55 protein-coding genes (2 of these 55 running past the window's edge) are annotated in these 54410 nt (G+C 65.6%); 30 read left to right on the top strand and 25 right to left on the bottom strand.

The window, feature by feature from the left end; translation table 11 throughout:
* The 7 genes from BLW48_RS25060 to BLW48_RS25030 all read left to right on the top strand — a co-directional run.
* A protein-coding gene (locus tag BLW48_RS25060) for a heavy metal sensor histidine kinase (RefSeq protein WP_093077206.1) crosses the window boundary here: on the top strand, positions 1-1281 show its 3' portion. The gene continues 117 nt to the left of window position 1, outside the view; only the last 1281 of its 1398 coding nucleotides appear in the window; its start codon lies beyond the left edge, outside the window; the stop codon is at positions 1279-1281.
* Positions 1282-1409: 128 nt separating this feature from the next.
* Complete coding sequence (locus BLW48_RS25055; protein WP_256330910.1) at positions 1410-2336, top strand: VTT domain-containing protein; 927 nt, start codon at positions 1410-1412, stop codon at positions 2334-2336.
* Between the two features lie 99 nt (positions 2337-2435).
* Positions 2436-3665 carry an MFS transporter gene (locus BLW48_RS25050; RefSeq protein ID WP_093178104.1) on the top strand — a complete coding sequence of 410 codons (1230 nt, stop codon included), beginning with the start codon at positions 2436-2438 and terminating at the stop codon, positions 3663-3665.
* Positions 3666-3710: 45 nt separating this feature from the next.
* Positions 3711-4697 (top strand): hypothetical protein, encoded by a 987-nt coding sequence (locus BLW48_RS25045; RefSeq protein WP_093178102.1) that lies wholly within the window; start codon positions 3711-3713, stop codon positions 4695-4697.
* A 59-nt stretch (positions 4698-4756) separates the two neighbouring features.
* A complete protein-coding gene (locus BLW48_RS25040) occupies positions 4757-6148 on the top strand; it encodes a cache domain-containing protein (RefSeq protein WP_093178100.1) in 1392 nt (463 codons plus the stop codon).
* Positions 6145-6786 (top strand): response regulator transcription factor, encoded by a 642-nt coding sequence (locus tag BLW48_RS25035; RefSeq protein WP_093178098.1) that lies wholly within the window; start codon positions 6145-6147, stop codon positions 6784-6786. Before BLW48_RS25040 ends, BLW48_RS25035 begins: the two co-directional genes overlap by 4 nt.
* Positions 6787-7132: 346 nt before the next feature.
* A complete protein-coding gene (locus BLW48_RS25030; RefSeq protein WP_093178097.1) occupies positions 7133-7402 on the top strand; it encodes a hypothetical protein in 270 nt (89 codons plus the stop codon).
* A 15-nt stretch (positions 7403-7417) separates the two neighbouring features.
* On the opposite strand, the gene BLW48_RS35080 is transcribed toward BLW48_RS25030, so the two are convergent.
* From BLW48_RS35080 to BLW48_RS35665, 3 genes are all read right to left on the bottom strand, one after another.
* On the bottom strand, positions 7418-8944 hold the full coding sequence (locus BLW48_RS35080) for a P-loop ATPase, Sll1717 family (protein WP_143047779.1): 1527 nt from the start codon (positions 8942-8944) through the stop codon (positions 7418-7420).
* A gap of 69 nt (positions 8945-9013) precedes the next feature.
* The gene (locus BLW48_RS25025) at positions 9014-9184 is read right to left on the bottom strand and encodes a KTSC domain-containing protein (RefSeq protein ID WP_256330917.1); all 171 of its coding nucleotides are present in this window, start codon (positions 9182-9184) and stop codon (positions 9014-9016) included.
* 149 nt (positions 9185-9333) lie between these two features.
* The gene (locus BLW48_RS35665; protein ID WP_218137522.1) at positions 9334-11040 is read right to left on the bottom strand and encodes an HNH endonuclease; all 1707 of its coding nucleotides are present in this window, start codon (positions 11038-11040) and stop codon (positions 9334-9336) included.
* 219 nt (positions 11041-11259) lie between these two features.
* On the opposite strand from BLW48_RS35665, the gene BLW48_RS25015 reads away from it, so the two are divergent.
* The 6 genes from BLW48_RS25015 (at position 11260) to BLW48_RS24990 (ending at position 15540) form a co-directional block, all read left to right on the top strand.
* Positions 11260-11883, top strand: coding sequence for a DUF938 domain-containing protein (locus tag BLW48_RS25015; protein WP_093178094.1), 624 nt, complete (start codon positions 11260-11262; stop codon positions 11881-11883).
* 16 nt (positions 11884-11899) lie between these two features.
* Positions 11900-12115: a hypothetical protein gene (locus BLW48_RS25010; protein ID WP_093178092.1), complete on the top strand. Its 216-nt coding sequence runs from the start codon at positions 11900-11902 to the stop codon at positions 12113-12115.
* A gap of 71 nt (positions 12116-12186) precedes the next feature.
* On the top strand, positions 12187-13863 hold the full coding sequence (locus BLW48_RS25005; RefSeq protein WP_177142401.1) for a tannase/feruloyl esterase family alpha/beta hydrolase: 1677 nt from the start codon (positions 12187-12189) through the stop codon (positions 13861-13863).
* A 193-nt stretch (positions 13864-14056) separates the two neighbouring features.
* Positions 14057-14347, top strand: a complete 291-nt coding sequence (locus BLW48_RS25000; RefSeq protein WP_093058078.1) for an HU family DNA-binding protein — start codon at positions 14057-14059, stop codon at positions 14345-14347.
* 126 nt (positions 14348-14473) lie between these two features.
* Positions 14474-15001 carry a C40 family peptidase gene (locus BLW48_RS24995; RefSeq protein WP_093178088.1) on the top strand — a complete coding sequence of 176 codons (528 nt, stop codon included), beginning with the start codon at positions 14474-14476 and terminating at the stop codon, positions 14999-15001.
* 11 nt (positions 15002-15012) lie between these two features.
* Positions 15013-15540 (top strand): YcxB family protein, encoded by a 528-nt coding sequence (locus tag BLW48_RS24990; protein WP_093178086.1) that lies wholly within the window; start codon positions 15013-15015, stop codon positions 15538-15540.
* Positions 15541-15571: 31 nt separating this feature from the next.
* Here BLW48_RS24990 and BLW48_RS24985 read toward each other — a convergent pair whose 3' ends face one another.
* From BLW48_RS24985 to BLW48_RS24965, 5 genes are all read right to left on the bottom strand, one after another.
* Complete coding sequence (locus BLW48_RS24985) at positions 15572-16213, bottom strand: DUF2894 domain-containing protein (protein WP_256330916.1); 642 nt, start codon at positions 16211-16213, stop codon at positions 15572-15574.
* Positions 16214-16241: 28 nt separating this feature from the next.
* Positions 16242-16892, bottom strand: a complete 651-nt coding sequence (locus BLW48_RS24980; RefSeq protein WP_093058182.1) for an OmpA family protein — start codon at positions 16890-16892, stop codon at positions 16242-16244.
* Positions 16892-19249: a DUF802 domain-containing protein gene (locus BLW48_RS24975; RefSeq protein WP_093178083.1), complete on the bottom strand. Its 2358-nt coding sequence runs from the start codon at positions 19247-19249 to the stop codon at positions 16892-16894. Before BLW48_RS24975 ends, BLW48_RS24980 begins: the two co-directional genes overlap by 1 nt.
* Positions 19246-19980 carry a DUF3348 domain-containing protein gene (locus BLW48_RS35075; protein WP_101952297.1) on the bottom strand — a complete coding sequence of 245 codons (735 nt, stop codon included), beginning with the start codon at positions 19978-19980 and terminating at the stop codon, positions 19246-19248. The genes BLW48_RS24975 and BLW48_RS35075 overlap by 4 nt, the downstream gene beginning before the upstream one ends.
* A gap of 124 nt (positions 19981-20104) precedes the next feature.
* Positions 20105-21355, bottom strand: coding sequence for an FAD-dependent oxidoreductase (locus BLW48_RS24965; protein ID WP_093178082.1), 1251 nt, complete (start codon positions 21353-21355; stop codon positions 20105-20107).
* Positions 21356-21570: 215 nt separating this feature from the next.
* Between BLW48_RS24965 and BLW48_RS24960 the strand changes: the two genes are divergently transcribed.
* The 8 genes from BLW48_RS24960 to BLW48_RS24925 all read left to right on the top strand — a co-directional run bounded on the left by BLW48_RS24960 (position 21571) and on the right by BLW48_RS24925 (position 28406).
* Positions 21571-23646, top strand: coding sequence for a carbon starvation CstA family protein (locus tag BLW48_RS24960; RefSeq protein WP_093178080.1), 2076 nt, complete (start codon positions 21571-21573; stop codon positions 23644-23646).
* 4 nt (positions 23647-23650) lie between these two features.
* The gene (locus BLW48_RS24955) at positions 23651-23857 is read left to right on the top strand and encodes a YbdD/YjiX family protein (protein ID WP_093058085.1); all 207 of its coding nucleotides are present in this window, start codon (positions 23651-23653) and stop codon (positions 23855-23857) included.
* Between the two features lie 126 nt (positions 23858-23983).
* The gene (locus BLW48_RS24950; protein WP_093178079.1) at positions 23984-24787 is read left to right on the top strand and encodes a class I SAM-dependent methyltransferase; all 804 of its coding nucleotides are present in this window, start codon (positions 23984-23986) and stop codon (positions 24785-24787) included.
* 157 nt (positions 24788-24944) lie between these two features.
* The gene (locus tag BLW48_RS24945; RefSeq protein WP_093058086.1) at positions 24945-25364 is read left to right on the top strand and encodes an SEL1-like repeat protein; all 420 of its coding nucleotides are present in this window, start codon (positions 24945-24947) and stop codon (positions 25362-25364) included.
* Positions 25365-25463: 99 nt separating this feature from the next.
* A complete protein-coding gene (locus BLW48_RS24940; RefSeq protein WP_093178077.1) occupies positions 25464-26156 on the top strand; it encodes a hypothetical protein in 693 nt (230 codons plus the stop codon).
* 22 nt (positions 26157-26178) lie between these two features.
* Positions 26179-26841, top strand: a complete 663-nt coding sequence (locus tag BLW48_RS24935; protein ID WP_093178075.1) for a phosphoribosyltransferase — start codon at positions 26179-26181, stop codon at positions 26839-26841.
* Complete coding sequence (locus BLW48_RS24930; protein ID WP_143047778.1) at positions 26832-27605, top strand: hypothetical protein; 774 nt, start codon at positions 26832-26834, stop codon at positions 27603-27605. The genes BLW48_RS24935 and BLW48_RS24930 overlap by 10 nt, the downstream gene beginning before the upstream one ends.
* A 66-nt stretch (positions 27606-27671) precedes the next feature.
* On the top strand, positions 27672-28406 hold the full coding sequence (locus BLW48_RS24925; protein ID WP_093178072.1) for a hypothetical protein: 735 nt from the start codon (positions 27672-27674) through the stop codon (positions 28404-28406).
* 29 nt (positions 28407-28435) lie between these two features.
* On the opposite strand, the gene metC is transcribed toward BLW48_RS24925, so the two are convergent.
* The 4 genes from metC to BLW48_RS24905 all read right to left on the bottom strand — a co-directional run bounded on the left by metC (position 28436) and on the right by BLW48_RS24905 (position 33008).
* Complete coding sequence (metC, locus tag BLW48_RS24920; RefSeq protein ID WP_093178206.1) at positions 28436-29650, bottom strand: cystathionine beta-lyase; 1215 nt, start codon at positions 29648-29650, stop codon at positions 28436-28438.
* A 34-nt stretch (positions 29651-29684) separates the two neighbouring features.
* Complete coding sequence (locus tag BLW48_RS24915; protein ID WP_093058090.1) at positions 29685-30695, bottom strand: Bug family tripartite tricarboxylate transporter substrate binding protein; 1011 nt, start codon at positions 30693-30695, stop codon at positions 29685-29687.
* Positions 30696-30750: 55 nt separating this feature from the next.
* Positions 30751-32331, bottom strand: a complete 1581-nt coding sequence (locus BLW48_RS24910; RefSeq protein ID WP_093178070.1) for a rhodanese-like domain-containing protein — start codon at positions 32329-32331, stop codon at positions 30751-30753.
* An 86-nt stretch (positions 32332-32417) separates the two neighbouring features.
* Positions 32418-33008 carry a cysteine dioxygenase family protein gene (locus tag BLW48_RS24905; protein ID WP_093178069.1) on the bottom strand — a complete coding sequence of 197 codons (591 nt, stop codon included), beginning with the start codon at positions 33006-33008 and terminating at the stop codon, positions 32418-32420.
* Between the two features lie 106 nt (positions 33009-33114).
* Between BLW48_RS24905 and BLW48_RS24900 the strand changes: the two genes are divergently transcribed.
* Positions 33115-33993, top strand: a complete 879-nt coding sequence (locus BLW48_RS24900) for a LysR substrate-binding domain-containing protein (RefSeq protein ID WP_093058093.1) — start codon at positions 33115-33117, stop codon at positions 33991-33993.
* 15 nt (positions 33994-34008) lie between these two features.
* Here the strand turns inward: BLW48_RS24900 and BLW48_RS24895 are convergent, their stop codons facing one another.
* The 9 genes from BLW48_RS24895 to BLW48_RS24855 all read right to left on the bottom strand — a co-directional run bounded on the left by BLW48_RS24895 (position 34009) and on the right by BLW48_RS24855 (position 43125).
* Positions 34009-35532: a GGDEF domain-containing protein gene (locus BLW48_RS24895; protein ID WP_256330907.1), complete on the bottom strand. Its 1524-nt coding sequence runs from the start codon at positions 35530-35532 to the stop codon at positions 34009-34011.
* 34 nt (positions 35533-35566) lie between these two features.
* A complete protein-coding gene (gene lplT / locus BLW48_RS24890; protein ID WP_256330906.1) occupies positions 35567-36829 on the bottom strand; it encodes a lysophospholipid transporter LplT in 1263 nt (420 codons plus the stop codon).
* Positions 36826-37647, bottom strand: a complete 822-nt coding sequence (locus tag BLW48_RS24885; protein WP_177142400.1) for a GNAT family N-acetyltransferase — start codon at positions 37645-37647, stop codon at positions 36826-36828. Before BLW48_RS24885 ends, lplT begins: the two co-directional genes overlap by 4 nt.
* Positions 37648-37665: 18 nt before the next feature.
* Positions 37666-38760, bottom strand: a complete 1095-nt coding sequence (locus BLW48_RS24880; RefSeq protein WP_093178065.1) for a hypothetical protein — start codon at positions 38758-38760, stop codon at positions 37666-37668.
* Positions 38760-39704 (bottom strand): methyltransferase, encoded by a 945-nt coding sequence (locus tag BLW48_RS24875; RefSeq protein ID WP_093178064.1) that lies wholly within the window; start codon positions 39702-39704, stop codon positions 38760-38762. Before BLW48_RS24875 ends, BLW48_RS24880 begins: the two co-directional genes overlap by 1 nt.
* Entirely contained in the window at positions 39698-40591 is an 894-nt protein-coding gene (locus tag BLW48_RS24870) for an iron-containing redox enzyme family protein (protein WP_093178062.1), read from the bottom strand. The genes BLW48_RS24875 and BLW48_RS24870 overlap by 7 nt, the downstream gene beginning before the upstream one ends.
* Before the next feature lie 118 nt (positions 40592-40709).
* A complete protein-coding gene (locus BLW48_RS24865) occupies positions 40710-41540 on the bottom strand; it encodes an urease accessory protein UreD (RefSeq protein WP_093178061.1) in 831 nt (276 codons plus the stop codon).
* A gap of 32 nt (positions 41541-41572) precedes the next feature.
* On the bottom strand, positions 41573-42100 hold the full coding sequence (locus BLW48_RS24860) for a nucleoside deaminase (protein WP_093178059.1): 528 nt from the start codon (positions 42098-42100) through the stop codon (positions 41573-41575).
* Positions 42097-43125, bottom strand: coding sequence for an ABC transporter substrate-binding protein (locus BLW48_RS24855; protein ID WP_093080619.1), 1029 nt, complete (start codon positions 43123-43125; stop codon positions 42097-42099). Before BLW48_RS24855 ends, BLW48_RS24860 begins: the two co-directional genes overlap by 4 nt.
* Positions 43126-43470: 345 nt before the next feature.
* Between BLW48_RS24855 and BLW48_RS24850 the strand changes: the two genes are divergently transcribed.
* Positions 43471-44553 carry an aromatic ring-hydroxylating dioxygenase subunit alpha gene (locus BLW48_RS24850; protein ID WP_093178058.1) on the top strand — a complete coding sequence of 361 codons (1083 nt, stop codon included), beginning with the start codon at positions 43471-43473 and terminating at the stop codon, positions 44551-44553.
* A 12-nt stretch (positions 44554-44565) separates the two neighbouring features.
* Here BLW48_RS24850 and BLW48_RS24845 read toward each other — a convergent pair whose 3' ends face one another.
* Positions 44566-45867 carry a D-amino acid dehydrogenase gene (locus BLW48_RS24845; RefSeq protein ID WP_093178056.1) on the bottom strand — a complete coding sequence of 434 codons (1302 nt, stop codon included), beginning with the start codon at positions 45865-45867 and terminating at the stop codon, positions 44566-44568.
* Between the two features lie 128 nt (positions 45868-45995).
* Between BLW48_RS24845 and BLW48_RS24840 the strand changes: the two genes are divergently transcribed.
* Genes BLW48_RS24840 through BLW48_RS24830 form a run of 3 tightly spaced genes read left to right on the top strand, consistent with a single transcriptional unit; the run spans position 45996 to position 47392 of the window.
* Positions 45996-46463 (top strand): winged helix-turn-helix transcriptional regulator, encoded by a 468-nt coding sequence (locus tag BLW48_RS24840; RefSeq protein ID WP_093058103.1) that lies wholly within the window; start codon positions 45996-45998, stop codon positions 46461-46463.
* A 4-nt stretch (positions 46464-46467) separates the two neighbouring features.
* On the top strand, positions 46468-46962 hold the full coding sequence (locus BLW48_RS24835) for a GNAT family N-acetyltransferase (RefSeq protein ID WP_093080611.1): 495 nt from the start codon (positions 46468-46470) through the stop codon (positions 46960-46962).
* A 28-nt stretch (positions 46963-46990) separates the two neighbouring features.
* Positions 46991-47392 carry an OsmC family protein gene (locus tag BLW48_RS24830; RefSeq protein WP_093178054.1) on the top strand — a complete coding sequence of 134 codons (402 nt, stop codon included), beginning with the start codon at positions 46991-46993 and terminating at the stop codon, positions 47390-47392.
* Positions 47393-47402: 10 nt separating this feature from the next.
* Here BLW48_RS24830 and BLW48_RS24825 read toward each other — a convergent pair whose 3' ends face one another.
* Both BLW48_RS24825 and BLW48_RS24820 read right to left on the bottom strand, forming a co-directional pair.
* Complete coding sequence (locus BLW48_RS24825; protein ID WP_177142399.1) at positions 47403-48578, bottom strand: serine hydrolase domain-containing protein; 1176 nt, start codon at positions 48576-48578, stop codon at positions 47403-47405.
* Between the two features lie 22 nt (positions 48579-48600).
* Entirely contained in the window at positions 48601-48954 is a 354-nt protein-coding gene (locus tag BLW48_RS24820; RefSeq protein ID WP_093058107.1) for a winged helix-turn-helix transcriptional regulator, read from the bottom strand.
* A gap of 136 nt (positions 48955-49090) precedes the next feature.
* Between BLW48_RS24820 and BLW48_RS24815 the strand changes: the two genes are divergently transcribed.
* The gene (locus BLW48_RS24815) at positions 49091-49963 is read left to right on the top strand and encodes an NAD(P)-dependent oxidoreductase (RefSeq protein WP_093178051.1); all 873 of its coding nucleotides are present in this window, start codon (positions 49091-49093) and stop codon (positions 49961-49963) included.
* 16 nt (positions 49964-49979) lie between these two features.
* Here the strand turns inward: BLW48_RS24815 and BLW48_RS24810 are convergent, their stop codons facing one another.
* Positions 49980-51140, bottom strand: a complete 1161-nt coding sequence (locus BLW48_RS24810; protein WP_093058109.1) for an alpha/beta fold hydrolase — start codon at positions 51138-51140, stop codon at positions 49980-49982.
* A 244-nt stretch (positions 51141-51384) separates the two neighbouring features.
* Between BLW48_RS24810 and BLW48_RS24805 the strand changes: the two genes are divergently transcribed.
* The 3 genes from BLW48_RS24805 to lpxO form a co-directional block, all read left to right on the top strand.
* Positions 51385-52068, top strand: a complete 684-nt coding sequence (locus tag BLW48_RS24805; RefSeq protein WP_093058110.1) for a response regulator — start codon at positions 51385-51387, stop codon at positions 52066-52068.
* A complete protein-coding gene (locus BLW48_RS24800; RefSeq protein ID WP_093178050.1) occupies positions 52065-53492 on the top strand; it encodes a sensor histidine kinase in 1428 nt (475 codons plus the stop codon). The genes BLW48_RS24805 and BLW48_RS24800 overlap by 4 nt, the downstream gene beginning before the upstream one ends.
* A 93-nt stretch (positions 53493-53585) precedes the next feature.
* A protein-coding gene (gene lpxO, locus BLW48_RS24795) for a lipid A hydroxylase LpxO (protein ID WP_093058112.1) crosses the window boundary here: on the top strand, positions 53586-54410 show its 5' portion. It continues 72 nt past the right edge of the window; 825 of the gene's 897 nt are visible here — the first part of the coding sequence; the start codon lies at positions 53586-53588; its stop codon lies beyond the right edge, outside the window.

Raw genomic sequence — 54410 nt, 5'->3', positions numbered from 1 at the left:
CAGTACGAAGAGCTCGACACCACGCTCAAGAGCCTGCAGTTCTGGATCAAGGCCATCGACACCCCCGAGCGCTGGACCCGCGTGCAGGCGCGCATGGACGCGCTCACGCCAGAGGACGGCAGCGTGCGCTTCTGGGTGCTAAGTGACGATCCGCGCTTCCAGTACGGCAAGGGCCTGGCCGAAATCGACGGGCTCACGCGCGAGGCCAACGGCCACACCAGCAGCGTCGTGCTGCCGGGGCAGGAGAGGCCGTTTCGCACGCTGTCCGTGCACATCGAGCCCCATGCGCAGCGGCCGGCCGTACGGCTGATCGTCGGGCGCAACACCGAGCCTTATGCGCGCACGCGCCAGACCTTTCTGACCGCGCTGGCCGCGCTCGGGCTGGGGTCGGCGCTGGTGGTGGCCATTGCCGGCTACTGGATCGCGCGCGTGGGCCTGCGGCCGCTGGAGCGGCTTTCGGCCGAGGCGCAGGCGCTGCGGCCCAAGACCTTGTCGCAGCGGCTGCAGTCGGGGGCCTTGCCGGTCGAACTCTCGGCGCTGGCCGAGGCCTTCAACGGTGCACTGAACAGGCTCGAAGAGGCCTACGGCCAGCTCGAATCATTCAACGCCGACGTGGCGCACGAACTGCGCACGCCGCTGGCCAACCTCATCGGCAGCACGCAGGTGGCGCTGTCGCGCCAGCGCAGCGCGGGCGAGTTCCAGGAGGTGCTGCAGGCCAACCTCGAAGACCTGGAGCGCGTGCGCTCCATCGTCAACGACATGCTGTTCCTCGCGCGCGCCGACCGCGGCGAAGTGGCGACCGGGCTGGTGCTCACGCCCGTGGCGCAGGAAGTGCGCAAGACCATCGAGTTCTTCGAGTTCGTGCTCGACGAGACGCGCACGCAGGTCGCCATCGAGGGCGACGTGCTGGCCGAGGCGCGGCTGGAAAGCGCGCTGTTCCGCCGCGCCATGTCGAACCTGCTGCAGAACGCCATAGAGCATTCGAAGCCGGGGGCACAGATTGCCGTGACGCTGCGCGAAGAAGCCGCCTCGACGTGGATCACCGTGTCGAACCCGGGCGCACCCATCGACGAGCAGCATCTGCAGCACCTGTTCGATCGGTTCTACCGCGTCGATGCCGCACGCAACGACGGCGGCGAGCATCACGGCCACGGGCTGGGGCTGGCCATCGTGAAGGCGGTGGCGAGCATGCACGGAGGCCAGGTGAGCGCATCGAGCGAAGGCGGCCTGAACACCTTTGGTTTCAGCGTGGCGCGCCCCCCTGAAAAACTCGCTGGCTGAAGCCGCCCGCCAATGGCCTGTGCCCAGTACGTTCTTGGGCCATGCCCGAGAATCGCGGTTCGCATGAACCGCACGCAACCACCGCAAATTCATCCAGCATCCGGACAAGGGCAGCCATGGCGCAGCTGATGTCCCTGCTTGTGCAGAACGCGATCCTGGTGGTGTTTGCCGCCAGTTTTGCCGCACGCCTTGGGCTGCCGGTGCCGGCGGCCGCGGTGCTGGTGGTGACGGGTGCGCTGCTGGCGGCGGGCGATGTCTCGGTGCCCGGCGTGGTGGCGGCCGCGGTCGTCGCCAACCTGCTGGGCGACGGTGCGTGGTTCTATGCCGGACGGCGCTTCGGCTACCGCTTCATGCGCCTGCTGTGCCGCATCTCGCTGTCGCCCGACACCTGCGTGCGGCGCGGCGAATCGCTCATTACCGACTGGGGCGGCATGTCGCTCGTGGCCGCCAAGTTCGTGCCGGGCGTGTCGGTGGTGGCGCCGCCCATGGCGGGAGCGCTGGGCATGTCGGTGCGGCGCTTCATCGGCTTCGACATTGGCGCAGCGCTGGTCTGGACGGGGCTCTTCCTCGGGCTGGGCTGGGTGTTCCGCAACCAGATCCAGGAAGTGCTGGCCGTCATGGCGCAGGCCGGCGGCATTGCCACGGCCGCGCTGGGGGTGCTGTTGCTGGTGATCCTCGCGGTGCGCTACTGGCGCCGGCGGGCCTTCATGCGGCTCACGGGCATGCCGCGCATCTCGGTGGAAGAGCTGCACGACTTGCTGAACGGGGAAGAGCCACCGCTGGTGATCGACGTGCGCGGCCAGGCCGGCATGCAGGTCGACCCGCGCCGCATTCCGGGTGCAGAGGCGTACACGCTCAAGGCGCTGCAGCAGCGCAGCCTCGACCTGTCGCATGCATCCGGGCGCGTCGTGGTGCTGTACTGCAACTGCCCCAACGAGGTGTCGGCCGCGCAGGCTGCACGCGTGCTGCTGGCGCGCGGTGCGCGGCGGGCCCTGCCGCTGACCGGTGGGCTCGACGCATGGGTGGCCTCGGGCCGGCCCACCAGCGTGGACTGACCTCGCGCCTGCAGTAATCGGCCCTGCGTGCTAAGGTGCCCGGGCTTCGGGTTAACCCCTAAGCCCACCCCCCTTCGCAACTGGCAACCGGGACTCCTCGTGTCTTCTTCCGCTCCCACAGCCTCTCCGGCCGCTTCGACCGCAACAGGCCTCACGCCCGCGCTCACGCTGGTCTTCGCCATCGCCTGCGGTCTGTGCGTGGCCAACATCTACTACGCCCAGCCGCTGATCGGCCCCATCTCCGACACGCTGCAGCTGCACGCCGGGCTGGCCGGCCTGATCATGACGCTCACCCAGCTCGGCTACGGCGCCGGCCTTCTGCTGCTGGTGCCGCTGGCCGACGTGGTCGAGAACCGCAGGCTCATCGTCGGTGCGCTGTTCGGCGCGGTTATCGGGCTGGTGGGCATTGCGCTCTCGGACTCGGCCGTTACCTTTCTTGCTGCCTCCTTCGTGGTTGGCACATGCGCGGTTGCGGCGCAGGTGCTGTTGCCCTTCGCCTCGCACCTCGCGCCGGAGGCCACGCGCGGCAAGGTGGTCGGCAACATCATGGCCGGGCTGCTGGGCGGGATCATGCTGGCGCGGCCCTTTGCCAGCGTGGTGGCATCGGCGCTGGGCTGGCGCGCGGTGTTCTGGCTGTCGGCCGTTCTGATGGCCACCCTCATCGCCGTGCTGTGGCGCGTGCTGCCGCAGCGGCAGCCGCATGCCTCGGTGGGCTATGCGCGCACCATGGCATCGCTGCCCGGCATCGTGTGGAACACGCCGCTGCTGCGCCGGCGCGGCTTCTACCAGGGGATGATGTTCTCCGGCTTCCAGGCCTTCTGGACGGCCGTGCCGCTGGCGCTGGTGCATGAGTTCGGTATGGGGCAGCGCGGCATTGCGCTGTTCGCACTGGCCGGTGCTGCCGGCGCGCTGATGGCACCGCTGGCGGGCCGGCTGGCCGACAGGGGGCTGACGCGGCCCGCCACAGGAGCCGCCATCGTCGTCGCACTGCTTTCCTTCGTGCTCGGCGCAATCGCCATGCACTACCACTCGCTGGCCGGGCTGGTCGCGGGGGGCATCCTGCTCGACGGGGCGGTGCAGCTGTGCCAGGTGCTCAACTTCCGCAGCCTGTTCATGCTGGCGCCCGAACTGCGTGGCCGGCTCAATGGGCTGTTCATGACCTTCATCTTCATCTGCGCCGCAGTGGCCTCGGGCATTGCAGCTGCCGTGTATGCCTTCCACGGATGGAGCGGCTTGTGCCTGCTGGGCGGCGGCTATGTGCTGCTGGCGCTGCTCTACTACGCGACCGAGTTCCGCCAGCAACCTTCGGCCGTGCCCGTCGGCAGGTAGCAGACGCAAACGACCGTAGACTCGTTCGCTTTGCGTTTGCATTCAATGAGCTCGCCGATTTTTTCGCGGTCCATTCAGGTAACCCAAACCGACGCGAGCGGTATCTGGCCCATCCTGATGCTTTGCGTGGCTTACTCCGCATTGATGGTCGCAGGGGCTGCATGGGTTATCGACCTGGATGCGAAGGGCTGGTACATCGCGCGCGACATGGTGGCCATGCTTGCGCTCATGGCGCTGTGGCTGGTGGGCCTGGTGTTCGTCGTGCGTGCATGGATCTGGGTCGAAACGCATTGGCTGCAATCGGCCAAAGGCCGGGCAAAGGCGTTCAACGAATGCACGCGTGTCGACATCGGCGAAGGCGGTTTCTCCGTGCAAGGGCTTGGCCATGTCGATTGGATCGACGTGCTGACCCTCGAAGGGATTCCCGACAGCGACAACTATCTGATCGTTCACACACGGCCATTCAAGAAGCTGATGTTGACGGCACCTGTCGATGAACTGGCGCCGGTCATCAACCACTATCTCGCGCTGAGAAGCAGCGTCAAGGCAACGCAAGCGGGCACTCTGCAAAGCCGCGCCATGGTTTTTTGCTGGCGATGCTTTCTCGCCTGGATCTGGGCGGGGTATGCGTTGGCTGGCGCCGCAGGCATCGCGTTGCTCCTCAACGTGCCAGATGCAGGATTCATGAAAACCATGGTGGGCCTCTGCGTGCTCATGCCACTGATCGCGTGGCTGGTCTGGGCCATTCCTGTCTCGCAGATCAGCACCTTTTCGCATTCGCAGGTGCGAGCCTTCGAACTCGACGGCACGCGGCTGCGCAGCATCGACGGTGCTTGGCAATTCGACCTGCTGCGAGCTCGCGTCAGCCGTCGCCGTGCCAGCGGTATCGGCTACGAATTCACTTTCATGACCATTCGCCCGGAGTCGGGAAAGAGGCTCGATCTGATACTGGAAGGCGGGCCCGATCAGGAGGCGTTGCTGGACGCCTTGAGCGATCGAGGCTTGCTGCCTGCGATGAACCCGCAAGGCTGAACGCCCGGGCCCCACGGGGGAGCCGGGGCGAAAGTGCTCAGTGGTAGCCTTGCCACCCGATGAATCTCCGCACCAAGATCGTTGCGCTGGCCGTTGCACCTTTGCTCATCGCACTGGTGCTGGTGGCCCTCGCGGTGCGCCACCAGGAGCACGACCTCGCCCAGCGCGAGCGAGCCCTCATCGAGCGCAGCTACATGGACCAGCGCCGCAGCGAGCTGCGCAGCTATGTCGAACTGGCCGTGAGCAACCTGCTGCCGCTGTACGAGTCAGGCCAGGACGACGAAGCCACCCGCAACGAGGCCCTGCGCCGCCTGGCCTCGCTCAACTACGGCGACGATGGCTACTTCTTCGTGTACGACCTGGAGGGCAACTCCCTCATGCACTCGCGCCAGCCCGAGCTGGTTGGCCAGAACCTGTGGGAGCTGCGCGACTCGCACGGCCGCTACACCATTCAGGAGCTGATAAAGGGCGCGAAAGAAAACGGCGGCGGCTACGTCGAATACGAATGGCGCAAGCCGTCGAGCGCGCAGATGGCGCCCAAGCTCGGCTACGTGACCGCCATGCCGCGCTGGAACTGGATGGTCGGCACCGGCCTGTACCTCGACGACATCCAGTCGACCATGGACACCCTCGACCGGCAGATGAACGCCAACGTTACCGCCACCCTGCTGTGGATAGCCGGCATTGCCGCGCTGTGCCTCGGCGTGGTCAGCGCCGCCGGCCTGCTGCTGAATCTGAGCGAGCACCGCACCGCGGAAGCCAAGCTGCGCCTGCTCGCGCGGCGCGTGGTGCAGTCGCAGGAAGAAGAGCGCGGCCACCTCGCGCGCGAACTGCACGACGGCACCAGCCAGACGCTGGTGTCGGCCAAGCTGCTGATCGAATCGGCAGTCGAATCGCTCGACCGCCAGCGTCAGCCCACACCACCCGCGCTGGCCAAGGCACTGCAGCGGCTCAACGATTCGCTGATTGAAGTGCGCCGCATATCGCACCGGCTGCGCCCCGCCTTGCTCGACACCCTGGGCCTGCCCGCCGCGCTGGAGCGGCTGGTCGACGAGTTCAGGGAAGAGGGCGGCGTCGACGCGTCGATGATGATGGGCGGCGAATCATTCGAGCTGCAGCCCGAGGTGAAGACCGCGCTCTTCCGCCTGACGCAAGAGGCGCTGACCAATGTGCGCAAGCACGCGCACGCGCAGCACGTGAACATTGCGCTGCACTTCGACGAAGAAGAAGGCGTGCGGCTCGAAGTGAGCGACGACGGCACCGGCTTCGACATACAGGCCGTGCAGCTCGACCCCCGGCGCGGCATTGGCCTGCGCAACATGCGCGAGCGCATGGAGGCCATTGGCGGGCGGCTCATCATGTGCAGCAACGCAGGGCGCACATCCATCGAGGCCGAAGTGCCGACCCGCAGCGCGAGGGCAGCCGAAGAAGCGCCCGCATCCATCACATGACGACGACCAAGACCATCCGGCTTTTTCTTGTCGACGACCATCCGCTGGTGCGCGACGGCCTGCGCGCCCGGCTCGGCTCCATGCCCAACCTGGAGATCGTCGGCGAGGCCGGCAGCGCGGCCGAAGCGCTCGCGCAGGTAGACAGCGTGCAGCCCGACCTGATGCTGATGGACGTCGGCATGAAGGACATGAACGGCATCGAGCTCGCAGCCCTGCTGCTGCAACGCCAACCCGCGACGCACATCGTGATGCTCAGCATGTACGACAACCCCGAGTACGTGCAGAAGGCACTGCAGGTGGGCGCGCGCGGCTATGTGCTCAAAGACGCGCCCGCGGCCGAGATAGTCGCGGCCATCGAGGCCGTTTCGGCCGGCGGCACATTCCTGAGCCCGGCTGTGTCGAAGAAGCTGTTTCGCACGCAGGAGCCGCGGCCGCTGCTAACGCCGCGCGAAAGCGAGATTCTTTCGGCGCTGGGGCGAGGGGAGTCGAGCAAGCAGATTGCCCGTGACCTGGGGCTGAGCGTGCGCACGGTGGAGGCGCACCGGCAGAGCATCAAGCGGCGGCTGGGCATTGAAGGGCAGGCGGAGCTCATCAAATACGCGGTGGAGCACGCGCGGGAGTTTAGGCAGCGCTCGTGAACTTCAGCGACTGACTGTCAGAGCTTTGTGTATTGGCGCTGGCGCCCGGCGAATACCTGAGCTATTCGAGAAATTCTCGGCAGAAGTTTCTTCCTGCGCCGGGCTGGTTTTCTCTACAGTGAATGCCCCTGTGATTGAACGACCCGCTATGTGGGTGAGGAAGGCGGCATACACAACCAACACCAACAACCAGATGAATGAATGAACCGCTTCGCTTCACGGCGGGCTATCGGTGCGACGCGCATCGATGCGAACGTGAGGCACAAAAGGCGACGGCCAAGGTGCGCGAACACCTTGACCGTCTAACCAAGTGACGTGCATTAACTTTGGAAAGAGAGCACACCAAATGGCTGAACGAATTATGGCCGGGCCTGCGAGGCCGGCATCTGCGGACGCGACCGCCACGGCACGGGATCCGTCCGATCTTCTTGAGAACAAGCTGGAGCAGTTGAACTCACTGCTGTGGTGCTTCTACGGCGCAGGGGATGGATGGTTCCAGGACGCAGGAGAGGCGCATCGGGAGAATCTGCTTTGGATTGCTTCTGATTTGGCGCGGGAGGCGGTGGAGTTGTTTCAGGAGAGCGCGCGAGAGCAGGGCGTTCCAATTCAGATGTGAGCGCGCCTAGTGCGGTCAAGATCGTCGGTGAAGTAGTTCCGCTTGATGAGAGATAAGAAAATCTCGGAATGCGGGATGTACTTCCCACGAGACTGACTGGAGATCGTTGCGGCTCGTCTCGCTCACTAGGTTGGGTTCGTCGGAAGGTGAGATGTGCACGTATCTCCCGCCTGGACGTGATCGCCGTGCATTCAGGAAACCGACGCGAAACAGGAACGCAAGAACCCGCAACGCATGTTCGTTTGAATCTGAATGCAAGGCGACACCAAAAAGTCGCAGGCTAAACATTGATGGCACTAGCTTCAAGTGCGAAAGTACCTTCGCTGAAGACGCCTTGAATGAACCTTCGTCATAGATCTCACGACGAGCGAAAGTTTTTATTACGTCCTTGAGTGCAGGGAGTTCCTGCTCAGTCTCTTGTGCAAGAAGGTCCACTCTACTTTCTGAGAAAGCCTTCACCACAGGTGCTACCTGCGAATCAACTACCTTGTCGCTCTCCTGGTCCAGTGCGGACTTCGCAAGTGCATGAAGCAGTTGCACACAATCTCGAGGTCTACCGCGTGATCGCGTGACGATCAGGTCTTCCCAACTTGTCACGACATCGCTGAGAGGCATATGCGGTCGAGTCCCCTCGAAGAAGGGCGAATATCGTTCTACGAAGGCCGGTTCACCTGCAGCTTGCTTGGCTAGATCAAGACGCCTTCGGACAATAAGCTTGAGTTGCTCTGCGGTGGGATCCAGTTTTCGAATCAGGCTATAGAAATGATCAGTCTGATCTCGTTGGCTTGCCGTATCGTTCGCGATGCGAATCCAAACTTCCTCACGTAGTGTGATGATGCAGCGTATTTCTGGACTGAGTTCAGCAAGCTCGCGTGCCGCTAGCAATAGCCCCCAAATCCTATTGAGCTGACCGGGTCGCGATGGCGAGGCAACCTGATCCGTGTCATCGAGAAAAATGTAGACGGCCTTTGGTGACTTACTTTCAATCAAAGCTGTCTTAAGGGATTTATCTAAATTTGCGACGATCTCTTTGGGTTGATCAGGAAGTAGGCTCGCGATATCCACGTCCGCAACAGCTTTGGCCACTTTCGGCAAGAATTTGGCTGCCTTTGAAATAAGGTCAGGTCGAGCTGCTCCGGCTTCAATTGCTGCCTGAAATACAGTCATCTCAGCTTTTTTTAGCAACCCACTTAACCGTTCGCCAAGCGCGATTGCAGCTGCCTTGACTAAGACTGTATAGGCGTGCGAGTGTGCTTGTGATACGGAAGCGGATTCCGGCACATCATCCAACGAAAGATCGCGGGGGCGGAGCTTGGCGCATGGGATTCCCTTCGCCTCAAGAACGTCTACGGAGAAATCAACAAGAATGGATTTGCCGCATCCCTTCTTTCCTACTAGAACGATTGGACTGAATGCCGGCGGCACTACAAGCGAAGTCCAAGTTGAAAACTGGACGAAGATCCCATGCCGGATTCCTCTTTCTCCTTCTGCTGTGCCAGTTGGACAGAACGACAGGAGCTTCTCTAAGTGTCTTTTTGCCATGTTGTGGTTTCTTCGTGGTTGTGAACACGTAGCTCAGCATGAATACTCCGAGCGCGATACTGTTGAGGGTCAGCAGGCATAGCGATCTTTGACATGATCGTTGTAGTAGCTGCCCTTAGATGCGGCTCGGATCAAGCCATCGAATATGTGCTGCGGAACTCCGCAGAAGTCATACGTATGTCCCTGAGAGAAGGTGATTCTCATATGCCGTCGCTCTGGGTCATAGCCTACTGCGCTCATTGCTGACGAGTTCACACTGATCATCTGCATGATTTTCCCTCTATTTCAAAGTCAAGGTTCAGCCGATAACGATCGTCCGTCGGGCGTGAAAGTCTTACCTACTGTTAAGAAGCTATCCCTCCAACGGTGAAGTTTGAGTGAGAGAGTTCTCATGTGTGCTCGTGGCTCAATATCTCTCTCACTCGTTCCACAGTAAGCCACTTTCGCTTTGAATGAACGATTCGATGGCAATTTGAGCAAAGGAGCGCCAGATCGGCGACTTTGGTCTTCTCTCCAGGCTTCATTGTGTGGACTGGTTTGGTATGGTGCACGTCGATGATTCCCGCACCCGCGTCGCCGTATCGCTTTGAGAAGTCGAACGCGCAGGCAATACAGAAAAGTCGTCCATACTTCTTCAACGCGTGGGCCTTCGCCTCTTCGACGAGCCGCCTGTCGCGCTCGCGATAGCGGTGCACTCGCGTCGCGACTTTTCCTTCTTCTGCTTCTTCGATTCCTGGTTCGTCCGGTCCCGCTAGGTTTACGTCGTTCGCGTACTCCGTGATGCCGCTTCGGATAAATTGAGCGATCTCAGCCAGTCGCACTGGGTTTTCGGAAAACTGATCCCAGACGTTGCTTTCATCTTTGTTTCCTCGCGACAGGCCTTTCTTGCCGTTGGCCGTGTACTCTGGGTCTAGGCTCCGGAAGTTCATTAGCTTCATATAGACGCCGTTTTCATTACGATAGGTTCCATTGGTGTTCTGTCCCAATACGGCCCCGAGGTAATTGAGCATCTGTGAGAGTTCGACGATCTCAGGTGCCCCTTTGGCAAGTGGAAATGCTCGATTCCGCATATACAGGTCGAGCGCAAGAATCAGTTCATCTCGAGACCAAAGCGCGTTTCGCGGAGTGTCAGTCGTCTTTCCCGCGATCGGGTCTACATCGCTCCCAAAGCTAAAAGTCCATGCTTTGATCTGGCCCTCTTCCGTTGCAAGTGCATCCTTCCAGAGCAAGTGAGCTTGCCCTGGCAGTCGTTCGGATTCACGCTGTACATCGTCGAAATCGTGATCAGACCACTCCTTTCGCTGTGCAGCTCTCTGCATGGCGTTGATTTGGTAGTCCCAATTCCTATTCTGGGATGACCAAGCTTGTGCAAATGGTTCGTCCGCGGCGAGTCCGAGTGGAGGAAGTCCAACTCGATAGCACGCGAAATCGATTCGTGACTGGATATTCCCATGCACCCGTCCATGGGTCTTTATGTCGTTCATGCCGATCGCAGCCGCCGCCTCCTCATTGCTGAAAGGGGGAATGACTCCGTCGTTTGCCTTGGCGGCTGCTCTCAACCACTGCACGAGGGCGGTGGTTCGAGTTTGTGTCTCGCCGTTTTTTAGTACAGGCGGTGTGGGAGAGGCGTTGGCTAACCCAAGTGCACGCCGCGAATACCAGATCGCTCTCGCGCTGAACTCTTCAGGATGGTCCAGGATAATGTGTTCGTAGGAAATCTCGCTCTGATTCGCTTCAGTAAGAGTCTTGAATCCTTCCGTGGGACTTGCCCGTCCAACAGCACTTTCTGCGGCTCCGAGAAGTCCGTGATTTCTCAGTTGGCCGAAGGTTCTGGAGGCGTGGCTACCTTGCGAATGCTTGATCGCCACATATCGGCTCACTGCCTGGACAACCTTTTCTTCGGCGGGACTAAGGCCGGAAAGGTCGAGCCCAGTCTTCTGCGCCACAAGAGATCGCCCTAGATCAACTGATCGTCGCTCAAGAGCATGCCGAATTTCGGGCGTCAAGGCTCCCTTGCGCACGGCATTTTGTTCGAACTGCTCAAGTTCCTTCCAGCTTCCAAGATTCGCAATAGTGCGGAAATTCTTCTCATCCATTTTTTGCGATCTCCCAGATTCATTCGCGGAACTTCAAGGGCTTCTTCTGGTGAGATGCTAGACGCCACAGCACCATTTCGGCAACATCTGTTAACCCATCCCATGAATTGGGGATGCTGTATGCCAGACCAAGCGCCCTCAATTGAGGACGGGCAGCGTCTACGATGACCGTTTGCAGAACCCCTTTCGAATCACAACTACCCAAGGAGGCCAATCCGAGTGTCAGACCTCTCCAATAGCCCCGCCGCCGACCGCAACAAGCAGCCCATCCTCGACGTACTGAACCGTATCCTTAGCGAGCATGGCGCCGCACTAGAGATCGCATCCGGAACAGGCCAGCACGCCGCCTGGTTCGCAGCAGCAATGCCCCAATGGATCTGGCAGCCCACCGACGCAGATGCCCGCATGCTCCCCGCACTCGCAAGCCGAGTCGCAGAAGCCGCACTACCCACTCTCCGCCCGCCGCTCCTGCTCGACGTGATGGCCCCTGAATGGCCATCGCAGGGCCCCGCATTCACTCAAGAAGAAAAGTTCGACGCGATCTACTGCGCCAACATGCTGCACATCGCGCCTTGGGCCACATGCGCCGCCCTGATGCAAGGGGCCGCGCGGCATCTGCTTCCTGGCGGGTTGCTCATCACGTACGGGCCTTACTTCGAAGATGAAGTCCCAACGGTGCCGAGCAACCTGGCATTCGACGAAGACTTGCGCGCCCGAAATCCCGCATGGGGCATTCGTCGCATTGAGGACGTAACAGCAGAGGCGAACCGATCAGGTCTCACGTTGCGCGAGCGGCATGCGATGCCCGCGAACAACTTGCTGTTGGTCTTCGGCTTCCAGTGAATACAGCGTACGCGCCATGAACGTAGCTCTTCGGATTCTTTTCATCGCCGCAGGCGCACTGCTGCTTGGATTCATTTCAAACGTCATCCTGGTCGCCATCGGCCATTGGCATGAAATGAACGTGGCACGCAGTGAGTACGATCTCTCCGATTCCTTCATGATTGCCATATTCGTGCAGGCACTTTGTGTCGTTGCCGGTGGGTTGATTGGCAATTGGCTGTACCGGCGGTAGCGCGGCCGATGGCTCAACATGCGGCTTGGGCGCATTGCCGCCCGTCCAACAACAACTCAGACAGGCGACAAATGGCAACTCCAGATTCCCGCAGGCGCAGCGCATCGTTCAGCCTGGCCGCATTGGCCACCGCAGCCGCACTCGCCGGATGCGCCTCTGTCAGCGAGCCCGCAATCACGCCCGCCCAGACGGCCCAGGCGCAAGCCGCATGCACGGCGCTGCAAGACATGAAGATCGCGGCCTCCGCCATCGGCAAGCCCAGCTCGGGTGCGGTCGTTCAATCTGCGAGCTTCGTCCCCGCCAATGCCGCGGACAACCCCAATGGCGAGTACTGCGCGGTCAAGGGCGTCGTGCTGCCCGTGAGTGCATCGGCGCCCAGCCTCGAGTTCCAGGTCAACCTTCCCACCGCTTGGAACCGCCGTGCGCTGCAGATGGGCGGTGGTGGCTATGACGGCACGCTCGTCACCGGCCTGGGCGCCTACACCGCGCAGCCCAACGGCACACCCAACGCGCTGCGCCAGGGCTATGTCACGCTGGGCAGTGACGGTGGGCACAAGGGCACGGGCAACTTCGACGGCAATTTCGCGCTGAACGAAGAGGCGCTTCTCAACTACGGCCAGCAGTCGGTCAAGAAGACGCACGACGTGGCGCTGGAGATCATCCGGCAGCGCTATGGTGCGGCGCCACGGCGCTTTTATTTCATTGGTGGATCGCAGGGCGGGCACGAGGCGCTCGATGCCGCGGCGCGCTACGCCGCCGACTACGACGGGGCCATTGCCAATTACCCGGCATACAACATCACGATGCTGCAACTGGCGTCGCTGCATGTCGGCAAGGCGCTGTATGCCAATGGCGGCGCGGGTTGGATGAACCCGGCCAAGAAGACGCTGCTCGTCAACGCGGTGTATGCCGCCTGCGACGGGCTCGATGGCGCCAAGGACGGGATCATCGGCAATGTCGCGGCCTGCAACGTGGTCTTCAACATCGACAAGGTGAAGGCCACGCTGCGTTGCGTTGGTGGCGCTGACAACGGCGACTTCTGCCTGTCTGATGCGCAGATCGCGGCCGTGCGGCAGATCGCATCGCCCTATGACGCGGGGTTTGCGGTTGCGGGGCAGCAGGTGTTTCCGCGCTGGCCGGTGCTCGAAGGTGCGGTGTTCTCGGTGTCGTCGTTCGGCGCATCGCGCGTGCCATCGAACCCGCCGGCCGCCACCGATGCGTTGCTGTTCTCCATTGGTGCGGCGCACGCCAAGTATTTCGCCACGCGCAACCCGTCGCTCGATGCGCTGCGCTATGAGCCGGCACGCTACAGGGCACGGCTGCAGCAGCTGGGCAGCATCACCGACGTGACGACAGTGAGCCTCGAGGCCTTTCGCGCCAGGGGCGGCAAGCTGATCCTCACGCATGGCACGGCAGACGATTTCATCAGCCCCTACAACACCGAGGACTACTACCGTCGCCAGGTCGCCGCCTTCGGCCAGGCGGGTGTCGATTCATTCATTCGCTTCTACAGCGTGCCGGGCTTCGGCCACGGCATGGGCCCGTACCGGCTCGGCTATGACGGGCTCGCGGTGCTCGACAACTGGGTCGAGAAGGGGCAGGCGCCTGAAACGATTCCCTCGGTCGACAACAACCAGAACGCCAACCGCTCGCGGCCGATGTGCCGCTGGCCGGCATGGCCGATGTTCACGGGGGCTGCGGGTGCTTCGATGAATGACGCGGCAAACTTCAGCTGCAGGGCGTCCTGACATCGTTGGTACTTTCCATCGGGTTTTGTGCTCGAGTTTCGTGCACCATCGTGCATCGATCACGATGTTTCACTTTTGAAACGCATGCGTGTCTCGATCCCCCGGTGGGGCGTTTAAAGTTCGAGCCCGGTGCGTTTTCGCGTCACGGACTTTTCCCCCAACCGTTTTACTGATTGAAGAAAGAACCCCCGTTTTGAACAAGACCGACCTCATCGCCGCTATCGCCACGGACACGAACCTCAGCAAGGCTGACGCTGCCCGCGCGCTCGATTCCGCCATCGACAACCTGTCGCGCGCCCTCGCCAGCGGCGACACGGTACAACTGATCGGCTTCGGCACTTTCGCCGTGGCAAGCCGCCCCGAGCGCACGGGCCGCAACCCGTCGACCGGCGAGCCGATGACCATCAAGGCCAGCAAGGCGCCCAAGTTCACCGCCGGCAAGGCGCTGAAAGACGCTGTCAACACGCCTGCAGCAGGCCAGTAAGCGCTTTTTCCTCTCTTCCCTCCGTTGCGTCGGCGCAGCAGCGCGGGCCTCGGAGGGCCTCATCTTCAGGAAGCCGTCACATTCCGCGCTAGAGTTCGTGCACGTTCACGAGCCCAGCCATCCGACATGTACGACGCGCCTGTGCCATCAACGCAACAATCCCGCACATTGCAGCAGTGGCTGCTTCGGCTCCTTTTCACAGGGGCCTGCCTCCTGGTTCTGGGCTGTGCAAGCCCATCGGGGCCACGACAAGGGCCAGGGCCCGCCGTCAGCAGCACGCTGACGGACGAACAATCGAACAGCGTCGCAATCCATGCGCTCGGCCTTGTTGGCACGCCGTATCGCTATGGCGGCAACACGCCCGATGGTGGCTTCGATTGCAGCGGGCTCATCGGTTATGTGTATCTCAACAGCGTAGGCGAGTCGCCGCCGCGCACCGTGGCGCGGATGAGCGGCTTCGGCAGCCCGGTGTCGATGTCCGAGCTTCGCACGGGTGATCTCGTGCTCTTCGGCCCGTCCACGCCGTCGCACGCGGGCATCTATGTGGGCGGGGGGCGCTTCGTGCATGCGCCATCGACTGGCGGCGTGGTGCGGCTTGATCGGCTGGATGGCGTTTATTGGTCGCGCCAGACGGTGCAGGCGCGGCGGCCTTGAGTCCGGCAAGCATGTCGGCAGCATCGTTCACCCTCACTCCGACAGACTTCGCGCGCCTTCAGAAGGTCGTCGGTCGTCGCGTTGGCCGCAAGCCGGGTTTGTCGTCCACCCTGTTCATGTTGCGCGCGGCGGTATGGGTGGGCGTCGGATTGCTGGTCGCGGCGTACGTGCGCGTGCTGGACGACTACGCCGAGCTGCCGCATCTCCGGTTCATGGCGTACCTTGTGATGATCGTCTTTCTGCTGCTGGTGTCGCTGCCTCATGTTTCCCAGGCGCTCTGGCGCAAGCACATGTTTGCCCCCAATGGCATGTTTCTCTCGCCCCAGACCGTCAGCATCACGGACAGCGCGCTGACGATCCAGTCCGCAACGATGCGGTCAGAACTTCTGTGGGCGGGCTTCATGGCCCGCGAGGAAGACGACGTGAACCACTATCTCTTTACCGATGAGATGCAGGCGGTCGTGCTTCCTCGTTCTGCCGTTGCATCGTTTGCCGACGAGTTCGAGCGCCTGACTTCGCATCTGAAGAACAAGCCCTGAGGCAAGGGCCTTGCTTCGGTTGACTCCGGCCTCAGCTGGCCTTGCCGCGACCGCTCTTCTTCGGGCTTTCGGCGCGCGGGCTCGCCGCATTTGCTGCCGCTGCAGCAGCGCCATTCAACTGATCGATCCACGACAGCGCATCGACATACGACATGAACCGGTTCAGGTACTCCGGCGAGAGGTCGCGCATCAGCGTGAGCGAGCGGTGCACGAGGTGATGCGAGTTGAGGGGGCCGGCGTTCTCGGGCACCTTTGCCAGTGACTGCGTCAGGCGCCGGTCGGCGCTGAGCTTGGACCAGGTGCTCTTGAAGTAGCGGATCGACTTCAGTTCTGTGGAGGGCGACGAGGCAGAAGAGACAGAAGAGGTGGCGGGCGTCGCCTTGCCTGTTGCGGTCGGGCTGGCATCCATGACCGGCGCGTGCTGGGCGATGTGGTCGACGAGCGCGGCGAGTGCACCGCGTTCAGTCGTTGCTGCTTGCGCCTTCGCAACGTCCGCAGGCGCTGCTTTCTCAAGATCCTCGCCATACGCGGCCAGCAGTGCGACCACCTTGTCGTCGAGCATGCGCCGCGCTTCGCCGCCGTGCGCAGTCGCGCGCCTGGCCATCGCCTCGATGACACGAAAGCGCACAGGGTCGAAGCGCTGATCGCCACGCGCGAGCGCAGCGGCGACCATCGCGCCGGTGTCGCGGCAAGTCTCTTGATCAGTCACGGGGCTTCGTGTTGGCGTTGGAAGGGCGCGGCGTGGGCGCCATCTCCACACGCCGGTTCTTCGAGCGCCCGTCGGCATCGGCATTCGACGCCACTGCCTGCTCGGAGCCGAATGCGGCCGCAAAGATCGACGACGACGGAATGCCGGCCTCGATCAGTGCGCGCGTTACCGTCAGCGCGCGCTGGGCCGACAGCTCCCAGTTGTCTGCAAACTGGCGTGCGTTGTCGCGCATCTGCCGGTCGTCGGTGAAGCCGCTCACCATCAGGATCTCGTCTCGCGACTTGAGGTACGCGGTCAGCGGTGCAGCCAGGCTTTTCAGCAGTTGCCGGCCTTCGGGCTGCAGCTCCGCGGAGTTGAAGGCAAACAGCACGCTGCCGTTGATGCCGATGCGTCCGTTGGCCAGCGTCACGCGGCCGGCCGCGAGCGGCCCTGCAAGGGCCTGTTCGAGCGTCTGCAGGCGCTTGGCCTCGGCCTGCCGTTGCTTGACTTCAGTTTCCAGCTTCGACGCAAGCTCCAGCTGCATGCCCAGCGCGCAAACGAGGATGAGCACAAAGGCTCCGAGCAGGCCGGCCATCAGGTCGCCGAACACCGCCCACACCGGCACGCCCGGCTCGTCGAAGCTGGCGTCGAGCTCTTCGCGCATCATGCTTCGCTGTCCACCGGTGCTTGCTGCTGCCTGCTGGCGATCTGCTGCATGTCTTCGACGATCTGCTTCTGCGACATGATGCTCAGGTCGATCACTTCACGGGCCTGCGCCACGTAGTAGGCCAACTGTTCATCGCTGCGCGCAATGGATTTGCCCAGCGCGCCTTCGATGCGCTGCAGGTGGCCCACGAGCTTGTCGTTCGACTGGCTGAACATCTGCACTGCGAGGCCGAAGGCTTCACCCAGGCTGGCCACTTCGACGGCGCTGCCGGTGATCTGCGCGGCAACGGCGGCCATCTTCTCGGACTCGGCATCGGCCTTTTCAGTGAAGCGGCTGCCGACGCGCTCCAGCAGGTCCGCCGATGCGGACACCAGCGTGTCGATGGCTGTGCGCTGTTCGGTGGATGCGTGGTTCACTGCATCGAGCAGGGTGGCCAGCGTTTCGAGGATGCGGCTGCGTTCCTCCAGCATTGCGTTGTCGCGCGTCATGCTGTCGGCGAGCTTCTGGCGCAGCTCGGTCACCACTTCGGCTGCGGCCCGCGGTGCTTCTGCAGCGGCTTGCAGGAGCTGCGCGATTTCGGCCACGGTGTTCTTCGCATGCGCCTCGGTCTGTGCCGTCATGTCGCGTGCGGTCTGCGCCACTGTGTCGAAGAGCTGCTGCTGCTGGCTTGCGTTGTGTGCGTTGACCTGTTGCCATTCCTGTTGCAGCGAGGCTGCCATGGCCGTGAGCGATTGCGTCCATGCCAAGAGGCGCTGCTCGTCGCGCGATGCCATCTGGGACATCACTTCGGCCGCGGCCTGCGGTGCTTCGGCTGCGGCTTGCAGTAGCTGGGCGATCTCGGCGACGGTGCTCTTCGCATGCGCTTCGGTCTGCGCGGACATCTCGCGCGCGGTCTGCGCCATGGTGTCGAGCAGCTGTTGCTGCTGGCTCGTGCTGTGCGCGCCGGCTTGTTGCCATTGGTCTTGGAGCGACGCGGCCATGGCTGTCAGCGATTGCGTCCAAGCCGAGAGGCGCTGTTCGTCGCGCGATGCCATTTCGGTTTGCAGCTTTGCGTGCGCCTGGTCCACGGTGCCCAGCAGCGAGGCGGAATGCTGCTCGAAGGTTGCAGCGGCTGCCGACAGGGCCTGGTGCGAATCGCCCGAGAGTTTCTCGCTGACGCGCTGATGCTGCGCGAGTGCGTTGCCCCAGGTGTCCGACACGCTGCTCACGGTGCTTTCGAGGCGGGCGGAAACGCTGTCTACCAGCGCGGCCGAGCGTTGCTCGAAGGTCTGCGCGAAATGATCGTGCGAGCCGCGCAGGTCTTGCGACAGCGCCTCGGTCGTGCGCTGGTGCTCGGTAAGGGCTGTCTTCCAGGTGTCGGCCACGCGGGTGGTGGTGGCCTCGAAGCGGCTCGAGAGGCCGTCGAGCTGCTGCTGCACGGTTTGCGAAATGGTGTTGTGCAGCGTGGCGGTTTCGCGCGCGATGCCGGCCATGGTTGCCTCGACGACAGGCTGTATCGCCGCGCTGGCGACGCGTGCACTTTCGGTCAGGCTCTGCTTCAGCGACTGGTCGACGGAAGAAGCGAGGCTGCCGTACACGGCTTCGGCCTTGCTGTGGAAGTGGTCCTGGCTGCTGACGAGGCGTTCGTTCAGCGCCTGGGTCTGCCGCTCCATCGCATGCATCATGGCCTGCAGCTGGCCGACCAGCTCGGGCATGGCGTGGGCCTGCTGCTGCAGCAGCTTGAACGACTCTTCACGCTGGTGGCTGAGCGAGAAGACGCGCAGCACGGTCGCGATCTTCGTGTCGAGCATCTGCCCGGCCTGCAGCCGTTCGCGCCGGCTCAGTGCCGAGGCAAGGCCCAGCATGGCCGATGCGGCCACGCCTGCCACCGAGGTGCCGAAGGCAAGGCCCAGGCCCTTCACGGGGGCGGAGAGCGAATCGCGAATGGTCTGCAGGTCGGTCGAGCTTTCCAGCGCCAGGCCGGTGCCCTTGAGCGTGACCACCATGCCCACGAAGGTGCCGAGCATGCCAAGCAACACGAGGAAGCCGGCAAGGTAGGGCGTCATCGCCGGGCCGGGCAGGCCGACGCGTTCGCCCTCGATGCGCAGGCGCACGGCGTTCTGCAGCGAAGGGTGCAGCTGGCCGAGCCATGTGCCGAGGCTCTCGGGCGGGGAAGAGAGGTCTGCCACGGCGTGCGTCAGCGTGGCCGTGGCCTGCTGAAAGCGGTGCAGCTCCAGCGCGCCCATGATGTAGAACGCGCCGACGATCACGGTAACGGCCAGCGCCAGCGGGTTCGTGCCGATGTATCCGGCGCCCACCCAGCCAACGACGGCCAGGCCTGCGACAAAGACAGCGTATTGAAGGAATCGGGTCATGTAGTTCTGGTGGCCTGGGTGCGAAGGGCTTCGAGCAGCCCTTCGACCGGTTGAAATCGAAAGTCCAGTTCGGCGAGCAGCACGTCCTGGGCGTCCTTGCGGAACACGGCCAGCCACGCTTCGTCGGGCTGGGCACTGTTGTCTTTATCTGTCTCTGGTTCGCCGTCCGGCAGGTCCGGCACGTCTGGTGCCTGGCTGGCCTTGCGCAGGCGCTCGAAGTGCTTTTCGAGGATGCCTGGCACGGCTGACAGCAGGCTGTGCTCTCGCGCCTCCAGCACCTGCGCCATGACCACGTCCACGGACGCGAGCCGGGCCATGGACGGCGACTTTGCCGCCAGCGCCGAGCGCAGCCGGCTGCGCAAAGAGCCGACGCCTGCTTCCATCGCCTGTTGCCGGGCGAGGTAGCGTCGGCGATAGGGGGTGAAGTCTGGCGTTGCGTCCTTGCTGGTGCCGAAGGTGGTGTCTTCGACGATGGCGTTTGCCAGCGCGGTTCGCACGCGTTGGCATTCGCTTTCTTCGGTGTTGCGGGGAGCGCGCGTGCTGGCCTGTGTTGTTGCCGGTGCGCCGTCGAGCGCTGCTGACAGCGAGATGGCATCGGTCCAGCCGAACCACTGGCTCAATCGGTCAGCGGTGGGTTGCGCGGGTTCGCGAGCGTCGATGTCGGTCAGTCGTGAAAGCAAGCGAATGAGCGCCGAGCCGTTGAAACCTGTGCGCCTTGAAACTTGCCCCATAACCTCCTGAACGCGCTTGAACGCACCTCTTCGAAAAACCTCGCAGTCTACAACAGGGCCCTCTCTCGAAGGCCTGCCTGGCGGCCTCGCCAGACCTCGGCTGTGTAACGAAATGCCAGCTTTTTCATTTTGTGCGCGGCGAAGTTACGTGCTCGGGCCGCACGCCCATTCCCACGGCCCGTGCCGGGAGCCTGCGCAGCAGGGGCCAGCGTGCCAACAGCCGCAGCGGCCAGGGCACGTGCCCAACCGTGGCCGTCAGCTCGCCGTCGAGCACTGGCATCAGCACTCGGTCTTGTATGAGGCGCTGCACGGCCTGCGTCACGCGCACGGGCCATTCCCTGCGGCGCTGCAGCTGGGGCAGCAGGGTGTCGATCTCCTTCTCGGTCGCTGTGCCGGCCAGCGCAGTGGCCAGCAGGTTCGCGGCAGCCACGGCGTCCTGCACGGCGAGGTTGATGCCGACGCCGCCCACCGGCGACATCGCATGCGCGGCGTCGCCGATGCACAGCAGCCCGCGGCATGACCAGGCCTCGAGGCGGTCGACCGTCACTTCGAGCAGCTTCACCGCGTCCCAATCGGGCAGCGCCTCAGGCAGCCGCGCGGCGAGAAAGGGCGCGATCTTGCCGATCGCTTCATGGAATGCCCCGATGCCCCGGGCCTGCAACGCATCGTGGCCGCCCTTGGGAATCACGAAGGCGCATTGCCAATAATCGCCGCGGTTCAGTGTCACCAGAAAGCGCCCGCCCGCGACGTGGCCCGCGGTGGCCGATGGGTCGCCGGCCTGCCTGGGAATGGCCATCCACAGCACGTCGATGGGCGCGCCATAGCTGATGTGCGGCAGCGCGGCGGCATCGCGCAGCGCGGAGTGCCGGCCGTCGGCCGCCACCACCAGCGAGGCGTGCAGCTCGACATCCTGCGGCTGGCCCGCGCGGCGGCCTCGCCGCACCTTCACGCCGTTGACGCGGCCCTTGTCCTGCAGCAGGCCGATGGCCTCGGCATCTGTCCACAGCTCGAAGCCCGGGTAGCGCCGGGCCTCGTCGCACATGAAGTCCAGAAACTCCCACTGCGGCATCAGCACGAGAAACCTGCTGTGCGCAGGCAGGTGCGTGAAGTCGGCCACGGGGATGCTGCGGCCTTCGATGGTGGCGCGCAGTTCCTCGATGCGGTCGTGCGGGCGCTGCAAAAAGGCTTCGAGCAGGCCCAGCTCGTGCAATATCTCCAGCGTGGACGGGTGCACCGTGTCGCCGCGAAAGTCGCGCAGAAAGTCGAGATGCTTTTCAAGCACGACGACGGGCACGCCGGCCCGGGCCAGCAGAAGGCCCAGCACCATGCCGGCAGGACCGCCACCTGCGATGCAGCAGCGTGGTTGTGTGTCCATGGCTTCTATCTTTTCGCTCCCTGATGACGGGCTCGATCTTCGCGCGTGGTCCGGTTCATGCATGTAGGCCCGCAGGCATTGCACAGCGGCCCGGCGCTTGCCGTATCCGGGTTTTCCATTACGCAAAGCCACGCGCCCGCCCTGCGCAGTCCGACGGATGCGCCCGCGCCGCAGCCCGGCAAAACTCCTCGGGTCAATAACGAGGAGACATCCGCATGCACAGCATCCGACGCCATCTGGTGTGGCTGGTCGTGGCCGTGGTCGGCGCTTTCGCGCTAGGCACCGTGGCCCTGACCCGAGGCGAAAGCGTCAACGCCCTCTGGGTGGTGGCCGCCGCGATCTGCACCTACCTGATCGCCTACCGCTACTACAGCCTCTTCATCGCCGACAAGGTGCTGGGCCTGGACGGCAACCGCAAGACGCCGGCGCACCGCCACAACGACGGCCTCGACTATGTGCCGACCGACAAGAACGTGCTGTTCGGCCACCACTTCGCGGCCATCGCAGGGGCCGGTCCGCTGGTGGGCCCGGTGCTCGCCGCGCAGATGGGCTACCTGCCCGGCCTGCTGTGGATCCTGGCCGGCGTGGTGTTCGCCGGTGCGGTGCAGGACTTCATCATCCTGTTCATTTCCACGCGGCGCGACGGCCGCTCGCTGGGCGACCTAGTCAAGCAGGAGATGGGCGTGGTGCCCGGCATGATCGCGCTGTTCGGCACCTTCATGATCATGATCATCATCCTCGCGGTGCTGGCGCTGATCGTGGTGAAGGCGCTGGCCGAATCGCCGTGGGGCACCTTCACGGTGGCTGCGACGATTCCGGTGGCACTGTTCATGGGCGTGTACCTGCGCTACATCCGACCGGGGCGCATCGGCGAGGTGTCGCTGATCGGCTTCGTGCTGCTGATGCTCGCCATCTTCGGCGGGCAGGCCGTGAGCCAGAGCGCCGAATGGGCGCCGCTCTTCACCTTCGACGGCAAGGCGCTCACGTGGATGCTGGTGGGCTACGGCTTCATCGCCGCGAGCCTGCCTGTGTGGCTGCTGCTGGCGCCGCGTGACTACCTGTCGACCTTCTTGAAGATCGGCACGATCATCGCGCTGGCCATCGGCATCGTGTTCGTGATGCCCACGCTGCAGATGCCGTCCATCACGCAGTTCGCGCAGGGCAACGGCCCGGTGTGGTCGGGCAGCCTGTTCCCGTTCTTGTTCATCACCATCGCCTGCGGCGCGGTGTCGGGCTTTCATGCGCTGATCTCCTCGGGCACCACGCCCAAGATGCTCGACAACGAGCGCCATGCGCGCTTCATCGGCTATGGCGGCATGTTGGCCGAATCGTTCGTTGCGGTGATGGCGCTGGTTGCGGCCTCGTGCATCGAGCCGGGCATCTACTTTGCGATGAACAGCCCCGGCGCGCTGGTCGGCACGACCGCGCAGCAAGTGGCTGCCACGGTGTCGAGCTGGGGCTTCGTGATCACGCCTGAGATGCTGGTGCAGACCGCGAAGGACGTGGGCGAAACCACCATCCTCGGCCGCGCAGGCGGCGCACCGACGCTGGCCGTGGGCATGGCCCACATCCTCCACCAGGTGATCGGCGGGCAAGCCATGATGGCCTTCTGGTACCACTTCGCGATTCTGTTCGAGGCGCTGTTCATCCTTACGGCCGTGGATGCCGGCACCCGCGCGGGCCGCTTCATGCTGCAAGACCTGCTGGGCAGCTTCGTGCCCGCGCTCAAGCGCACCGATTCGCTGCCGGCCAACCTCGTTGCCACGGCGCTGTGCGTCGCGGCCTGGGGCTACTTCCTGTACCAGGGCGTGGTCGATCCGCTGGGCGGCATCAACACGCTGTGGCCGCTGTTCGGCATCTCCAACCAGATGCTGGCCGCCGTGGCGCTGATGCTGGGCGTGGTCGTGCTGTTCCGCATGAAGCGCGAGCGCTATGCGTGGGTGGCCATTGCGCCGGCAGCATGGCTGCTGGCGTGCACGCTCACGGCCGGCTGGCAGAAGATCTTCTCGGCCGACCCGAAGATCGGTTTTCTCTCGCACGCCGCGAAGTACACCGACGGCATCGCCAACGGCGTGCTGGTGGCGCCGGCCAAGACGCCCGAAGCCATGTCGCGCATCGTGTTCAACGACCGTCTCGACGCGGCGCTGTGCGCGCTCTTCATCTTCGTGGTGCTGAGCGTGCTGGTGTACAGCGTCAAGGCCTGCCTCGCGGCGCGTGCGGCCAACCGGCCGACCACCAAAGAGACGCCGTTCGAGCCCGTGGGCGCGGCAGCCGCAACGGCTGCCCACTGACGCCATGGGCCTCGCATTGCCGGAAGCCGGGCGCTACTTTGCGCGCTCGCTCAAGCAGTCGCTGCGGCTCATGGTCGGGCTGCCCGACTACGACGCCTACCTGACGCACATGGCGGCCACCCACCCTGACCGGCCGCCGATGAGCTACGAGGCCTTCTTCCGCGAGCGGCTGGAGGCGCGCTACGGGGCGGGCAAGGGGCGCTGCTGCTGAGCCTGGCGCGGCATTGCGTTACAGGTCTTTCCGATCGAAGCCCCGTCTCTAGGGATGTACGGGCCGGTTCCCGGGGCCTAGAGTCCCGTCCATGTCCGCAGCCTTGTGGCTGGCATGGAGGGCGATATGTCCCAGGATCCGTTTGCAGAGTTCAAGGGCCGCCAGCGCGAGATGTGGTCGACCTTTGCGCCGACCGCCATGTTCACGACCCCGGTGGCTGGGCATCTCGTCAGGTTCGCGCAGGTAGCGCAGGGCGAGGTGGTGCTGGACGTCGGCACCGGAACGGGCGTGGTGGCCATCACGGCGGCGCGCCGGGGCGCACGCGTCACGGGGCTCGACCTGACGCCCGAGCTGCTCGAAGCCGCGCGCGACAACGCCGGCGTCTCCGGGCATGGGGACATCACCTGGACCGAAGGCGATGCCGAGAACCTGCCGTACGCCGATGCCTCCTTCGACGTGGTGCTGAGCCAGTTCGGCCACATGTTCGCGCCGCGTCCGGAAGTTGCCGTGGCCGAGATGCGCCGCGTGCTGAAACCCGGCGGCCGCATCGCCTTCGCCACATGGCCGCCGGAGGATTTCGTGGGGCGCATGTTCGCCTTCATCGGGCACAACTCGCCGCCCCCTCCGGCCGGCGCGTCGCCGCCGCCGCAATGGGGCAACCCGGGCATCGTCGCGGAGCGCCTGGGGCCGCACTTCGAGGCGCCGTTCTTCGGGCGCGGCACCATGCAATTTCCGGCCCTGAGCATCGAGCACTTCCGCTTGTTCCTCGAGCGCTCGGTCGGCCCGATGCGCAAGCTCGTGGAAGGTCTCGCCGGCGATCCGCAGAAGCTGGCCGCACTGCGGTCCGAGTTCGATGCGCTTGCCGAGCCGTACTACGTCGACAACGTGGTGCACCAGAACTACCTGCTGACGCGCGCGCGGGCACGCTGAGCGCCGCCAGGCCGACACGCCTGGGCCGTTGCAGGAGTTGCCGCATCGAGCCGTCATTGGGCTCAGGCGCCGACTGAGGCGGCCTGTGTCAATTCCAGCTTCTTTCTTTGGCGCGGCGGCGCGACGATGTCTTCCATGTCAATCGTGGAGAACATCGATGCAACCCGAATTCAACCAGCTTGCCGGCCTGTCGTTGCGCTGGCGGGTCTTGCTCTCGGCAGCGCTGCTCCTGGCGGCCGCGCTCTGCGCGGCCAGTCCGCTGGACGCCGGCACGCAATTGCAGGCCGAGCAGCGCTTCCAGCTCGCGCTGGAGGCACAGGCCGCGCGCGACTACCGCTCGATGCTCGAACAACTGCGCCAGGCGGCCAACGAAGGCCATGCCGAGGCGCAGGAGATGCTCGGCATGGTGCTGATGACCGGTCCCGCGCTCTACGGCACCGCCGTGAAGGCCGACCGCTGCGAAGCGGGCATGTGGATGCGCCGCGCGGCGGTGCAGGGCAGCGAGACGGCGAAGGTGCAGCTGACCTTCCTCAACCGGCTGCGCGCCTCGCCTGCGGGGAAGAGCGCCTGCGGCTGAATGCGTAGTGCCTGATCGCGGCCATGCTTGCGCGCTGGTCGCACAATGGCGCATGGCGACGAGGGCATGCTGTCGCCCTCGACACAAGGACCGTCCTCCATGCGCAACGTGCTCGATTTCAGTTCCTGGCAAGGCCTGCTCACGACCCTGATGGGCCTGGTGCTGGTGTCTGTCGTGGCGGTCGGCATACGCCTGCTCGTGATGCACAGCGTGCAGCAGCGGCGCGAGCGCCAGAACCGGCAGATCAACGAGCGGCTGAAGACGCTCATTACGGCCTACAAGGTGCTGGGCGGTTCGTTCACCGGCGACCTTGCCGTCGACCCCAGTCATCTGCGTGAGCTTCGGCAACGGGCAGGGGCTGCGGCGGCAGAGGATGCGGCTGCTCATGCAGACGTGTCCGCATCGGACCGCCGTCGCCGCATCCGCGATGCAGTGGAAGCCGCGCTGTCCGACGTGATCCTGCTGGGCACCGAGACGCACGTGCGCCTCGCCGCCAAGGCGGCCAATGACATGGTCGCGGGCCGCACTGTCGAGACGGCAGAGCTGGTCGTGGCGCTGCGCACTTTCATCCGCGACGTGCTGGACCTCGACCCCGTTCCTGCGGAACTGGGCATTCCCAGGCAAGGCCCCGTGCGGGCGAAAGGCACGCCTGCGCGTGGTGATCGTGGCGAAGGGGCCGGCGGTGGACGAGGCGGTGGTGCCAAAGGCGGCGGTGGTGGCGGCGGCGCGGGGATGCGGTCCGAGACCGTTCTTGAAAGCAACGACGCCCACGCGCCGGGCAACCGCGAATGAAGCGCGAACGAAGAGGGATGCGATGTTCAAGGATCGCTCCGATGCCGGCCGGCAACTGGCGTTATTGCTGAGCCAGTACCGCGATGCACAGCGCTGCATCGTGCTCGCATTGCCGCGAGGCGGCGTGCCGGTGGGTGCCGAAGTGGCACGCGCGCTGCACCTCCCACTCGATGTGCTGGTCGTGCGCAAACTAGGCCTGCCCGGCCATGAGGAATACGCCGCCGGCGCCATTGCAGTCGGCGGCATTCGCGTGACGGGCGAAGAAGCGCCCGGTATGGCGCGCACATTGAAACGGGAGCAGCGCGAACTGCAGCGGCGCGAGCGCGCATACCGGGGCGATCGCGCGCCGCTCGACCTGCATGGCATGACGGCTCTGCTGGTCGACGATGGACTCGCAACCGGCTTGTCGATGCGCGCAGCGGTGATTGCTGCAAGGGCACTCGGCGCAGCCTCGGTCATCGTGGCCGTACCCCTGGGCAGCGCGTTCGCGTGCCATGCGCTGCAGACACCGGCCGACCCGTCAGCGCTGACCGGCATCGGCAGCATGAGCCCCGCCATGACCCATGCCGACGAGGTGGTGTGCCTGCACACGCCAGAGCCCTTCTTCGCCGTCGGTGCCTGGTACGAATCATTCGAGGCGCCCAGCGACGAAGAGGTGCTGCAGGCGCTGGCGCAATGGCGCTGATGATCTTTCTTCCCCGACGCCTCCGCACCGTAGACTCCTGTGTCACCAAAGAGTGGAGCGGAGTGATGGTCCAGAGAGAAGTACACAACGGGAGAGTGGGACGAAGCGTCTTCCGCTTTGCAATGCGTGCGGGAGCATTGATTTCATGCGTGGCGCTGCTGGTTGCTACTGCCTTGGCGCTGGCAGGCTGCGCATCGCATGACCCGAATCTCAAGCGCATTTCCGGGGATTCCATCGAACTCCACGAGAAGCTGATGTTTTCCGCCATCGCAGGCGCAGCGCCCGGCGTGCGGCACTACCACGGCTTGTTGCCCGGCACCTACAAGGCCACCATGGAAGACAAGGCCGGCCGGTACTACTTCGGCAACGGTGCCCTGCTGGTGCTTGGCGGTCAGCAGAATGCCGATGGCACCACCGAGGAGCCACTGGCCGTGGGAGGGTTCTGGCTGGCGAAGGACAAGGGCGCATCTCCGCCTATGCGCCTGTTCTACCTGCCGAAGTTCCGGGATCAGGGCACGATGGTGAACGGCGTGATCGTGAACACCATTGTGCAAACTCCGGGGCTCTCGGTCGGACAGGCCGGCATTGCCGGTGCGCTGGGCGGTGCGATTGCCGGGGCAATCGTCGAGAGTGGCGTCGTGGGGTATGGCCCGAAGAACGGGGAGCCGATCTTCGTTCCGTTCAAACAGGTGCCGGATGAGAGTCTGCTCTTCACGCAAGCTGTGGCTAGCCTCACCCCGGCCAAGGCGGAAGAGGCGCGTTGAGACAGGAAGTACCTACAGGCAATGAAGAACGCACTCTCTTGACCAACGAAACCGAGCCTGGCGCCGATGCCCATCCATTCATTTGCCGCAACCGACCTCGTCTTCGATCACCAGAAACTCGGCGTGCTTCTGGTGTTTCCGACAGAGCAACTGCCTCAGGCGCGGCTTCGTCCCAGCCCGGTCGACCTCGAGGAACTCGTCGACAGCCCGCATCCCTATCTGCGTGAAATGGCCGAACAGGCCTTGCAGCGTGACAACGGAATCAAGAATGCTCTGGACGCGATCGCGAGCGAGTTCGAATTTGCTCCGCTCCCCACCCTGAAGCGATGGTGTCAGGCCAACGGCTTTGCGGCGCTTGCCTCGGAGTTGGCGCAACTGCCTGTCGCGGCGGCGGAAGGCACCTTCAAATTCAAGGGCTACCTTCCGACCAGGATCGATGAATCGGCAGCAACACGCTACGCCGCGTTGCTTCTCCTCATGGCTGTGCGTGCGATCTTCTTTGGCGAGCGAAGAGGTCTGGATCAGATCGTCGGCAGCATCGAGGCCAAGGGCTGGCGCTATGCCCGTGTGCTTCCTGAAGACTCTGCGCTCGTGGTCAGCGGCTTCATGACGCTGTCCGAACATTTTTCCGATCTGGGGATGGCGACGGTGCTCCGCTCATGCGCTCAGCGAATAGTCGATGCTCTTCATCCCGAAGACAGACCTGTCGCTGCGCTCGCAATCACTTATTCGTTGCTGGTGTCGACCGGTCGTTCCGCATTGGCCAAGAATCCTCAGCTACTTCTGAAGTTCGCTAGCTGAAGAATTCAGAGCTTCTTTTCGGTCGAGTGCTATGCCTTCTGCGCCGGAGCACTCATCGCATCGAACCCACGCCCCAGATCCACCGTCAGATCCTCCGGCGCCTCCAACCCGATGTGCAACCGCACCACCGCCCCGCGCTTGCTCCAGTCCGTCACGCTGCGTGCCGCGCGCATGTTGGTCCAGGCCACCAGGCTTTCATAGCCGCCCCACGATGAGCCACGCCCGAACAGCGTGAGCGCATCGACGAAGCGCTCGACCGCGGCGCTCTCGATGCCGGGCTGCAGCTCGATGGAAAGCAGCCCATTCGTCCCGCTGCAATCGCGCTTCCAGATATCGTGCCCCGGATGTTGCGGCAGTGCCGGGCAGAACACAGTCGCCACTTCAGGCCGCTTCTGAAGCCAATGCGCCACTTCGAGCGCATGCCGCTCGTGCATCTGCAGCCTAGCCGACAGCGTGCGCATGCCGCGCAGCACCAGCCATGCGTCGTCGGGGCTCACGGTCATGCCGAATGCATCGCAGCGCTCGTTCAGCGGCCGCCATGCGGCTTCGGTGGTGGCGACTGTGCCCATCATCACGTCCGAGTGGCCCGAGAGGTACTTGGTCGCGGCCATCGTCGAGATGTCGGCGCCCAGCGCCAGCGGCCGGTACTGGCAGCCCGAGCCCCAGGTGTTGTCCGCCGCGAGCAGCGCGCCGCGCGCGTGCGTCAGCTCCGCGAGCTTCGGCAGGTCGCACATCTCGTAGACCAGCGAGCCAGGGCACTCCGCATACACCAGCCGCGTGTTGGGCTCGAACAGTTCCTCGATGCCTCTGCCGTCCGCCGCGAAGAACGAACTGCGAATGCCGTACGGCTCCAGGAACGAATGCACGAGGTTGCGCGTGGGCTCGTACACGCTGTCCGACATCAGCACATGGTCGCCCGGCTTCAGGTACGACAGCAGCAGCATGCCGATGGCCGCGAGGCCGGTCGGAAAGAGCCGCGTGCGGTAGGCACCTTCGAGTTCGCTCACCGCGTCTTCCAGCGCGAAGGTGGTCGGGGTGCCGCGTGCGCCGTAGCTGAAGATGCGTTCGTCGTCGCGCCGCGCGCGTGCGTCGCGCATTGCGCCCACGCTGTCGAACAGCACAGTGCTCGCGCGCACCAGCGGTGTGTTGACGGGCGCGCCACCGGCATAGGAAGGCGCCTTGCCGGTGCGCGTGAGCCGGGTGTCGAGGGAGAGTCCAGGGAAGTCTTTGTGCGAGTTGGACATGGTGTTCAAGCGTTGGCCAAGCCTCGATGGTGCGTCAATCTGCCTTCGCACCGGAAAGTTTGACGATGCGCGACCAGCGGTCGATGTCCTGGCGCAACTGCGCGGCGAAGGCTTCGGGCGAATTGGCCACCACTTCACTGCCACCATCGTTCACGAGCTTGGTCACCTCGGGCATGCGCAGCGTGCGCACGATGGCTTCGTTCAGATAGGCCACGCGCTCGGGCGGTGTGCCGGCCGGTGCGAAGAAGCCGTACCAGTCTTCGAAGCGTGCACCGGCGTAGCCCAGTTCCTCGAGCGTCGGTGCATTCTTGAAGACGCCGATGCGGCGCGGGCTGGTCACGGCCAGCACGCGCAGCTTGCCGTTCTGCACCAGGCCCGCGACCGAAGATGTCGAGGTCACGAGCACATCGACCTGTCCGCCGAGCAGGTCGGTGAGTGCGGGGCCGGCACCCTTGTAGGGAACGTGCGTCATGGCGATGCCATCGTCTTTCGACAGCACCACGCCAACGAGGTGCGACAGCGTGCCGTTGCCGGGCGTTGCATACGTCACCTTGCCGGGGCTGGCCTTGGCCTTGGTGGCGAGGTCGGCGAAAGTCTTGAGCGGCGAGTTGGCATCCACCACCAGCGCGAGCGGCGCGGCGTTGATCTGCGTGATGGGAATGAAGTTCTTGATCGGGTCGAAACCGGGCGCCGCATACAGCGTGGGGTTCACGGCCATGATCGACACCTGCGAGGTGAGCACGGTGTAGCCGTCGGGCTTGGCGTCGGCCACGGCCTTGGCGCCGATATTGCCGCCCGCGCCGCCGCGGTTGTCGACCACTGCCGCCTGTCCCATGATTTCCGGCAGGCGCGTGGTCACGAGGCGTGCGGTTGCATCGTTGCCGCCGCCGGGCGGGAAGGGCGAGATGAACTTCACCGTCTGCGACGGATAGCCGTTGCGCGGCGCGAGCGGTTCGGCTGTGGCTGGCTGCAAGACGAGCGCCGCGAGCCATGCGGCGGCGACGGCAAAACGGGCAAGGTGCGGGATGCGGCTGGCGAACGACATGACGGAACTCCTGGAATAGGAACGGACAAGGACGAACAGAAAGCGGAAGCCGGGCTCAGGGGTGCGATGCGGCGGTGGGAAGGCGGAAGGCGGCCCGCTCCTGCGCGTCGAGCTGCGCGACGAGGCCGGTCTCCCATGCGAGGTAGCGGCGCGCGGCTTCCTTGTTGCCGTCGTGCCGGTCGTGCACGAAGAACAGGTAGTCGATGCAGTCGCTGTCGGCGGGCAGCGCGGGCGTGGCCTCGACGGGCAGCCCTGCGGCGCGCCATGCGGCCATGCCACCGGCCAGCAGCAGCGGCGCGGGCGAGTGGCCTGCGAGCTCGGAGGCGGCAGCCCATGCCGCAAGCGCGGCATCGTCGGCGACCAGCACGAGCTGGCGGGTCTCGCTCTTCACGTCGCCTGCGAGGCGAGGGCGAATCGACCAGCGCGCCTGCGGGATGTGACCGGCGCGAAACTGCATGCTGCCGCGCAGGTCGATCACCGCCACCTCGTTGCGCTCGATGCGCGCAGCGAGGGCCTGCGCATCGATGGTGGCCAGTGCGGGTGCACCCGGCGCTGCAGCAGGCGCGAGCGAGAGGCCACTTGCCAGCCCGCCCTCGAGCACGCTCGCGTCATGCCCCATCTGCCGCAGCCAGCTCGCGATGGTCGGTGCGCGCACGCCGTCGTTGTCGAACAGCACGAGCCGGGCACCGCGCACGCCGAAGTACTGGTCGCCGGCCTGCATCAGTTGGCCGCCCGGCGTGTGCTGCGCGCCGGGCAGGCTGCCGGCCGCGAATTCTTCCGGCGTGCGTACGTCGCACAGGAACAGGCTGCGGCTTGTATCGGCGGCCCATTGCTGCACGGTCTGCGCGTTCACCGCCGGCACGTCGAAGCGGGCGGCCAGCGCTTTCGCGGCGGGGCGCAGGTCGGTGTTGCCGCTGTCGTCCGCATAGCGCCGCGTGCCGCCATGCTCCAGCGTGTGGTCGCCCAGGTACCAGCCCTGCGTGCCGTTCTCCAGCGCATAGACGGGGTTGGGCAGCCCGAGGTTGATGAGCGTCTGCGCGCCGATGATGCTGCGCGTGCGGCCCGCGCAGTTGATGACGATGGGCGTGGTGGTGTCGGGCACCAGCTGGCGCACGCGGTAGGCCAGTTCGCCGTTGGGGCAGCAGGTGGCGCTGGGGATGTTCATCTTGTGGAACTCGCTGACGGGGCGGCCGTCGAGCACCACGACCTTGTCCTTGCGCGCCAGCATCTCGGCGAGCTGGTCGGCGCTGACGCGGGGCGTGTGATAGACCTCTTCGGCCAGCTCGCCGAAAGTCTTCGAAGGCAGGTTGACGCCCGCGAACAGCACGTAGCCCGCGGCCTTCCATGCGCGGGCGCCGCCTTGCAGCACGTGCACGTCGGTGTAGCCCAGCACGGCCAGCCGCGCGGCGGCGCGTTCGGCCACATCGGCATCGCCTTCGTCGTACACCACCACCCGCACGCCGCGGCGCGGCACAAGGCGCGGCGCATCGATTTCCAGCCGGCTGAAGGGCAGGGGAATGCCGTAGAACAGATGCGCCTCGCCGTACTGGCCGTGCTCGCGCACGTCGAGCAGCGCGATTTCGCCGCCGTCGTGCAGCCAGGATTTGAGGGTCTTCGGGTCGATGAAGGAGGTCATGAGAGCAAGTCGTTGGGACGAACGAAGTCCTGCGAGGCCGCAGCGCGCGGCCCGCATGAGGAAAAGGAAAGCCGGGAAGGGAGCGCTTAGCGGCGCGTCTGCACGCCGATGCCCATGGTCTGGTACGTGCCTGCTGCCAGGTCGTAGGCGGTGCGCTGGTTCAGCGTTTCGAGCGCGCGGCCGTACATGTGAAGGTGGCGAATCACTTGCTCGCCCTGGATCTCGACCGAATGGATGTCTTCAGGCATCAGCGCGATGCCCTTGCCCGGCGCGACGACGACCAGTTCGGTCTGCTTCAGCTTGCCCACGCCCGGCACGCTGCCGTCGTCGGTGCGCTCGTACACGCGGTTGTGCTCGGTGCCCTCCACGGCTGCGATGCAGGCCCAGGTCGTGTGGTTGTGCGGCACGATCTTCTTGCCCGGGCGCATCACGTTCAGGTACAGCGCGTAGCTCTGGTCCGGGTCTTCGGCGATCAGGTAGCGGGCCTGGTGCTCGCCGGCCTCGGGCGGCGGGAAGTCGGCGGCGCCCCAGTATTCGGTGTGCGCGGCCAGGTCTTGCAGCGAATCGAGCACCACGTCGAGTTTTTCGCGGGTGGCTTCAGCGCCGCCGATGGCTTTCTTCATGTCGGCGATGGACGCCTCGACGGCCTGGCGGCGTTGCTCGGAAGGGGTGCTCATGCAGTTTCTCCAGTGGGGTTGCCTGTTTGGTGTGCATTCACTGTAGTGACGGGGGCGTGATGCAACAATCCAAGCAGAGCAGGAAACACATCAATAAAATTAATGTATGCCCACGCTCGATCTCGAACTGCTGCGTTCTTTTGCGGCCGTCGTCAGCCTCAACAGCTTTGCGGCGGCGGCGGTGCACCTGGGGCGCACGCAGTCGGCCATCACGCAGCAGATGCAGCGGCTGGAGGAGCAGATCGGCCATCCGCTGTTCGCCAAGCAGGGGCGGCAGAAGCGGCTCACGGAGCACGGCGAACGGCTGCTCACCTACGCGCATCACATGCTGGCGCTGAACGACGAGGCGCTGCGCAGCCTGCGGCAGGGGCAGCTCGAAGGCAACCTGCGCATCGGTGCGCCGCACGACGTGGCCGAGACCATGCTGCCGCTGCTGCTGACCGAGGTGGCGCGCACCTCGCCGCTGCTGCAGCTCGACATCCACATTGGCCGCAGCCCCTATCTCATGACATCGCTCAAGAGCGGCGAGGTCGACATGATCATCTCCAACCGCGCCGACGAGCAGTCGCAGTTCGAAGGCGTGGTGCTGCGCACTTCGCCCACCGTGTGGCTGTGCGCCGCGAGCTACGTGCACGACCCGACGAAGCCGGTGCCGCTCATCATGGCCGACGGGCCCAGCATCTTCCGCCGCATCGGCCACGAGGCGCTCGACGCGGCGGGCGTGGCCTGGACGCCGCGCTACACCTCGTCGAGCCTGATCGGCATCAAGGCCGCATTGCGCGCGGGGCTGGGCGTAACGGCGCGCGGCGTGGAGCAGCTCGACGCGGGCCTGCGCGTGCTGGGCGCGGGCGACGGCATGCCGCGGCTACCCGACCTGGCGTACTACCTCTATGTGCGCAGCCATGTGGTGAACCCGGTCACGCGGCAGGTGTTCGAGACGCTGAAGAAGCACCTGCGGCTGCCGCGTACCGACATGCCTGCGTAGGGCTCCTGCTGTCGCCTACATCATTGCGTAGCTGCCGCGCCCGCCCTGCTTGGCCCGGTACATGGCCTTGTCGGCCGTGGCGAGCAGGTCTTGCGGCGTTTCGCTGCCGTTGCCCAGGGCGATGCCTATCGACACGCCGATGACCATGCTTGAATGCTCCAGCTGCAGCGGTTGGGCGATCGCGTCGATGCATCGCCGTGCCAGCGTCAATGCGGCCTGTTCCGCGGGCTCTTCGAAGTCGGTGGCCAGCAGCACGAATTCGTCGCCGCCGATGCGCGCCACTGTGTCTGTGTGCCGCACCAGGGCCCGCAGCCGGTGTGCGATTTCCCCGAGGGCCTTGTCGCCCGCTTCGTGGCCGAATGTGTCGTTGAGGTCCTTGAACCCGTCGAGGTCGAGGTAGAGCACGGCTACCTGCTGCGCGCGCTGCCTGGCATGGACCAGCGCCTGTTGCAGCCGCTCGTCCAGCAACTTGCGGTTGGGCAAGCCTGTCAATGTGTCGTGGTGGGCCAGGCGAGCCAGCGCCTCCTGGTTGTCGAGCAGCTTGGCCAGCAGCCGGTTGAAGGCCTGCGTCAGGTGCCCGATCTCGTCGTTGCGCACCACCTGCAGCGGCGTCAGCGCGAGCTCGCCGCGGGTCATGCGGTCGGCCTGGTCGGCGGCGCGTAGGAGCGGCCGCAGCAGCCACGCCATGATCAGGCCGATCACGACGAGCACCGCCGTCACGGCGGGCGCGCGTTGCTGCAGGATGAAGGTCTGCATGCGCGACACCGGGGCCAGCGCTTCTGAAACGGGCAGCCTCGCCACCACGAACCAGCCGCTGTTCGGCACCGAGGCAATGGCGGAGATTTCTTCGATGCCCTTGGCGTTGCGCGTCGTCCCGCTGCCGCGGAAACCCGCCATGGCCCGGTCGTGCAGCGGGTTCACGCCGTCGGGCGGGGTCGGCGTGAGGGACATCGAGACGTCCGTCGAGGCGACGAAGATGCGGTCGCGCGGCGAGATCACCAGGATGCCGCCGGCCTGGCCCACGCGCCCCTCTTGCAGGTGGTCGAGCAGGCCATCGGCCGAGAGGTCTGCCGTGCCGAGCAGCACGGCGACCACCTGGCCGGCACCGTTGCGGATGGGCGCGGCCATGGGCAGGGCCGAGTGCTGAGAAGCCGTGGACCGTGGGCGGCCTACCGCGCGCTTCCCGGCGGATGCGGCTGTGAATTCCGGACCGCCCGTTTCCAGCTGTACGGCGCTGTCGCGCCCGTCGAGTCGTTTGCCGGTGACATCGGTGACCACCAGGCCAAGGGGGAAGAAGGCGCTCAGCGCGCTGCGTTCCGCCAGCCATGCATGCAGCTGCTCGGGCTGCGCCAGGAGTTCCGGCGGCAGGGCGCCAGCCAGGCGCTCCAGGAACGACAGCCGTTCGTCCAGGTAGTTGTCGACATCGCGGGCCACGTAGGCGGCCAGCGCCATCTGCTGCGTCGCCACCGATTTCGTCAGGTCTTCCCGCAGGAAGCGGGTGAGCTGGATGTAGCTGGCGGCGGTGCCCACGACTGCCATCGCCAGACCCATCACGAGGAGACGAACGACCAGGCTATTGGCGGATTTTCGGAGAGTCACTCTGGCTGCGGGTCGAGAGGCGGTTAGGTGCGGGACTGTATCCGAAGCGCTCCTGCGGCCGCTGACGGCACGACCAGAGGAGGGCTGCACCCATGGCCAGCACCAGGAAGCCGCCGAAGCCTGCCAGCGTCGGCAGCAGCGGCGCATCGAAATACAGCAGCGCGCCGTACACCCCCAGCATCGCCAGCGAGGCCAGGCTCTCGTTGAAGTTCTGCACCGCGATCGACTGGCCCGGGTGCATGTACAGCAGCCCGCGGCTTTGCAGCAGCGCGTTCATCGGCACCAGCAGCAGGCCCGCGAGCGTGCCGATCACCACCAGCAGCGCGGCGGCCACGGCGGGCTGCGTCACCAGCGTCATGAGCAATATCACGGCACCCAGTGCAATGCCGATCGGCAGCGCGCGCAACGCACGCCCGAGCGGGAACCAGCGCGAGGCACCGACGGCGCCGGCCGCCATGCCGATGGCCACCGCGATCTGCAGCAGCGCGCCCTGCGACAGGGTGAGCCCCAGCCGCTCGGCCGCCCAGCGCAGCACCAGAAACTGCAGCGTGGCCGACGCGGCCCAGAAAAGGCTGGTGACGGCCAGCGAGATGCGCGCATCGGCATCGCGCCACAGCAGCGCCAGCGAGCCCCCGAAATCACGAAGCAGGCGGCCCGGATGCGCCAGCGCCGCGCGGTCGCGTGCCGGGCTGTGCGGAATCGCGAGCGTGCAGGCCGCGGCCAGCAGGTACACCGCGCCGATGGCGGGCAGGGCAAGGCCCTTGCCGACCAGCGTGCTGCCCAGCGCCACGCCGAACAGGATCGACAGCACCGTGCCTGCCTCGATCCAGCCGTTGGCGGCGACCAGTTCTTCTTGCGGAATCAGCTCGGGCAGGATGCCGTACTTGGCTGGCGAGTAGGCCGCGGCGCCAAGGCCGACCAGCGCGTAGGCCACCAGCGGCTGCACCTGCCACAGCAGCAGGGCGCAGCCGCCCAGCTTGATGAGGTTGGTGGCCATCAGCACGCGGCCCTTCGGCGCCGCGTCGGCCACGGCGCCTGCGAAGGCGGCGAGCAGCACGTAGGAAAGATAGAAGAACAGCCGCAGCGCGGGCGTCATCCAGCCGGGCGCGTGGCGCTGCATGAGCAGGTCGATGGCGACGATCAGCAGCGCGTTGTCGGCCAGCGAACTGAAGAACTGCGCGGCAACCACCGAACGCAGCGCGCGCTTGGACCGCGCGCATGGGGCCGCCGCGCTCACGCGGTCATGCCGAAGAAGTGCTGGCGGTAGCGCGGCGACACGTCGTCCACGCGCAGCATCAGCGGCAGGTCGGCGGTGTTGAAGGCCACGTCGAGTGCGGGCGGGCCGAGCAGGCGTGCGCCGCAGCGCAGATAGCCCTTGATGAGCGGCGGGGCGGTGGGAGGCGCTGTGTCGCTGTCGGCATCAGCGTCCGCTCCGGTGTCCAGCGGCAGCGCGACGCGCGGCTCCACGCGCCAGCGCTGCTCGACCAGGTGCGTGCGGCACAGCCGGTGCCACAGCCGCGCGGCCGTCGCGCCCTGGTCGTCGAGCCCGATGCTGGCGCAGCCGATCATGGTGTCGAGCGCGTGGTCGACCATGTACTGCCCCAGCGCTGCCCACAGCGCCATGATGACGCTGCCAGAGCGCCATTCGGCATCCACGCACGAGCGGCCCAGCTCCAGCGCGCGGCCGCGCAGCGGCGCGAGCGGCGACAGGTCGAACTCGGTGTCGGTGTAGAAGCCGCCCGCGCGATGCGCCGCCTCGGGCGTCAGCACGCGGTAGGTACCGATGAGCGGGCCGGGGCCCTGCAGCGGGTCGACGGCGCGCACCAGCAGGTGGTCGCAGAAGGCGTCGAAGCGGTCGACGTCGAGCCCGGGCGGCGTGCCTTCGGGTGGTGTGAGGCGCGCGCCCATCTCCTGCGCGAACACGCGAAAGCGCAGGCGCTGGGCGTCGCGCACGTCTTCTTCGCAATCGGCCCAGCGGGTTTCCAGCACGGGCGCAGCGGCCGCGAGTGGCGTGGGCGAACGGTGGGGCAGGGCGTGCGTGGCGGTGATGTCCATGTGCGTGCGGCAATTCACTCAGTTGGAGGGCGGATAGCGATCGACCAGGCGGTTCTGCCGCCGGTTGAGCCGAGCGAGCGCGAGCAGGCCGATGGGCTGCACGCCGGCCTTGCGCTGCGCCGCGCCAATTGCGAACAGCAGCCGCTGCTTGGCGAAGACCATGCGAAAGCCTTGCACCACGCCGGTGTCGGGGTCCCAGGCCTCGATGGCTTCGGAGCCCGCGCCGTTGATTTCCATGATGGTGAAGCCGCGCCCGGCGCCGAGTTCGCGCAGGCTCTGGTAGCGCACGTCGAAGCGCCCGAAACGGAAGTCGGGCATGTCGCGCGCGATGGCGTCGATGGCGCGCACGAGCTCGGGCGTGATGAGCGCGGCGCCGTCGCGGTAGAGGCCGCCCACGCGGGTCGAGCCGATGGTGGCCAGCCGCACCTGCTGGCCGGCCGCGGGCACGCTGTCGGGCGGCACGCTGCATTCGTGGCGCGGCGAGCGCGCGATGCGGCGGGCGCGCACGTCGGCCGCCACGAGCTGCGCCACGGTGCTGCGGCCGTCGCCCGTCACGCGCGGGAAGTAGCGCAGCGCCAGGCCGATGATGCGGCCTTCGCCAGTGTCGGGGTCGCGCGCATAGAAGATGCCGGCCTCGCCTTCCTGTGGCAGGTAGCGCTGCAGCACGACCGTTTCACCGCGAGGAAAGACGGCCAGGTAGGCCAGCAGCGCTGCCATGTCGGGCAGCAGGCGCACGCCGTAGCCGCACAGGCCGAGGTCGGGCTTGGCGACCACGGGAAACGCGAGGCCGCCGTTGGCCATGGTGTGCCGCAGCGAGTCTTCGGTTGCCGTGCCGTCGTTGAACACCGCGCAGTAATCGGCCGTGACCGAGCGCGCCAGCGGCCCCATGCCGCGGAAATATTCGAGCTTGCCTTCGCCCACCAGCCCGCCGGAGGTGAGGTGCGGGTTGGCCGCTGAAGGCACGGTCGTGCCGCCGTAGCGCAGCGACAGCCACAGCCACTGCACCACCAGCGGAACGCAGATGAGCCACTTGGGCATGCGCTCCAGCACGCTGCATTCGCGCACCACCGCCAGGCGGCCGGTGTCCACGCCGAAGTCGAGCCCGGCGGCCATCACGCAGCCTCCGTTGCGCGGGTGGCAATGAGGCCGACTGCGGCGATGCGATCGATGTGCGCATACACCGGCCGCTCCAGCTCCTCGCCGAACACATCGGGGTCGATCTCGGCATACGACCAGTCGAAGCCGGGTGCTGCGAGCAGGGACTGCAGTTCGGCAAGGAACGGGTCTTCGCCATCGACCATGGCCACGCCTGTGTAGAGCAGCAGTTGCCCGCCCGGCGCCAGCCGCTTCAGCGATTCGGCCGCGATGCGCACGCTGAGCGCTCGCCCAAGCCGCGTGCCGCCGTGGCGATAGGCACGCTGCGCGCCGTCGTCGAGGTAAGGCGGGTTCGACACGATGAGATCGAATTCGCCCTCGACCGCCGACAGCGCATCGCCCTGCGCGAGCGTGACGGGGACGCCGGCCACTTCCGCATTGATGGCCGTGTACTGCAGCGCGAGCGGGTTGATGTCGTTCATCACGACGGTCGCCTGCGTGCCCGTGGCGGCCAGCGCGCGTGCCACTGCGATGCCGCCCGCGCCGCTGCCGCAACCCACGTCCAGCACGCGCACATGAGGCTGTGCCTTGCGCCGGGCGAGCGCGTGGTGGAGAAAGCGCGCGAAGCGGCTGGTGTCGGGCCCGAAGAACACCGCGTTCTCCTCGACCGTCGGATAGGCCGAATGAAAGAACAGGTCGTCGCCCAGGCTGGCGATGCGCACGGTGCTGCGCAGCAGCGAGCCCGTGTGCCGCACGATGCCGGCACGCTCCATGTCGGCCAGCAATTCCGGCGGCACCGCGCGCGCTTCGAACGACAGGTTCCAGCCGAAGATGTCTCGCAGCGTCGCGCCCGGCTCGCGCCCGCGCCGCGCGAGCACGCGCTGGTGGGTCAGCGGGGTGACCGTGGTGAATCGGTAGCCCGTAGCCGCCACCTGGCGCAGCACGCCGGCCGCGTTCAGCATGCGGTGGCCTCCTCGGCGTGCCGCAGTTCGGCGGTGTAGCGCTCGAAGCAGCGTTCGCCGCAGACAAGGCGCATCAGCGCGCCTTCGGCAATGAACTGCCCGCAGGCCGGATCGGCCTCGACCAGCGGCCGGATCACTTCGCGGTTCCATGCGCGCGAATGCGACACGTCGAGCGCCGCATGCAGGTCGAAGTAGGAGCGCGCGCGGCCGCTCAGGCCCAATCGGCGCATGCCGGCCGCCACCTGCTTCACGCGCCCGGGCGCCGTGAGCTCGATGACACCGAGCGCGCCTATGGAGTGGTAGCCGTAGCGGCGCGTGGTCGCCAGCCCGACCATGGTGTTGGCGAGCGCGAGCGACTCCCACACGGTGGTGTCGATGGCCGGATGCAGGTCGAGCTCGCGCACCATGTGCTCCAGCATCTGGCCGTGCATGGCGCTTTGCTTGCCGTGCCCCATTTCGTCCCAGAAGTTGCGCGCGCATTCCAGCTTGGGCTGTGGCGGCAGCTTGACCTGGGTGTAGGCCAGCAGGTCTTCGAAGCCGGCTTCGCCCGCGGCCTCCTGTGTGAGGAACCAGCGCATCTGCGGCAGCGTGGCCTCGTCGGCCAGCCAGTCGAACAGCGGGTGATGCTGGCCGGGGCCGGTGTGCGCCAGCGATTCGAACCAGCCGATGAAGTGGCTCGCATTGCCGGCCGATGCCGCTGCCGCAGTCTGAACAGTGGCGCGCAGGGCTTCGAGGTATTTGCCTTCGAGCAGCCGGCACGCATGCTCGCGGGCAAGGTCGTCCTGCCACTGGGGCGAGGGGCTGCCGAGCCTGAGTCGCTCGGCGTTGAACCGCGCCAGGTGCCGGTGAAGCTGCGTGTTCGCGTCGGGAGTGTCGTCAGGAGACATGGCCGATCCTCGTCATCCGCTGGGCAAAAGAATCAGGTTGCGCCTTTGCAACGCGGCTGTCCGTCAGACAGTGCCTACAGATTCGCCCCTCAGCGCGGGGATCGGAGGGAGATCGGCCTCAGGTCGCCCAGATGCGGGGCGTGGCCGCGGGCAGCTGCCACAGCTCGCTGCGCCATGCCTGCCAGACCTGCCGCAGCAGCTGCATCGCGGGCTCGACCACGGGAGCCAGAACCCGCAGCACGACCACTTCGGGGTGCGGGCTGGTGGCGCCGGCGCTGTCGAACAGCGGGCTTGCTTCGAGCAGCGTGCGGGCTTGTGCAAGCAAGGCATCGCGCCGGGCGCGCGCCACCGGCGAGCCCGCCACGAAGAACAGCGAGGCCATGCAGCGGTGGCCGCCGAGGCCGATGGGGCTTTGCAGCAGCCGGTGGTCGGCCGCGTCAATGCGCCCGCGCTCCAGCCACACGCCGGGCACCTCGATGTGCTGCAGGTAGGTGCCACGCTCGAAGGGCTGGTTGGCGTTCGGCAGGCCGAGCGCGGTAACGTCCCAGCCGATCAGCTCGGCGCCGGGCGCGACCTCGATGGAGAGCCGGTTCTCCGCCTGGCAGCCGCTGTAGCAGATGGCTTCGAGCGGCAGCCATTCGAGCCGCGCGCCGGCCGCGAGGCGGATGTGCGTGCGCTGCAGCGCCAGCTCGCCTTCGGAGCGGTAGAAGCGCGAGGCGCCGGGCGTGGTGATCAGTCCGTGGCTGCCGTCGGCGGCCTCGATGTCGATGTCGAGCGTGTCGCCGCCCACCAGCCCGCCCGGCGGATGCACCAGCACGTTGTGGCAGACGGTGTCGCCCTCGGGGTACAGGCTTTGCAGGATGCGCAGCGGACCGTCATGGCGAAAGCGGGCGACGGTGCGGGCGGCTTCTTGTTGGTAAGCGAGATGGAGACGGGCGTGCCAGGGCATGCAGCGAGTCTAGTGCGCTCGCTTGCGGTGTCTCAGGTCTTCCAGGCTCCGTCGTGGGCCGCACTCGCTTCGTCGATCAGCGCCGGCCCGATGCATTCGATGGGATGCGGCGAGGCGCGGAACACGTCGCGGCACGACAGTTCGGCATCGCGCTGGTCCTGCCGCTCGCCACGAAACACGCGCAGCCGCTCGGCATCGATGCCGAACACCACGCGCCCGATGTTCGACCAGAAGATGGCGCCGGCGCACATCACGCAGGGCTCGCCCGATGCGTAGATCGTGGCGCCCGCGAGTTCTTCGCGAGAGAGCTTGCGCCCGGCCAGCGCGCGCAGGGCGTTGACTTCGGCATGGGCGGTGCAGTCGCCTGTCTCTGCATTGCTGTTGCCCGCTTCGGCCAGCACCTCTCCGGTGGCGGAGACGATGACCGAGCCGAAGGGCCGATTGCCCCGGCGGCGTGCCGCATGCGACCAGACGATGGCCTTGCGCAGGTAGCGCCCGTCGCGTTCGTCGAGCGTGGTTTCGGCGGGATAGGTGGTGGTGGTGTCGCTGTTGGAGTTCATGCCTTGGGGAGGGAGCGTTCGCTGCGCGATGGAAGCATTGAAGTGTTGAAGATGGCGTCGGACGCGGGCTTGACCTTGAGGCCGAAGACATCGGCCACTTCGTCGACCTGCTGTTCGAGCGTGAGTTTCTTTATATCGCCAAGACCGTGGCCGCGCGTGTCGGCCGCGCCCACGTATTGCGCGGTGATGCCCCAGCGCTCGAGTTCGATCTTCTCGTCGAGGATGGGCTCGCGCTGGCGCATGGCCGCGATGCTAGGCGCCGGATTTGCAAAGGTCTCGACGATGGCGCGGTTGCTCGCGCGCAAAAAGGCCGCGACCACCTTCGGGTTCTGCGCGATGAGGTTGCTGCTCGCGAGGATGGCGTTGCCGTACAGGTTGACGCCCGCGTCCGCGTACTTGAGCACCGACAGCTCCTCGGGCTTCATGCGCGCGAACAACGACACGGCCGAGTCGTGGAAGTAGGTGGCGGCATCGACGTCGCCGCGCACCATGACGTTGTCGCGTGCGCTGAAGTCGGTGGTCTGCCACTGGAAGGCGTCGCCGCGCATGCCTTGCTTGCGCGCGACCATCGGCCAGGCGCGGCGTGTCGATTCGACGGCCGCCGCTGCGACCTTCTTGCCCGCGAGGCTCTTGAAGTCGCCGGTCACGCCGCGGTCCTTGCGGCCGATGATCACGAACGGTGCGCGGTTGTAGTACTGGTACACGGCCTGCACCATCGGCGTGCCGGGGTTCTGCGCGTTGAACTCGACCAGCGAGCTGATGTCGCCCAGCCCCAGCTGGTAGACGCCGCTGGCAATGCGAGTGATGGAGGCGACCGAGCCGGCGCCGGTGTCGATGCTCACGTCGAGCCCCTCGTCCTTGTAGTAGCCCTTGGCCAGCGCCAGGAAGAAGGGAGAGGTCTGCCCGTTGATGCGGAAGTCGAGCGTGAACTTTAGCGGGGTGAGCTTGCCGTTGCTGCCTTGAGCGAAGACGGCAGGGGCGGCAAGGGTGGCGGCACTGGCCGCGAGGAAGGATCGACGTTGCATGTGGGGCCTCGGAAGCTTCGGGTCTTGAATCCCCCTGCGCAGGGCAGAAGGCGTTTCAAGAGCAATTTCCGGGCGGGCGCACGTTCGTGGTGCGTGCGCTGCTGAACGCTTCTACTCTTGCAACAGGTCATGCACGACGCATGCCAAGGGCCCTTTCGAGCATTTTGCTCGGGCATTGAGGGTGAGGGCTTGGAGGGGCAGCCTGGCCGGGCGCACAATCCGGGCGCGCAATTTGCAAGGCATGTTGCGCAGAGTAGAAGCGTTCAGCCGCGCGATGCCCCACGCATCCAGGCAGGAAATTGCTCTTTCACGTTCGTCCCCACGCAACAAAGAAGGAGTCCGCGCATGCTCGTTACCCAACAACCCGTCTTCCGCAAGTTCTGGCATGCCGTCATGCCGCTCACCGAACTGGCACAGGGCCCGAAGCCTTTCAGGCTGCTGGGCGAAGACATCGTTCTCTTCATCGATGCCGACGGCCAGCCCGCTGCGCTGCGCGACCGCTGCTGCCACCGCACCGCGAAGCTGTCGAAGGGCTGGTGCGTGGACAGCGAAGGCCAGGCCTGCGGCACCGGCGCCATCCAGTGCGGCTACCACGGCTGGACGTACGACCGCAGCGGGCAGGTCATCCGCATTCCGCAGTACGAAGCAGATCGCAAGATCTCGCCCGAGTACCGCACCACGGCCTATCGCTGCACCGCGCGCTATGGCTATGCATGGGTGGCGCTCGAAGAGCCCATTGCAGACATTCCCGCCATTCCCGAGTTCGACGACCCGGGCTACCGCACCATCTTCCAGTTCTACGAAGAGTGGCAGACCAGCCCGATGCGCGCGCTCGAAAACTCCTTCGACAACTCGCACTTCAGCTTCGTGCACCGCGCCACCTTCGGCGTGGCCGCGAGCCCGAAGCCGAGCAAGTACGAGCTGGTGGAAAACGAATCGGGCTTCTATGCCGAGACGGTCATCGAAGCGACCAACCCGGTGAAGTTCCATGCGATCAGCGGCGTGACCGACCCGATCACCACGCGCCACATGCGCAACGCCTACTTCCTGCCGTTCTCGCGCCGGCTCGACATCGAGTACCCGAGCGGCGTGCGCCACATCATCATCAACTGCTTCACGCCCATCGACGATGGTCGCATGCAGCTGTGCCAATGGCTGTTCCGCAACGACACCGAGGCCGATTGCACCGCGCAGATGCTGATCGACTTCGACGATGCTGTGACGCGCGAGGACAAAGACATCCTGGAATCGACCGACCCCGATGCGCTGGTCGATACGCGCCGGCGCGGCGTGGAGTACTCGATGGAGTCGGACCGGCCCGGCATGCTGATTCGCAAGCACCTGATGCAGTTGCTGGCGAAGCATGGCGAGGCGGAGGTTTATCGCGGCATGAGCAGTGCCGTGATTCCGATTGCAAAGGCCGCCTGAGCGGCCTCCGCATCAAGCCGGAGCAGTCGCCGGGTTCGGGCGCGTTGCGCGCGAAGAGCCCTGTTCGTAGCGGTCCATCGCAAGACCGTCGGTACGGATCTCCGGACGCTGCCCCATCACCATGTCGGAGATCAGCTTGCCCGAGCCGCAGGCCATGGTCCAGCCCAGTGTGCCGTGGCCCGTGTTGAGGAACAGGTTGCCGTAGCGCGTGCCGCCGACGATGGGCGTGCTGTCGGGCGTCATCGGGCGCAGGCCGGTCCAGAAGGTGGCGCGCGGCACGTCGCCACCGGGGAACAGGTCAGTCACGACTTTCTCGAGGGTGGCGCGGCGGTTGGGGTTCAGGCGCAGGTCGAAGCCGCCGAGTTCGGCCATACCGCCCACGCGGATGCGATTGTCGAAGCGCGTGACGGCGACCTTGTAGGTCTCGTCGAGCACGGTCGATTGCGGCGCGAGCGATTCGTCGAGCAGCGGCACGGTCAGCGAGTAGCCCTTGACCGGGTACACCGGGATGTCGAGGCCCAGCGAGGCGATGGCGGCGCGTGAGTAGCTGCCGAAGGCCATCACGTAGCGGTCGGCCGTAAGGATCTTGCCGGTGGTGGTGCGTACGCCGGTGATGCGGTTGCCGTCGGTCTCCAGTCCGTCGATGGTCTGGCCGAAGCGGAAATCCACGCCCAGGCCGCGCGCGATTTCTGCAAGGCCGCGCGTGAACAGGTGGCAGTCGCCGGTTTCGTCGTTGGGCAGGCGCAGGCCGCCTGTGAGGCGGTCGCGCGCGCCGGCCAGCGCGGGCTCGACGCTGGCGAGCGCATCGCGGTCGAGCAGTTCGTAAGGCACGCCGCATTCTTCGAGCACCGCGATGTCGCGCTGCACCGCGTCGAGCTGCGCCTGCGTGCGAAACAGCTGCAGCGTGCCGCCGGTGCGCTGCTCGTACTGCAGGCCGGTGTCGGCGCGCAGCTGCTGCAGGCAGCCGCGGCTGTATTCGGCCACGCGCATCATGCGTTCCTTGTTCACCGCGTAGGCCTCGGGCGAGCAGTTGCGCAGCATCGCGGCCATCCAGCGCAGCTGGAACATCGTGCCGTCGGGGCGGATGGACAGCGGCGCGTGCTTCTTGAACATCCACTTGATCGCCTTCAGCGGAATGCCCGGCGCGGCCCACGGCGTGGAGTAGCCCGGCGACACCTGGCCGGCGTTGCCGAAGCTGGTTTCCTCGGCGGGGCCGGCCTGCCGGTCGAGCAGGGTGACCTCGGCGCCCGAGCGCGCGAGATAGTAGGCCGTGGTGGTGCCGATCACGCCGCCGCCGAGAACGATGACTTTCATGGTGTATTCACTGATTCAGATGGAATGAGTGGAATCTAAAGTGCACAATGCAGTGGATTCCATTGTTTTCAGACGTTTGGCAGTGAAATACACTGCCGCCAATCGTCCAAAGCCGCGCGCGAAGTGAAATGCCCGAACTCGACCGAATCGACCGCAAGATCCTCGACCTGCTTCAGCGCCAGGGCCGTGTTTCCATGACCGAGCTGGCCGAGCACATCGGCCTGTCGGCCTCGCCCTGCGCCGAGCGCGTGAAGCGCATGGAGCGCGACGGCGTCATCACGGGCTACCACGCGCACGTGTCGCCCGAGGCGCTGGGCAAGACGCTGCTGGTGTTCGTCGAGATCAAGCTCTCGGCCAAGTCCGGCGACGTGTTCGACAAGGTGCGCAAGGAACTGCTGCACATGCCCGAGGTGCTCGAATGCCACCTGGTGTCGGGCAGCTTCGACTACCTCGTGAAGGCGCGGCTCAGCGGCATGAGCGAGTACCGGCACCTGCTGGGCGACATCCTGAAGAAGTTGCCGGTGGCGGCCGAGTCGCACAGCTACGTGGTGATGGAAGAAATCAAGGAAACGCTGATGCTGGCCGTGGACCGCTGAACCGATGAGCACGAACCACGACATTCCCGACATCGCCATCCGGCCCTGGCGCCTCGACGACTTCGACGCGGTGAAGGCCATCCTCGACGACACCTTCGCCGGCACCTGGCTGCCGCAGCTCACGCCCGAGGCCGCGAAGGCCTACAAGGAGAGCGGCGAGCCCGTGGGCTACATCGACGAGATGGGCCCCGCCTTCTTCGTGGCGGAGATCGACGGCGAGGTTGTCGGCATGGTCCATTGGGAGCACGACTTCGTGCACGCGCTGCACGTGCCGGCAGAGCACCAGCGCAAGGGCATCGCCCGTGCCCTGATGGCCTTCGCCGAAGACGGCATGCGCGCTGATGGTGTGGCACTCGCGCGGCTCGAAACCGACACCTTCAACACGCAGAGCCAGGGCTTTTACCTCGCGCTCGGCTACCGCGAGGCCGACCGCTACCCCGATCTCGAATGGCACAGCGGGTTCACGACCATCCTGTACGTGAAGACGCTTTCCTCCTGAACCGCAACTCCCTACCAAGGACACCTGCATGACGATCTCGATCCACCGCGACGGCACCACCGGCACGCGCCACATCCTGAAGATCCGCAACCACGAGATTCCGGTCGATGCATCGCCCGCTGGCGGCGGCAGCGACGCCGGCCCCGAGCCGCATGACCTGTACGACGCATCGCTCGCGGCCTGCAAGGCGCTCACGGTGCTGATCTATGCGCGGCGCAAGGGCATTCCGGTGGAAGACATCGAGGTCGTGGTCGACCGCGACGACAGCGAGGAGCGCAAGGGCGTCTACCGCCTCAAGTCGGGCCTGCGGCTGAGCGGCGACCTGACGGAGGCGCAGCGTGACGAACTGTTGCGCGTGGCCGGCAAGTGCCCTGTGCACAAGCTCATGACCGAGGTGAAGACCGAGATCGAGACCGGCTGGGCGGACTGACCGGGTTGGGTCAATGCAGCACGCGGTAGGTGCGTACCGCGCGCAGCAGCGCCCACAGGCCGGCTTCGGCCGGCACCTTCTTCTCGTTGAACGACACGGCGATGTACACATCGTCGGCCGGCACGTAGGCCACGATGCTCGTGAAGCCCTCGATGCCGCCGCTGTGCCCGAGCATCAAACCGGGGCCGTCGGGCACGTCGTAGAGCTGCACGCCCATGCCATAGAACGCGTTGCTCCCGGCATAGGGGCCGAGCATGGCGGGCATGCCGGTGAACATGCGGTGTACCGCTTCGCCGGGCAGCACCTTGCCCGCGAGCAATGCGTGCCAGAACACCGCGAGATCGCCTGCGGTCGATGCCAGCGCGCCTGCGGCGTAGGGCGTGGCGTACTGGTCCGGTGCGTCGATTGGTCGGCCGGCTGCATGGCCCGTGGCGACGGGCAGTTCGACGCCCGGCTTGCGCATGGCCGTGTGCTTCAGCGCTAGGGGCTTGATGAGCCGCTTCGTGAGCACGTCTGCGAACGGCGCGCCGTCCACCTTCTCGACGATCACTCCGAGCATTGCGTAGCCGGTGTTGGTGTAGCTCCAATTCGTGCCGGGGCAGAACTGCGGCTTTTGCGACATGCCGAGTGCGATGACGTCGGCGGGCGTGCGGTAGGCCGTTCCGAGTGATGGCAGAGCGTTGAAGCTCACGAGGCCGCTGGTGTGGCGCAGCAGTTGCTCGATGGTTGTGAGCTTCGCATTCGGCGCGTCGGGAAACCACTTGTCTATGGTGTCGTCGAGCCTGAGCTTGCCTTCCTCGACGAGCTGCAGCACGACGGCGGCCGTCAGTGTCTTGGCGGTGCTTGCCACCTGGAAGGGCTGGTCGGGTACGACTGGTTGTGGCGGTTCCTTGCGTGCCAGGCCGCGCGTGGCCGACCAGATGCCTTCGCCGGGAATCGCGACGGCCACGCTGGCAGCGGGAACGTGCGCGAGCATCTTGTCGAGCGCGTCGCCGAGTGCTTTCTGCAGCTCGACAGGCAACTCGCCGTCGATGGAGCGCTTGAAGTCCTTCTGCCATATCGCCTCGGGCGCTGAACGCATCGGCGGGCCGGCGTAGATGGGCGAGGGCGCGCACTGCGCCTGCGCGAGGCCCCACGCCACCGACGTGGCCAGCAGAACGGCCGATGAAATCTTCCGCAACGACATTCGGTGCTCCCGGTGTGCCGGCCTACTTGGCCGCTTCGGCTTTCGCGCGTGCGGTTTCAATGCGCTTGGCATTGCGGTCGCCCCAATCGGCCAGCGGCCCGAGTGCCGCATTGAGCGTGGCGCCCAGCTTGGTTGCCGAGTACTCCACGCGCGGCGGCACTTCGTGGAACACCTCGCGATGGACGATGCCGTCGGTCTCGAGTTCGCGTAGCTGCTGGATGAGCATCTTCTCGCTGATGTCGGGCAGCAGCCGCTTGAGCTCGCCGAAGCGATAGGCCTGCGCGTTCAGCTCCCAGAGGATGACGGCCTTCCATTTGCCGCCGATGACGTCGAACGCAGGCCCGATGCCGCAGTTGTAGGGTTTCTTAGATTTCATTTCTTATCCGTGGAATGCCCCGTAAATACCCAATACATACGTTTTGGTAAGTACCTGACTTTATTGTAGGTACTTGACCATATAGAAGCGAAATTTCTACGATTCAATTGTCTTCACAAACAGAAATCGAATCCTCATGAACAACAAGCGAGTTTCCGTTCTGGGCCTGGGCTCGATGGGTTTCACCATTGCTCAGCTCTATCTCGATCAGGGCTACGAAGTCACGGTGTGGAACCGCACGCCCGGCAAGGCCGATGCGCTGGTCGCGAAGGGCGCCGTGCTGGCGCGCGACGCAAGCGAGGCGTTGCGCGCGAGCCGCGTTGCGGTGATGTGCGTCTACGACTACCGCGCCGCCGATGCGATCCTGTCGGAGCAAGGCACGGCCGCCACGATGGATGGCCGCCTGCTGGTGCAGCTGACCACCGGCAGCCCGCAGGATGCGCGCGATGCAGAGGTCTGGGCTCACCGCCACGGCGCTGCGTATCTCGAAGGCGCGATCCAGGCCGCGCCGGACCAGATGGGCCGGCCCGATACGCCGCTGCTGGTGTCTGGCGAAAAGCACGTGTTCGACGAGGCCGAGCCGTGGCTGAAGGTGCTGGCCGGCGGCATCATCTATCTGGGCGAGAAGGCGAGCGCAGCGGCGGCCATGGACCTCGCCACGCTCTCCACCATCTACGGCACGATGCTCGGCTTCATTCACGGCGCACGCATCGCCGAGCACGAAGGCTTCGACGTGGTGGAATACGGCCGCATCGTTGCGGGCATCATGCCGACCTTCGCGGGTTTTCTTCAGCACGAGGGCTCCGTCATCCAGTCGGGCGATTTCAGCATCTCGCAGAGCCCGATGCGCATCTCGGTCGAGGCAACGCAGCGCATCCTGCAGGCGGCGCAGGCGTCGGGCATCAACACCGAGTTTCCGGCCTTCGCCGCGGGACTCTTCCAGCGGGCCGATGCGGCAGGGCTCGGCGGCGAGGAGCTCGCTGCGTTGATCAAGCTGCTGCGCGCTTGAAAGGCATCGGCATGGCTCAAGCCCATGTCATGAACTGGATGGCACGCAGCACATCGGCCTCGCGCTCCATGAAGAAGTCGGTGTGGTTGCTGTTGTCGAGGGTCAGCCGGTTCGGGGTGTTGAGCGCCGCCACGAGCTGGTTCGAATTCGTGATGGCCGCGCTACGGATCATGCGCACGTAGTCCGAGGCATCTTTCTGCGTCTTGGCATCGAGCGGCAGTTCCAGCCACGGGAACATGTCGCGGGTGTCCGCAGGCAGGGCGGTCACGACCAGCGAAGGTGCGCGCACGGCCTTGTAGTCGGGCGAGAACGAGTGGGCGGCTGTTTCCATGGCGTCATTCACTTCGCTGGGTGTGTTGAGACTCACGCTTCCGTCGGCATGGATGTCGAGGCTGTCGCGCAAGTTCGCTTCCAGCACAGGCCACCAGTTCTTCGAATTGCGGCGGGAGAAGGCGATGGCAGCCTGCAGCGAGCGGCCGTTCTCCGGCTTCGGTTTGGGTTCTTCGAGCAGTGAGTTCGTCGGTACGTCCTCGCCGCCACTGTCTGCGCCCACCGTGTAATCGAAGGTCGTGTCGAGATAGATCAGGCCCTGCGTCCGTTCGGGATACAGGCCCGCGAAGCGCGTGAGCTCGTTGCCTGCGATCGAATGGCCGCCCAGCACCGCGCGCCGTACGCCGAGGGCGTCAAGCACGGCCTTCAGGTCGGCCACGAGCGTGTCCACCTCGTAATACTGCGTGGCGGTCTTCACGGGCAGCGGCTTGTCCGAGAGGCCGTAGCCGCGGCGGCTGATCGCGATCACGCGCGACTTGGCGGCCAGTGCGGGTGCGAGGCCGTCGAAGCTGCGCGCGTTGGCGCCAAGCCCGGGCAGAAATACAAAGACCGGGCCGGTGCTGCGGGGCGGCTGCCAGTCGCGCACCTGCAGCGAGACTTCGGGCGAGCTCGAGACCTTGATACGGCGGTCGATGACGGAGACTTTGCCTTCGCCACTGTCGTTCCTTGGGCTTCCATCGCCAACACCCGGGTTGGTGTTCGGGGGGGCATCCGGGTTGGCACCTGGGCCGGCAGCGGCGGGAGCAGCAGGACTGGCATCCGTGCCAATGCCGGGCCCGATGCCAACGCCGCCGCGGCCGCCGCCACCACCGCAGGCGGCGAGCCCTGCAGCACTGGTCAGTGCCATGGCATGGAGGATGTCCCGCCGCCGGAGGCGGTTGCGATCCGGCTGGTCGCGAGGGGCCAGGAGGGTGGGCGATCGATTCACGTCGGTGTTCCGTTTCCGTGTGGTGAGGAGTCGCTCCAGTGTCCGGGCCCCACCTGAAGGGTTGCTTCGGCATTCATGAAGATTTCCTGAAGTGCTTCACCGGCGTGTCGCTGATACTCCGGCCACATTCCGGAAACGGAGTGGTTCGTTCACGTGGAGGCTCATGAATCTCTTGCTTGTTGAGGACGACCTTGACCTGGGCAACGGCGTGCGCATCGCGCTGGCCAATCAAGGCATGGATGTGGTGTGGGTCCGCAGACTCGACGACGCCTTGCGCACCCTCGACGGCGGCACCTTCGACATGGTGCTGCTCGACCTCGGCCTGCCCGACGGCGACGGGCTCGACCTGCTGTTCCGCCTGCGCCGCGACCGGCAGATATTGCCGGTGCTGGTGCTGAGCGCTCGCGACGCGCTGACCGACCGGCTGCGCAGCCTGGACGACGGCGCGGACGACTATCTCGTCAAGCCCTTTGCGCTGGCCGAGCTGCTGTCGCGCGTGCGGGCGCTCGCGCGCCGCAGCTACGGCTTCAACGACGAGACCATCCGCATGCGCGGCCTGGCGCTTCACGAGCCCACGCGCGGCGTGATCGTCGATGGCGAGCCGGTGGAGCTTTCGCGCTGCGAGTTCGACCTGCTGGCCTTGCTGCTCAAGCGCACCGGCCGCGTGGTCACGCGCCGCGTGATGGAAGAGCAGGTGCTGCCCGGCGGCCAGGCCAACGGCAGCAATTCGCTCGAGGTGCACATCTCCAACCTGCGCAAGAAGATCGGCCAGGGCTACATCCGCACGGTGCGCGGCATCGGCTACGTGATCGACGTGCAGTCGCTCGTGCGGAGCACGCAGAAATGATGCAGGCGCTGGCGCAGCGCTGGAAGAACTGGAAACAACCTTCCCTGATGCGGCGCCTGCTGCTGGCGCAGATGGGGGTGGTCGCCTTGCTGTGGACCATGGCCATCGCGCTGCTGCTGTACGACTCCTACGAAGACCCCGAGCTGCTGAAGTTCGACAAGATCTTCCAGTCGGTGATTGCAATTGCGAAGAACACGGCCGACCAGCCCGACAAGCAACAGGAAACCCTGGCCGCCTTCGAGGCTGCGCTGCTCGAAACCATGGGCGACGGCGACGCCGCTTCGGACACCTCGCCGGTGCTGCAGGTCTGGCAGGGCGACAAATTGATCTATCGCTCGACGGCGGCCGTGCCCGTGATCCTGAATACCGTGCCGAACCGCGTCGAGACCGTGAAGGCGGGCAACCGCGAGTGGCGCGCGCGCACGCTGGCCTCGCCCACCTCGGACGTTCGCGTGATGCTGGCCGAGCCCAGCGTCTGGCGGTTGACGGTCACCGTGATGTACCGCGGCTACTACCTGCTGCCGCTGGTCATCAGCTTGCCTTTTCTGGTGTTTCCCGCGTGGCTGTCGGTGCGCCTTGCGCTGCGGCCGTGGCGCCGGGTGAGCCAGGAAACCGCTGAGCGCGGGCCGGCCGACCTCACGCCGCTGTCGTACGCGCCGCCGCACAAGGAACTGCAGCCGCTGGTGCAGAGCATCAACAGCCTGCTGCAGCGGGTGCGCGACAGCACTTCGCGCGAGCGCAGCCTGATCGCCGACGCCGCGCACGAGCTGCGCACCCCGCTGGCGGCCATGCGAGTGAATGTGGAGGCGCTGAAAGAGCAGAGCACCGACGAACAGCAGCGCGAGCTCATGGGCAATCTGCTGCGCAGCAACGATCGCGCGGCGCGGCTGGTGGGGCAGCTGCTGCAGCTCATGCGCAGCGACGCGGTTTCGGACAACGCGCTACCCGTGATGCTGTCGCTCGACGCGCTGGTGCAAGACCGGCTGGCCATGATCGAAGGGCTGGCCAGCGCCCGCAACGTCGAGCTGGAACTGGTGAGCGAAGACCGCGTGCCGGTGCTCGGCGAGCGCGAAAGCCTGGTCTCGATGATCGACAACCTAATCAACAACGCCATCAAGTACAGCCCGCCGGGGAGCACGGTGGTCGTGCATGTGGCGCGCGAGGGCACCCAAGCACTTCTGACGGTGGCAGACGAGGGGCCCGGCATTCCGCCCGCGTTGCGCGAGCGGGTGTTCGACCGCTTCTTCCGCAACCCCGACCAGAACCAGAGCGGCAGCGGGCTGGGGCTGGCCATCGTCAAATCGGTGGTCGACCGGCACGGCGGCGAAGTCGCGCTCGGTGAAACCGCGAACGGCGGCCTGCTGGCCACCGTGCGGCTGCCGCTGGCCATGGCCGATACGCCGCAGCCAATGCTCTGCAGCTGAAACCTCGCCTGGCGCACGGCCAAAGGACCAGGGCAGGGCCAATTTGGTGCAAAGAATTACACTACCCGGTGCTGTTTACAGGACACTTTCCAAATGAAGTGGGTCATTCTTGCCATCTTCGCGCTCAGTGCGCTCTACGTTCATTTCCGCGGCCAGGTGCGGCATCGCTTCTTCAGACAGCTCTCTGATCACTCGACCTTCCTGGCCCCGTTGAACGTCTTCATGTACCTTTTCTCGAAGGTGCCGGGTACGCCGTACCTGTCGCCCGCGCAGTTCCCCGAGATGCGCGTGCTCGAAGAAAACTGGGAAGTCATCCGCGAAGAAGCGCTGGCCATGCGCAATGGCGGCAGCATCAAGGCGTCGAGCCAGTTCAACGACGTGGGCTTCAACTCCTTCTTCAAGAGCGGCTGGAAGCGCTTCTATCTGAAGTGGTACGACGAGGCGCATCCCTCGGCCGCGGTGCTGTGCCCGCGCACCACAGAGCTGCTCAAGGGCATCGGCACCATCAAGGCCGCGATGTTCGCCGAGCTGCCGCCGGGCAGCCGCCTCGTGCGCCACCGCGACCCCTTCGCCGGTTCGTTGCGCTACCACCTGGGCCTGTGGACGCCGGGTGTCGAAGGCTGCTACATCGACGTGGACGGCCAGCGCTATCACTGGCGCGACGGTGAAGCCGTGGTGTTCGACGAAACCTTCATCCACTACGCCGAGAACACGACCGACCACGACCGCGTGATCCTGTTCTGCGACATCGAGCGCCCGCTGAAGTACCGCTGGGCCAGCGCCGTGAACCGCTGGTTCGCGAAGAACCTGCTGGCCGCCGCCAGCTCGCCCAACGACGCGGGCGACAAGACGGGCGGTATCAACCGCGCCTTCAAGTACATCTACCAGATCCGCGTGATCGGCAAGCGCCTGAAGGCT

Source organism: Variovorax sp. YR266 (genome assembly GCF_900107295.1).
GTDB lineage: Bacteria > Pseudomonadota > Gammaproteobacteria > Burkholderiales > Burkholderiaceae_C > Variovorax.
Note: the sequence above shows the minus strand (reverse complement) of the source record. Positions and strands in the feature narration are given on the sequence as shown.

What these genes read in the sequence shown, in the direction of transcription:
- BLW48_RS24925 (WP_093178072.1), top strand. Translation starts at nt 27,672, where the DNA reads ATGCCCATCCATTCATTTGCCGCAACCGACCTCGTCTTCGATCACCAG.
- BLW48_RS25010 (WP_093178092.1), top strand. Translation starts at nt 11,900, where the DNA reads ATGAACGTAGCTCTTCGGATTCTTTTCATCGCCGCAGGCGCACTGCTG.
- BLW48_RS24905 (WP_093178069.1), bottom strand. Translation starts at nt 33,008, where the DNA reads ATGAGCACCCCTTCCGAGCAACGCCGCCAGGCCGTCGAGGCGTCCATC.
- BLW48_RS25035 (WP_093178098.1), top strand. Translation starts at nt 6,145, where the DNA reads ATGACGACGACCAAGACCATCCGGCTTTTTCTTGTCGACGACCATCCG.
- BLW48_RS24860 (WP_093178059.1), bottom strand. Translation starts at nt 42,100, where the DNA reads ATGAACTCCAACAGCGACACCACCACCACCTATCCCGCCGAAACCACG.
- BLW48_RS24800 (WP_093178050.1), top strand. Translation starts at nt 52,065, where the DNA reads ATGATGCAGGCGCTGGCGCAGCGCTGGAAGAACTGGAAACAACCTTCC.
- BLW48_RS24845 (WP_093178056.1), bottom strand. Translation starts at nt 45,867, where the DNA reads ATGAAAGTCATCGTTCTCGGCGGCGGCGTGATCGGCACCACCACGGCC.
- BLW48_RS24990 (WP_093178086.1), top strand. Translation starts at nt 15,013, where the DNA reads ATGTCGGCAGCATCGTTCACCCTCACTCCGACAGACTTCGCGCGCCTT.
- BLW48_RS24865 (WP_093178061.1), bottom strand. Translation starts at nt 41,540, where the DNA reads ATGCCCTGGCACGCCCGTCTCCATCTCGCTTACCAACAAGAAGCCGCC.
- BLW48_RS24825 (WP_177142399.1), bottom strand. Translation starts at nt 48,578, where the DNA reads ATGTCGTTGCGGAAGATTTCATCGGCCGTTCTGCTGGCCACGTCGGTG.
- BLW48_RS35075 (WP_101952297.1), bottom strand. Translation starts at nt 19,980, where the DNA reads ATGGGGCAAGTTTCAAGGCGCACAGGTTTCAACGGCTCGGCGCTCATT.
- BLW48_RS24855 (WP_093080619.1), bottom strand. Translation starts at nt 43,125, where the DNA reads ATGCAACGTCGATCCTTCCTCGCGGCCAGTGCCGCCACCCTTGCCGCC.
- BLW48_RS24840 (WP_093058103.1), top strand. Translation starts at nt 45,996, where the DNA reads ATGCCCGAACTCGACCGAATCGACCGCAAGATCCTCGACCTGCTTCAG.
- BLW48_RS24815 (WP_093178051.1), top strand. Translation starts at nt 49,091, where the DNA reads ATGAACAACAAGCGAGTTTCCGTTCTGGGCCTGGGCTCGATGGGTTTC.
- BLW48_RS25005 (WP_177142401.1), top strand. Translation starts at nt 12,187, where the DNA reads ATGGCAACTCCAGATTCCCGCAGGCGCAGCGCATCGTTCAGCCTGGCC.
- BLW48_RS35665 (WP_218137522.1), bottom strand. Translation starts at nt 11,040, where the DNA reads ATGGATGAGAAGAATTTCCGCACTATTGCGAATCTTGGAAGCTGGAAG.
- BLW48_RS24835 (WP_093080611.1), top strand. Translation starts at nt 46,468, where the DNA reads ATGAGCACGAACCACGACATTCCCGACATCGCCATCCGGCCCTGGCGC.
- BLW48_RS24875 (WP_093178064.1), bottom strand. Translation starts at nt 39,704, where the DNA reads ATGCTGAACGCGGCCGGCGTGCTGCGCCAGGTGGCGGCTACGGGCTAC.
- BLW48_RS24940 (WP_093178077.1), top strand. Translation starts at nt 25,464, where the DNA reads ATGCGCAACGTGCTCGATTTCAGTTCCTGGCAAGGCCTGCTCACGACC.
- BLW48_RS24935 (WP_093178075.1), top strand. Translation starts at nt 26,179, where the DNA reads ATGTTCAAGGATCGCTCCGATGCCGGCCGGCAACTGGCGTTATTGCTG.
- BLW48_RS25055 (WP_256330910.1), top strand. Translation starts at nt 1,410, where the DNA reads ATGTCCCTGCTTGTGCAGAACGCGATCCTGGTGGTGTTTGCCGCCAGT.
- BLW48_RS24945 (WP_093058086.1), top strand. Translation starts at nt 24,945, where the DNA reads ATGCAACCCGAATTCAACCAGCTTGCCGGCCTGTCGTTGCGCTGGCGG.
- BLW48_RS25045 (WP_093178102.1), top strand. Translation starts at nt 3,711, where the DNA reads ATGAGCTCGCCGATTTTTTCGCGGTCCATTCAGGTAACCCAAACCGAC.
- BLW48_RS35080 (WP_143047779.1), bottom strand. Translation starts at nt 8,944, where the DNA reads ATGGCAAAAAGACACTTAGAGAAGCTCCTGTCGTTCTGTCCAACTGGC.
- BLW48_RS24830 (WP_093178054.1), top strand. Translation starts at nt 46,991, where the DNA reads ATGACGATCTCGATCCACCGCGACGGCACCACCGGCACGCGCCACATC.
- BLW48_RS25030 (WP_093178097.1), top strand. Translation starts at nt 7,133, where the DNA reads ATGGCTGAACGAATTATGGCCGGGCCTGCGAGGCCGGCATCTGCGGAC.
- BLW48_RS24870 (WP_093178062.1), bottom strand. Translation starts at nt 40,591, where the DNA reads ATGTCTCCTGACGACACTCCCGACGCGAACACGCAGCTTCACCGGCAC.
- BLW48_RS24980 (WP_093058182.1), bottom strand. Translation starts at nt 16,892, where the DNA reads ATGCGCGAAGAGCTCGACGCCAGCTTCGACGAGCCGGGCGTGCCGGTG.
- BLW48_RS24910 (WP_093178070.1), bottom strand. Translation starts at nt 32,331, where the DNA reads ATGACCTCCTTCATCGACCCGAAGACCCTCAAATCCTGGCTGCACGAC.
- metC (WP_093178206.1), bottom strand. Translation starts at nt 29,650, where the DNA reads ATGTCCAACTCGCACAAAGACTTCCCTGGACTCTCCCTCGACACCCGG.
- BLW48_RS24900 (WP_093058093.1), top strand. Translation starts at nt 33,115, where the DNA reads ATGCCCACGCTCGATCTCGAACTGCTGCGTTCTTTTGCGGCCGTCGTC.
- BLW48_RS24955 (WP_093058085.1), top strand. Translation starts at nt 23,651, where the DNA reads ATGGGCCTCGCATTGCCGGAAGCCGGGCGCTACTTTGCGCGCTCGCTC.
- BLW48_RS24805 (WP_093058110.1), top strand. Translation starts at nt 51,385, where the DNA reads ATGAATCTCTTGCTTGTTGAGGACGACCTTGACCTGGGCAACGGCGTG.
- BLW48_RS24985 (WP_256330916.1), bottom strand. Translation starts at nt 16,213, where the DNA reads ATGGTCGCCGCTGCGCTCGCGCGTGGCGATCAGCGCTTCGACCCTGTG.
- BLW48_RS24895 (WP_256330907.1), bottom strand. Translation starts at nt 35,532, where the DNA reads ATGGCAGTCGTGGGCACCGCCGCCAGCTACATCCAGCTCACCCGCTTC.
- BLW48_RS24915 (WP_093058090.1), bottom strand. Translation starts at nt 30,695, where the DNA reads ATGTCGTTCGCCAGCCGCATCCCGCACCTTGCCCGTTTTGCCGTCGCC.
- BLW48_RS24810 (WP_093058109.1), bottom strand. Translation starts at nt 51,140, where the DNA reads ATGGCACTGACCAGTGCTGCAGGGCTCGCCGCCTGCGGTGGTGGCGGC.
- BLW48_RS24975 (WP_093178083.1), bottom strand. Translation starts at nt 19,249, where the DNA reads ATGACCCGATTCCTTCAATACGCTGTCTTTGTCGCAGGCCTGGCCGTC.
- BLW48_RS25025 (WP_256330917.1), bottom strand. Translation starts at nt 9,184, where the DNA reads ATGAGCGCAGTAGGCTATGACCCAGAGCGACGGCATATGAGAATCACC.
- BLW48_RS24930 (WP_143047778.1), top strand. Translation starts at nt 26,832, where the DNA reads ATGGCGCTGATGATCTTTCTTCCCCGACGCCTCCGCACCGTAGACTCC.
- BLW48_RS24960 (WP_093178080.1), top strand. Translation starts at nt 21,571, where the DNA reads ATGCACAGCATCCGACGCCATCTGGTGTGGCTGGTCGTGGCCGTGGTC.
- BLW48_RS24820 (WP_093058107.1), bottom strand. Translation starts at nt 48,954, where the DNA reads ATGAAATCTAAGAAACCCTACAACTGCGGCATCGGGCCTGCGTTCGAC.
- BLW48_RS24965 (WP_093178082.1), bottom strand. Translation starts at nt 21,355, where the DNA reads ATGGACACACAACCACGCTGCTGCATCGCAGGTGGCGGTCCTGCCGGC.
- BLW48_RS24850 (WP_093178058.1), top strand. Translation starts at nt 43,471, where the DNA reads ATGCTCGTTACCCAACAACCCGTCTTCCGCAAGTTCTGGCATGCCGTC.
- BLW48_RS25040 (WP_093178100.1), top strand. Translation starts at nt 4,757, where the DNA reads ATGAATCTCCGCACCAAGATCGTTGCGCTGGCCGTTGCACCTTTGCTC.
- BLW48_RS24885 (WP_177142400.1), bottom strand. Translation starts at nt 37,647, where the DNA reads ATGGACATCACCGCCACGCACGCCCTGCCCCACCGTTCGCCCACGCCA.
- BLW48_RS24995 (WP_093178088.1), top strand. Translation starts at nt 14,474, where the DNA reads ATGTACGACGCGCCTGTGCCATCAACGCAACAATCCCGCACATTGCAG.
- BLW48_RS24950 (WP_093178079.1), top strand. Translation starts at nt 23,984, where the DNA reads ATGTCCCAGGATCCGTTTGCAGAGTTCAAGGGCCGCCAGCGCGAGATG.
- BLW48_RS24880 (WP_093178065.1), bottom strand. Translation starts at nt 38,760, where the DNA reads ATGGCCGCCGGGCTCGACTTCGGCGTGGACACCGGCCGCCTGGCGGTG.